Origin of the sequence: Serratia marcescens (assembly GCF_029846115.1) — a bacterium.
Taxonomy (GTDB): Bacteria; Pseudomonadota; Gammaproteobacteria; order Enterobacterales; family Enterobacteriaceae; genus Serratia; species Serratia marcescens_L.
In genome coordinates, this window is sequence record NZ_JARVZZ010000002.1 from 1 (window position 1) to 57,311 (window position 57,311).

General features: G+C 54.1%; 57 protein-coding genes and 8 pseudogenes (1 of these 65 running past the window's edge). 6 read left to right on the forward strand and 59 right to left on the reverse strand.

The genetic code is table 11. The features are described from left to right. The 10 genes and pseudogenes from QDT79_RS24095 to QDT79_RS24140 all read right to left on the reverse strand — a co-directional run. A partial coding sequence (locus QDT79_RS24095; RefSeq protein ID WP_308317199.1) for a fimbrial protein occupies window positions 1-775 on the reverse strand: 775 nt, incomplete at its 3' end. 16 nt (window positions 776-791) lie between these two features. Next, entirely contained in the window at window positions 792-1,295 is a 504-nt protein-coding gene (fimG, locus tag QDT79_RS24100) for a type 1 fimbrial minor subunit FimG (protein WP_172906422.1), read from the reverse strand. 12 nt (window positions 1,296-1,307) lie between these two features. Next, on the reverse strand, window positions 1,308-1,832 hold the full coding sequence (gene fimF, locus QDT79_RS24105; RefSeq protein WP_172906421.1) for a type 1 fimbrial adaptor subunit FimF: 525 nt from the start codon (window positions 1,830-1,832) through the stop codon (window positions 1,308-1,310). 21 nt (window positions 1,833-1,853) lie between these two features. Further along, window positions 1,854-4,445, reverse strand: coding sequence for a fimbrial biogenesis usher protein (locus QDT79_RS24110; RefSeq protein ID WP_172906420.1), 2,592 nt, complete (start codon window positions 4,443-4,445; stop codon window positions 1,854-1,856). A 117-nt stretch (window positions 4,446-4,562) separates the two neighbouring features. Further along, entirely contained in the window at window positions 4,563-5,264 is a 702-nt protein-coding gene (locus QDT79_RS24115) for a fimbria/pilus periplasmic chaperone (protein WP_308317200.1), read from the reverse strand. 91 nt (window positions 5,265-5,355) lie between these two features. Then, window positions 5,356-5,895, reverse strand: a complete 540-nt coding sequence (gene fimI / locus QDT79_RS24120; protein WP_172906419.1) for a type 1 fimbrial minor subunit FimI — start codon at window positions 5,893-5,895, stop codon at window positions 5,356-5,358. Window positions 5,896-5,964: 69 nt separating this feature from the next. Next, window positions 5,965-6,513: a type 1 fimbrial major subunit FimA gene (fimA, locus tag QDT79_RS24125; RefSeq protein ID WP_172906418.1), complete on the reverse strand. Its 549-nt coding sequence runs from the start codon at window positions 6,511-6,513 to the stop codon at window positions 5,965-5,967. Window positions 6,514-6,929: 416 nt separating this feature from the next. Then, window positions 6,930-7,508: a tyrosine-type DNA invertase gene (locus QDT79_RS24130; RefSeq protein ID WP_172906417.1), complete on the reverse strand. Its 579-nt coding sequence runs from the start codon at window positions 7,506-7,508 to the stop codon at window positions 6,930-6,932. A gap of 168 nt (window positions 7,509-7,676) precedes the next feature. Beyond that, window positions 7,677-8,130, reverse strand: a pseudogene (locus QDT79_RS24135) (IS6 family transposase). A 118-nt stretch (window positions 8,131-8,248) separates the two neighbouring features. Further along, entirely contained in the window at window positions 8,249-8,596 is a 348-nt protein-coding gene (locus QDT79_RS24140; protein WP_172906416.1) for a FaeA/PapI family transcriptional regulator, read from the reverse strand. 402 nt (window positions 8,597-8,998) lie between these two features. Between QDT79_RS24140 and QDT79_RS24145 the strand changes: the two are divergent. After that, window positions 8,999-9,329, forward strand: a pseudogene (locus QDT79_RS24145) (integrase core domain-containing protein); the annotation flags it as partial. Between the two features lie 454 nt (window positions 9,330-9,783). Here QDT79_RS24145 and QDT79_RS24150 read toward each other — a convergent pair. The 7 genes and pseudogenes from QDT79_RS24150 to QDT79_RS24175 form a co-directional block, all read right to left on the reverse strand. Next, window positions 9,784-9,909, reverse strand: a pseudogene (locus tag QDT79_RS24150) (transposase); the annotation flags it as partial. A gap of 264 nt (window positions 9,910-10,173) precedes the next feature. Beyond that, the gene (locus tag QDT79_RS24155) at window positions 10,174-10,383 is read right to left on the reverse strand and encodes a hypothetical protein (RefSeq protein WP_172906415.1); all 210 of its coding nucleotides are present in this window, start codon (window positions 10,381-10,383) and stop codon (window positions 10,174-10,176) included. A 450-nt stretch (window positions 10,384-10,833) separates the two neighbouring features. After that, window positions 10,834-11,004 (reverse strand): annotated as a pseudogene (locus QDT79_RS24160) (IS3 family transposase); the annotation flags it as partial. Between the two features lie 305 nt (window positions 11,005-11,309). Beyond that, window positions 11,310-11,948, reverse strand: coding sequence for a helix-turn-helix transcriptional regulator (locus QDT79_RS24165; protein ID WP_172906414.1), 639 nt, complete (start codon window positions 11,946-11,948; stop codon window positions 11,310-11,312). A gap of 445 nt (window positions 11,949-12,393) precedes the next feature. Next, window positions 12,394-12,579: pseudogene (locus QDT79_RS25135) on the reverse strand (IS91 family transposase); the annotation flags it as partial. Continuing rightward, window positions 12,571-14,191, reverse strand: a pseudogene (locus QDT79_RS24170) (peptidase domain-containing ABC transporter); the annotation flags it as partial. The pseudogenes QDT79_RS24170 and QDT79_RS25135, both read right to left, overlap by 9 nt. Next, window positions 14,184-14,681: pseudogene (locus tag QDT79_RS24175) on the reverse strand (HlyD family secretion protein); the annotation flags it as partial. The pseudogenes QDT79_RS24175 and QDT79_RS24170, both read right to left, overlap by 8 nt. Window positions 14,682-14,903: 222 nt before the next feature. On the opposite strand from QDT79_RS24175, the gene QDT79_RS24180 reads away from it, so the two are divergent. Continuing rightward, on the forward strand, window positions 14,904-16,127 hold the full coding sequence (locus QDT79_RS24180) for an IS91 family transposase (protein ID WP_172906453.1): 1,224 nt from the start codon (window positions 14,904-14,906) through the stop codon (window positions 16,125-16,127). A 359-nt stretch (window positions 16,128-16,486) separates the two neighbouring features. On the opposite strand, the gene QDT79_RS25150 is transcribed toward QDT79_RS24180, so the two are convergent. Continuing rightward, on the reverse strand, window positions 16,487-16,672 hold the full coding sequence (locus tag QDT79_RS25150) for a replication-associated protein RepA4 (protein ID WP_489114257.1): 186 nt from the start codon (window positions 16,670-16,672) through the stop codon (window positions 16,487-16,489). Window positions 16,673-16,931: 259 nt separating this feature from the next. On the opposite strand from QDT79_RS25150, the gene QDT79_RS24185 reads away from it, so the two are divergent. Further along, complete coding sequence (locus QDT79_RS24185) at window positions 16,932-17,195, forward strand: hypothetical protein (protein WP_172906450.1); 264 nt, start codon at window positions 16,932-16,934, stop codon at window positions 17,193-17,195. A gap of 32 nt (window positions 17,196-17,227) precedes the next feature. On the opposite strand, the gene QDT79_RS24190 is transcribed toward QDT79_RS24185, so the two are convergent. From QDT79_RS24190 to traA, 32 genes and pseudogenes are all read right to left on the reverse strand, one after another. Next, window positions 17,228-18,175: a Replication protein gene (locus QDT79_RS24190; protein ID WP_172906449.1), complete on the reverse strand. Its 948-nt coding sequence runs from the start codon at window positions 18,173-18,175 to the stop codon at window positions 17,228-17,230. Between the two features lie 431 nt (window positions 18,176-18,606). Continuing rightward, window positions 18,607-18,858: a replication regulatory protein RepA gene (repA, locus tag QDT79_RS24195; RefSeq protein WP_169541510.1), complete on the reverse strand. Its 252-nt coding sequence runs from the start codon at window positions 18,856-18,858 to the stop codon at window positions 18,607-18,609. A gap of 157 nt (window positions 18,859-19,015) precedes the next feature. Then, the gene (locus QDT79_RS24200; protein WP_197763307.1) at window positions 19,016-19,807 is read right to left on the reverse strand and encodes a TraX family protein; all 792 of its coding nucleotides are present in this window, start codon (window positions 19,805-19,807) and stop codon (window positions 19,016-19,018) included. 13 nt (window positions 19,808-19,820) lie between these two features. Next, window positions 19,821-20,375 carry a phospholipase D family nuclease gene (locus tag QDT79_RS24205; protein ID WP_197763305.1) on the reverse strand — a complete coding sequence of 185 codons (555 nt, stop codon included), beginning with the start codon at window positions 20,373-20,375 and terminating at the stop codon, window positions 19,821-19,823. Then, window positions 20,368-20,586, reverse strand: coding sequence for a hypothetical protein (locus QDT79_RS24210; RefSeq protein WP_197763303.1), 219 nt, complete (start codon window positions 20,584-20,586; stop codon window positions 20,368-20,370). Before QDT79_RS24210 ends, QDT79_RS24205 begins: the two co-directional genes overlap by 8 nt. A gap of 79 nt (window positions 20,587-20,665) precedes the next feature. Next, window positions 20,666-25,972 (reverse strand): conjugative transfer relaxase/helicase TraI, encoded by a 5,307-nt coding sequence (gene traI / locus QDT79_RS24215; RefSeq protein WP_308317201.1) that lies wholly within the window; start codon window positions 25,970-25,972, stop codon window positions 20,666-20,668. After that, the gene (gene traD, locus QDT79_RS24220; RefSeq protein ID WP_197763301.1) at window positions 25,972-28,170 is read right to left on the reverse strand and encodes a type IV conjugative transfer system coupling protein TraD; all 2,199 of its coding nucleotides are present in this window, start codon (window positions 28,168-28,170) and stop codon (window positions 25,972-25,974) included. Before traD ends, traI begins: the two co-directional genes overlap by 1 nt. Then, window positions 28,160-28,369 carry a hypothetical protein gene (locus QDT79_RS24225; protein ID WP_033641525.1) on the reverse strand — a complete coding sequence of 70 codons (210 nt, stop codon included), beginning with the start codon at window positions 28,367-28,369 and terminating at the stop codon, window positions 28,160-28,162. The genes traD and QDT79_RS24225 overlap by 11 nt, the downstream gene beginning before the upstream one ends. A gap of 2 nt (window positions 28,370-28,371) precedes the next feature. Then, entirely contained in the window at window positions 28,372-28,905 is a 534-nt protein-coding gene (locus QDT79_RS24230; RefSeq protein ID WP_149571959.1) for a hypothetical protein, read from the reverse strand. Next, window positions 28,902-31,733, reverse strand: a complete 2,832-nt coding sequence (gene traG, locus QDT79_RS24235) for a conjugal transfer mating-pair stabilization protein TraG (protein ID WP_308317202.1) — start codon at window positions 31,731-31,733, stop codon at window positions 28,902-28,904. The genes QDT79_RS24230 and traG overlap by 4 nt, the downstream gene beginning before the upstream one ends. A gap of 1 nt (window position 31,734) precedes the next feature. Continuing rightward, a complete protein-coding gene (gene traH / locus QDT79_RS24240; protein WP_197763300.1) occupies window positions 31,735-33,102 on the reverse strand; it encodes a conjugal transfer pilus assembly protein TraH in 1,368 nt (455 codons plus the stop codon). Then, window positions 33,099-33,512 (reverse strand): hypothetical protein, encoded by a 414-nt coding sequence (locus QDT79_RS24245; RefSeq protein ID WP_197763299.1) that lies wholly within the window; start codon window positions 33,510-33,512, stop codon window positions 33,099-33,101. Before QDT79_RS24245 ends, traH begins: the two co-directional genes overlap by 4 nt. Then, the gene (trbB, locus tag QDT79_RS24250) at window positions 33,505-34,044 is read right to left on the reverse strand and encodes a type-F conjugative transfer system pilin assembly thiol-disulfide isomerase TrbB (RefSeq protein WP_197763298.1); all 540 of its coding nucleotides are present in this window, start codon (window positions 34,042-34,044) and stop codon (window positions 33,505-33,507) included. The genes QDT79_RS24245 and trbB overlap by 8 nt, the downstream gene beginning before the upstream one ends. Further along, window positions 34,031-34,333 (reverse strand): hypothetical protein, encoded by a 303-nt coding sequence (locus QDT79_RS24255; RefSeq protein WP_197763297.1) that lies wholly within the window; start codon window positions 34,331-34,333, stop codon window positions 34,031-34,033. The genes trbB and QDT79_RS24255 overlap by 14 nt, the downstream gene beginning before the upstream one ends. A gap of 10 nt (window positions 34,334-34,343) precedes the next feature. Beyond that, complete coding sequence (gene traF, locus QDT79_RS24260) at window positions 34,344-35,093, reverse strand: type-F conjugative transfer system pilin assembly protein TraF (RefSeq protein ID WP_373275493.1); 750 nt, start codon at window positions 35,091-35,093, stop codon at window positions 34,344-34,346. Between the two features lie 41 nt (window positions 35,094-35,134). After that, a complete protein-coding gene (traN, locus tag QDT79_RS24265) occupies window positions 35,135-37,039 on the reverse strand; it encodes a type-F conjugative transfer system mating-pair stabilization protein TraN (protein ID WP_308317204.1) in 1,905 nt (634 codons plus the stop codon). Beyond that, entirely contained in the window at window positions 37,036-37,710 is a 675-nt protein-coding gene (gene trbC, locus QDT79_RS24270; RefSeq protein WP_308317205.1) for a type-F conjugative transfer system pilin assembly protein TrbC, read from the reverse strand. Before trbC ends, traN begins: the two co-directional genes overlap by 4 nt. 10 nt (window positions 37,711-37,720) lie before the next feature. Beyond that, on the reverse strand, window positions 37,721-38,719 hold the full coding sequence (traU, locus tag QDT79_RS24275; protein WP_197763294.1) for a conjugal transfer pilus assembly protein TraU: 999 nt from the start codon (window positions 38,717-38,719) through the stop codon (window positions 37,721-37,723). Then, complete coding sequence (locus QDT79_RS24280; RefSeq protein ID WP_308317206.1) at window positions 38,716-39,087, reverse strand: hypothetical protein; 372 nt, start codon at window positions 39,085-39,087, stop codon at window positions 38,716-38,718. The genes traU and QDT79_RS24280 overlap by 4 nt, the downstream gene beginning before the upstream one ends. 17 nt (window positions 39,088-39,104) lie before the next feature. Next, complete coding sequence (traW, locus tag QDT79_RS24285; RefSeq protein ID WP_197763292.1) at window positions 39,105-39,740, reverse strand: type-F conjugative transfer system protein TraW; 636 nt, start codon at window positions 39,738-39,740, stop codon at window positions 39,105-39,107. Continuing rightward, a complete protein-coding gene (locus QDT79_RS24290; protein WP_197794031.1) occupies window positions 39,740-40,612 on the reverse strand; it encodes a DsbA family protein in 873 nt (290 codons plus the stop codon). Before QDT79_RS24290 ends, traW begins: the two co-directional genes overlap by 1 nt. Window positions 40,613-40,982: 370 nt before the next feature. After that, window positions 40,983-41,327: pseudogene (locus QDT79_RS24295) on the reverse strand (hypothetical protein); the annotation flags it as partial. Beyond that, window positions 41,324-41,743: a type-F conjugative transfer system protein TrbI gene (gene trbI / locus QDT79_RS24300; RefSeq protein ID WP_197763290.1), complete on the reverse strand. Its 420-nt coding sequence runs from the start codon at window positions 41,741-41,743 to the stop codon at window positions 41,324-41,326. The pseudogene QDT79_RS24295 and the gene trbI, both read right to left, overlap by 4 nt. Beyond that, window positions 41,740-44,370: a type IV secretion system protein TraC gene (gene traC / locus QDT79_RS24305; protein WP_197763289.1), complete on the reverse strand. Its 2,631-nt coding sequence runs from the start codon at window positions 44,368-44,370 to the stop codon at window positions 41,740-41,742. The genes trbI and traC overlap by 4 nt, the downstream gene beginning before the upstream one ends. Window positions 44,371-44,382: 12 nt before the next feature. Then, the gene (traV, locus tag QDT79_RS24310; protein ID WP_197763314.1) at window positions 44,383-44,922 is read right to left on the reverse strand and encodes a type IV conjugative transfer system lipoprotein TraV; all 540 of its coding nucleotides are present in this window, start codon (window positions 44,920-44,922) and stop codon (window positions 44,383-44,385) included. A 24-nt stretch (window positions 44,923-44,946) separates the two neighbouring features. Beyond that, window positions 44,947-45,333, reverse strand: coding sequence for a hypothetical protein (locus QDT79_RS24315; protein ID WP_197763288.1), 387 nt, complete (start codon window positions 45,331-45,333; stop codon window positions 44,947-44,949). Then, the gene (locus QDT79_RS24320; protein ID WP_197763287.1) at window positions 45,330-45,548 is read right to left on the reverse strand and encodes a hypothetical protein; all 219 of its coding nucleotides are present in this window, start codon (window positions 45,546-45,548) and stop codon (window positions 45,330-45,332) included. The genes QDT79_RS24315 and QDT79_RS24320 overlap by 4 nt, the downstream gene beginning before the upstream one ends. Window positions 45,549-45,552: 4 nt before the next feature. Then, window positions 45,553-46,950 (reverse strand): F-type conjugal transfer pilus assembly protein TraB, encoded by a 1,398-nt coding sequence (traB, locus tag QDT79_RS24325; RefSeq protein WP_197763286.1) that lies wholly within the window; start codon window positions 46,948-46,950, stop codon window positions 45,553-45,555. Next, a complete protein-coding gene (gene traK, locus QDT79_RS24330; protein ID WP_142076373.1) occupies window positions 46,950-47,678 on the reverse strand; it encodes a type-F conjugative transfer system secretin TraK in 729 nt (242 codons plus the stop codon). The genes traB and traK overlap by 1 nt, the downstream gene beginning before the upstream one ends. Continuing rightward, the gene (traE, locus tag QDT79_RS24335; RefSeq protein WP_147882578.1) at window positions 47,668-48,231 is read right to left on the reverse strand and encodes a type IV conjugative transfer system protein TraE; all 564 of its coding nucleotides are present in this window, start codon (window positions 48,229-48,231) and stop codon (window positions 47,668-47,670) included. Before traE ends, traK begins: the two co-directional genes overlap by 11 nt. Before the next feature lie 10 nt (window positions 48,232-48,241). Further along, window positions 48,242-48,547 (reverse strand): type IV conjugative transfer system protein TraL, encoded by a 306-nt coding sequence (traL, locus tag QDT79_RS24340; protein WP_042785939.1) that lies wholly within the window; start codon window positions 48,545-48,547, stop codon window positions 48,242-48,244. A gap of 11 nt (window positions 48,548-48,558) precedes the next feature. After that, complete coding sequence (traA, locus tag QDT79_RS24345; RefSeq protein ID WP_147882579.1) at window positions 48,559-48,921, reverse strand: type IV conjugative transfer system pilin TraA; 363 nt, start codon at window positions 48,919-48,921, stop codon at window positions 48,559-48,561. Window positions 48,922-49,303: 382 nt separating this feature from the next. On the opposite strand from traA, the gene queC reads away from it, so the two are divergent. Then, on the forward strand, window positions 49,304-50,005 hold the full coding sequence (gene queC, locus QDT79_RS24350) for a 7-cyano-7-deazaguanine synthase QueC (protein WP_308317207.1): 702 nt from the start codon (window positions 49,304-49,306) through the stop codon (window positions 50,003-50,005). 10 nt (window positions 50,006-50,015) lie between these two features. Here the strand turns inward: queC and QDT79_RS24355 are convergent, their stop codons facing one another. Both QDT79_RS24355 and QDT79_RS24360 read right to left on the reverse strand, forming a co-directional pair. Further along, complete coding sequence (locus tag QDT79_RS24355; RefSeq protein WP_126502345.1) at window positions 50,016-50,873, reverse strand: queuosine precursor transporter; 858 nt, start codon at window positions 50,871-50,873, stop codon at window positions 50,016-50,018. Beyond that, entirely contained in the window at window positions 50,851-51,447 is a 597-nt protein-coding gene (locus QDT79_RS24360; RefSeq protein ID WP_042785942.1) for a helix-turn-helix domain-containing protein, read from the reverse strand. The genes QDT79_RS24355 and QDT79_RS24360 overlap by 23 nt, the downstream gene beginning before the upstream one ends. A gap of 171 nt (window positions 51,448-51,618) precedes the next feature. Between QDT79_RS24360 and QDT79_RS24365 the strand changes: the two genes are divergently transcribed. Beyond that, the gene (locus QDT79_RS24365) at window positions 51,619-51,981 is read left to right on the forward strand and encodes a helix-turn-helix domain-containing protein (RefSeq protein ID WP_197763283.1); all 363 of its coding nucleotides are present in this window, start codon (window positions 51,619-51,621) and stop codon (window positions 51,979-51,981) included. Between the two features lie 66 nt (window positions 51,982-52,047). Here the strand turns inward: QDT79_RS24365 and traM are convergent, their stop codons facing one another. Next, on the reverse strand, window positions 52,048-52,446 hold the full coding sequence (traM, locus tag QDT79_RS24370; protein WP_197763282.1) for a conjugal transfer relaxosome DNA-binding protein TraM: 399 nt from the start codon (window positions 52,444-52,446) through the stop codon (window positions 52,048-52,050). A 419-nt stretch (window positions 52,447-52,865) separates the two neighbouring features. On the opposite strand from traM, the gene QDT79_RS24375 reads away from it, so the two are divergent. After that, on the forward strand, window positions 52,866-53,336 hold the full coding sequence (locus QDT79_RS24375; protein WP_197763281.1) for a transglycosylase SLT domain-containing protein: 471 nt from the start codon (window positions 52,866-52,868) through the stop codon (window positions 53,334-53,336). A gap of 285 nt (window positions 53,337-53,621) precedes the next feature. Here the strand turns inward: QDT79_RS24375 and QDT79_RS24380 are convergent, their stop codons facing one another. From QDT79_RS24380 to QDT79_RS24405, 6 genes are all read right to left on the reverse strand, one after another. Next, window positions 53,622-53,918: a DUF5983 family protein gene (locus QDT79_RS24380; protein ID WP_197763280.1), complete on the reverse strand. Its 297-nt coding sequence runs from the start codon at window positions 53,916-53,918 to the stop codon at window positions 53,622-53,624. A gap of 101 nt (window positions 53,919-54,019) precedes the next feature. Beyond that, window positions 54,020-54,847, reverse strand: coding sequence for a DUF932 domain-containing protein (locus tag QDT79_RS24385; RefSeq protein WP_041038628.1), 828 nt, complete (start codon window positions 54,845-54,847; stop codon window positions 54,020-54,022). 55 nt (window positions 54,848-54,902) lie between these two features. Beyond that, the gene (locus QDT79_RS24390; RefSeq protein WP_197763279.1) at window positions 54,903-55,274 is read right to left on the reverse strand and encodes a dehydrogenase; all 372 of its coding nucleotides are present in this window, start codon (window positions 55,272-55,274) and stop codon (window positions 54,903-54,905) included. A gap of 574 nt (window positions 55,275-55,848) precedes the next feature. After that, a complete protein-coding gene (locus QDT79_RS24395; RefSeq protein ID WP_308317208.1) occupies window positions 55,849-55,974 on the reverse strand; it encodes a hypothetical protein in 126 nt (41 codons plus the stop codon). A 37-nt stretch (window positions 55,975-56,011) separates the two neighbouring features. After that, window positions 56,012-56,647, reverse strand: coding sequence for an N-6 DNA methylase (locus QDT79_RS24400; protein WP_308317209.1), 636 nt, complete (start codon window positions 56,645-56,647; stop codon window positions 56,012-56,014). 231 nt (window positions 56,648-56,878) lie between these two features. Next, window positions 56,879-57,311 (reverse strand): IS3 family transposase gene (locus QDT79_RS24405; protein WP_308317210.1) (it continues 891 nt past the right edge of the window). Within the gene, window positions 56,879-57,311 belong to an annotated coding region that runs on past the window's edge; the region does not span the whole gene.

The window sequence follows — 57,311 nt, forward strand, 5'->3', positions numbered from 1 at the left end:
CCGGGTTTGAAGATGACGTATTGGTAAATATGGTACTTGCCGTATCAGCAGTTGTGCCAGTCAGATAATAAGCCAGCTGTTGATTTTTTCCGCAATGGACAGTCAGCGGTACAGCAGCCGTTCCGGGGTAATCCGGCAAGGTAACCGTCACATTGCGCGATGATACGTCGCAACCACCTGTTGGAACGACAACCGTATTGTTTGCGTAAACATTCCAGGTAAATGTAGCAGTGTGAACATCTCCCCCATTAGAGATATTAGATCCTACCTGTCTCATGACTAATCTTGCTATAAGTGTCCCTTGGTTTACAAGTACACCTGAGGCTGTAGAAACAGGTGTCAAATTCAATTGTGTATTCCACGGAGTATAAGAGCCCGAAGTATTATTCACTTCTTTTGTCTGAGAGGTCGTTGGGAAACTATAACTACTCCCGTAATAAGTAAGAGTACCACTAAAATTCTGTAACACACCGCCATATGATGAGCCTGCTAGCAAACTAACTAAGTCATTCCTGGCTGACGGCATGTCATTTTTACAAAATATAGATTGAGATAAATCAACAACTAATACTTGACCAGCTTGTACATTCGGTGTCAGATTAGCATATACATCAAGCGAGCCCGAACCTATATCACTATTAATGGTGGTTCCCCGGGAGTCTCGACAAGTAAAAGCATTAGCGCCGGATGAGTATGCCATTAGGCATACAGAAGCCACGAGGGCAGCAACTTCTTTTTTCTTCAACACTTTCTTTAGTTTTGAAACCAGTGTCATGACATGACTCCTCAATTTAGGCGTAGGTATACGTGACATTAATCACGGCCTGAATGCTGCCTTGCTTGGCGTTGCCATTAACTGATAACGCACGAACCTGTAATGGCAGACTCGCTGACTGTGTGGAATCATCAACCTGAACCGCCTTGGTTTTGCCGTTGTTCAGGTTATTGCCACTGGTGTCCTGCAGTTCCAATTGAAGATTGGTTGCCCCACCTTGATTTTTGTAATATCCCGTACTGTCCGTTGTCCCCGTGAATGTTGCCGTGACTCTCGAAGTGCCTATTGGACAATTGGTCAAATTCAGCGTTACCGGATGCCAGGCTGAGCCCGAGCCGGCCTGTATATAATTAAATGTAAACAAGTCGCCCAAGTCTACCGTCGCCGATGGCGTTGATACGTTGCAGGGCTTGGCCACTACGCGTCCGTTGACCGTAATGGTCACGTCAGCTGCATGCGCGGCGAATGTTGTAGTAAAAAGCAACGCCCCCGCCAGCACAATGTTATTGATAATGATCATCTTCAGACTTCCTTACTGAAACTCTAAGGTGAAATTGGCCGTCGCTGTCACTGTTCCTGCCATCACGGGAGCGCGCGTTGCCATTAAGCGTGCATAAAAGCCCAACGTATTGGACTGGCCCGCCGTCAATGTCGTCCACTTCAGGGAGTCCTGAGCCGCATTTAATGGAATCGGAGTCTTGTCACGATCCAGTAATTGCACCCCAATACCGCTTGCAGCGTTTGTTCCAGTATCAATCTTTAACAGGGTAGTGTTGTCGCTGTCAGAGGTTCCGACATACCCCACGCGAACTGCCGTCGCGGAACTGCCGCACTTGTCGAAGACAATCTTGAAAGGTATGGATGGCGTGACGGCCCCAACCCGGTTGAATTGCTTGGCCGCATTGCTCAACAGATCCACCGTAAAATCCTGAGAGTCAACAGAGACCGAGCAGGCATTGCCTTTTAGATAACCTGTGATGGTGATAGTACTGTCCGCCGCATGGGCATATCCCGCAACCAACGGCAACAAACACAGGATTGGAAGGTATTTTCTCATTGCGTCATCATCTCCTGCTTATCACCGGCAAATGGCAGAGGCATAGCTCAAAGCCTGGTTTTGACTGTCAGTCGGCAAACTGTACGTCGCCGTGCAGCGCTCATTTTCGCTATTGCCCCACTTCACGTTGATGGTACCTTTTGGCGCAAGGCCGGTAAGGTAAACTTGCCCGCCATCTGCCACGATGCTGCCTGACTGACCATCTCCGTAAGAGGCTACAGAGCCGAACGGGACTGGCTTGCCGTTGTTTGTCAATGTCATAAGAACCTTCAGCCCGACTTTGGCCTTGAAGTCCGCACGCACGACGGCTCCCCGTGTAGGAACGACGCTTAATACCGGTTCTTCCAGTTCGACGTTGTTCGTCAGTGTATTCGTGTTCAAGGATATCCGATTCTCGCGGTAGTCCATCGCATAAGGGAGCACGGCATAACCGCGCCAATCTGTACGCACCCCTGTTTGATTCTCGACAGAAACGTGTTTCGCCCCCGGTGCCTTGATAAGCACTATGGTGTCATTGAGTGGCTGGCTGAAGGTGATGCCATTTTCGTGGGCAAGTACGCCACCACTGGCACCATAGTAAATCTGCTTATAGTCACCGCTGTGGCTATAACCGACGTTGGCGTTGCCGTAAGCGCCGCGGTAATTCAGCGCGGCGTTACCCGTTGCGCCGCTGTTACTACCACCACCGCTGTTATAGCCCGATTGCACGCTATAACTCAGGTTGTTATCTTCCAGCAGCGTCCCGTAAAGGCCGGCCGAATTTGTCGTACGTCCCTTGAAGTCTGTCGACGTGTTGTAACTGGCATTGGCATTTCGGAATACTGACCTGGTATCCGAGCGCATCCAGTGGCTGAACGGAATATTAATGTTGAAAGCAAGCAGTTGGTCTTTATCGTCGGACCAGGCATTTTTGGACAGACTATAACTCAGGCTCCAGCTGATATCCTGAATGGTGCTGTTATAACCAATCTGCAACTGCTCATCTGAACGGCTGGTATTCCAGTAGCTTTGATGACTGCCAGTCAGATATATCGTCGATGTCCGTCCAACCTGTTGCGTCACCGTCGCCTGCAAACGACCCCGCTTGCTGTAGTTCAGATTGTAATAATCCGTCAGCTTTGGTTTGATATTCACGATCCCGTCTTCACTAATCACGGAGTAACCGCTCATGCGTCGCCACGCGGTGTCGGCCAGAGAATAGAAGCCCTGGGTAGAATAACGGTATCCGACCAGTTGGAAATTGGTCCCTAACTCATTGAGCGATTTGTTATAGAGAAAACGCAGAGATTGTCCCTGATGCTTGCTGCCGTCAGGCAAGGTGGCATTCGACTGCGTAATATCCGAAGATAACGCTCCGAGGTAGCCCAAGTTTTTCCCCACCCCGAGGTTAAAGGCACGATAGTCGTTTGAGGCACGTGTGCCGCCATAGACCGTCCAGCCATCGGGTAATCCCCAAAGCGCCGTTCCCTGGAAAAACTTCGGCTTGTCTTGTTGTTCATTACCACTGCGGAACTGCCCTGCAGTCACCGCGTACTTCACCTGACCTTCACGCTGCAACATCGGAACGGATGAGAAGGGAACGGTAAAGACCTGAACTGAGCCATCCGCCTCTTTCACCGTCACCTGCAGATCGCCACTGTTTCCTGCCGCATACAGATCACCGATAGTGAATGCGCCGGCGGGTACTGTGGTCTGATATATTTCATATCCGTTCTGCTTGACCGATACGCGTGCGGTACCACGTGCTATTCCATGTATAACGGGAGCAAAGCCGCGCTGACTGTCGGGCAGCATATTATCGTCTGTGGCAACCTGAAGGCCGCGGAAGTTGATACCTTCAAAAATATCACCAGCAGTATAGCCATCACCCATCGTCAGCCGGCTGCGCCAGGATACAATGTCACGTTCAAGCCAGGTATTGACATGTTGCCAGCGATTTTCGTTATATCCCGTGCCGCTGCTGTAACTCCAGGTTGAGTTATCCCGCAGGCGCCATGCCCCCAGGTTGAGACCCGTTTGCAGATTGAGATAGGCGTAATTGCGGGTGCCGCCATTGTGACTGCGCACTTCACTGCCGGTATAGTTGTAATTGAGCAAACCGGCCGTAATACCATTATCCCAAAGCTCGGGAGCTATGTACCCCCTCGCCTGATTTCCCATGAAAGCCTGAGGAATGCTGATGGAAAGACGCTGACGACCGACATCGAATGAGCTTGCAGCATCAGCAATAAGCCGCGTGAAAGGCACGCAGGCAGTGCTCTTCATTACGGCAATATCTGGAATAGTCAAGGTATTGACGCCAAGTGAAGCCAGCTGAGAGCGAGTGAGGCACGGTTCCAGCTGGCTACCGTCATCACTTTTATCAAAGGTGATGTCTCGCGTCGTCACGTAACCCTCGTTCATGTAAATGTCGACACGATAGGTACCCGGCGGCGCATCAAGCCCCTTTTCGAAACTGGAGAGATCGGCAACCGATGCCGGGTCGTCAGCCAGGAACCGGGGATTGAAGTAATTTTCCGCGCGCGCGGAAAATGTCGAAGCCACCAAGAGCAATGCCAGCGGCGTTAGCATTGCTTTGTTTAGCGCCCGTTCCCGGATGTGGTATTTTTTCATGTTATCCGTGCCTGCTCCATAAACCAGGTGACTTGTCGCTACCGCACGCCGTCATCAATGCCGGTGCTGCGTTACCTGCGTTATTGAATCCATTGTTTTAGTGAATGACTCAGATCGTTACTGCAAGGTGCCTTTCATCACAGACGTGAGCGCACCGTAATCATTAATCGTGCGATATGTAATTGCACTGCCGGCATCGCCCGGCAGTTTCACCGTTGCCGCCCCCATAGGCGGGACCATGACATTGGCTAATGAACGTGTGCCGGCATTCAATTCCGTGACGGTCAGAAAATAGGGTGTTGGATTATTCAGTACCAGTGTGTTCGCATCGCGTTTAAACGTCAGTTTTCCGGGGGCCTGATCAGGCGCCATACTGAGATTTTGTGGGCGATACAACAATTTGATTCGGCTCGTTATCGCCAGTTGAAGCGTATTTTCTTTCTGTTTTGCCTTGTCCAGAGAAGGAATGGCTTTGACGTTGACCCAGAAAAGACTTTCGCGGTCTTTAGGTAAGGCGTTATTGGTTGCATCAATAATACGCAGTGTATTTTCTCTTTTCCCCTGCATGAGGAACAACGGCGGAGTAATAACGAATCGGCCTTCTTTTTGACCATCATCGTTCTCGAGCCAAGATTGAATAAGAAAGGTGTCTTTATCATTATTGTTGCTCACACCCAGAGTGACCTGTTTCTGTTCTGCCGGATAAATAACGCGTGTTGCCCCAAGAGCCACGCCCGCTTCAACATGCGGAGTACAAAATACGACTGCCAAAGCCAGCAGTGAACCCATGACGTTTCCGGTCGTTTTCATTTTAATCACGTTAACCTCTTGGGGCGGATAACCGCCGTTTTAACCTTTTGCGCGCGCTTATCTCATCCGAGATAAAAGTTTCTACGCGAAAACGAGTGTTTTATTGGTATGTCAAAGAGAACCAAGCCTGGGCATTTGCAGCACCACCGATAACCGTATTGCCGGTTGCCCGATATTTGGCGACAAATTGCAAGATACGCGTTCCTTTAGTCAGCGGTTTCCAAGACTGAGGTTCTGAATTAATGGCTATGAGTTGCCCCTGTTCATCGAACAGGGCGATGCCGACGCCAGACGCAATCCCCTCGCCTTCGCCAACCGACAGAACATCAGGGTTTTTGCCATCGGCTAAGCCGTGAAAGACGATACCGACGCGATCGCTGACATTGGGATTACAATCCTGGAGATGCAAACTGAACGGCACCGGATCGGCGTCATCCCCTGCATCCTTGAAACGGTTACTGCTAACCTGTCCCATGCGAACAACCAGTTGCCTGTCACCCGCCTCAACCGTACAGGCTTCAGCGATGAGCTCCCCCTGAAAGCGCATCTGTCCTCCAGGAAGCGTGACGTTCCACTTGTTGCCGGCGATAGACAGAGGAGCAATGAAAAGCAGGCAGAGTCCCAGTCTGGTTTTGAGCATCGCTTATTCCCTCTTCGATAGCTGAAAACAGGCCGTCCTGGCCTGATTAAGCATCCTTGCAGACTGGTATTACTGGTATTGAACTTTAAAGTTGGCGTTCGCGTTGGCAGTACCAGGAGTAGCCGCACCGGTGGCGATGTAACGTGCCTGGAATGGCAGAGTGTTGTTGCCGTCATTCAGAGTGGCAGCAGTACTGAAGGTTGCACCGTCGAATGCCAGCGCTTGACCTGCTTTGTCCAGCACCTGCACACCTACGTTGGTAGCACCGCCCGCAGAGGAGCCTTCCAGAGCCAGAGCAGTTGGGTTCTCAGCATTGACAGCAACACCAGAGAATGCAATGGCCGCTTTGGTAGCAACGGTGGTATCGCAATCGCTCAGCTGAATGTTGAAGCCTACAGCAGAGCTGGTTTTCCCCGCCTCGCTCAGCGTGCCAGTTTTGACCTGGCCCAGCTGGACGGTTTGGTCTACAGAACCGGCATCAACGGCGCAAGCAGCGTTAACTACTTCACCTTTAAAGTGAACGGTACCACCGTTAACGGTAGTAGTTGCTGCATGAGCCAGGCCAGCAGTCATCAGAGAGGCGGCAATCAAGGTGTTGATAAGACGGATCTTACGCATAAGTTCAAAACTCCATGTCTTGGTAAAAGGCCAATAATTGGCATAACAACTTGATTCACATGAGCATTTTTTCTGTTTGTCTCGCGCCAAATCGAACACGGAAAGACAAAAAAAGTAGTCAAAATGAACCAAATTGTTAAATTAAGAACTATTCGCTACAAACATGAATTTATATGATATATTCTATTGATGTTGTCTGTTAAATTGAAACTAATGTGGTTATAACTGGTTGTTGGGCGGTTTTTTTGCGAGCAATGAAGGTCAGGGGGGAGCAGAAAATGAGAGAAGCATTAAAAATCACCCCTGGTGAATTAATTAAATAACATTAAATATCAATCTAATAGAAAATAGTTGAAATGGATGAGAAAAAAAATTTGACTTAATGGGGCTTTTTTATAAAAATTACACAGTTTGGTTCATTTTGACTTGTTTTCCTTTATTTTTCCCTGCCATAATCCCTGAAAGCGCTCGGCATTACTTGCCGTATACAGAACGGTGTGCTGGATATTCCTGTGCCCCAAATAATCCTGTATCAGACGAGTATCTGCCCCGATATTGGCAAGGGCATAACCGCAGGCGTGACGTAACATATGAGGGTACAGACTAAGCGGGATCGCCGCCTGTCGGCCATAACGACGCAGCAGGTTATACGCCTGCTGACGAGATAGCGGACCGCCTTTCTGGGAGAGAAAAATCCAGGGACTATCGGCGTTGCTCCAGCCCTGACGCTGGGTTAGCCAGTTTTCCAGCAACCGTATTTCAATCGGCAGCAGTGGATGGGTCGTTGTCAGACCATTTTTTAGACGGCGCACGTGAATGATCGCATCATTCAGATTCAGATCCGACAGCGTCAACCGACAGATTTCGCTGATCCGAAAGCCGTGGATAAAACACATCTGAAACAAACATTCGTCGCGAATGCCGTATTTCCCATGACGCGTGGCCTGCAATAATCGGTTGATTTCATCTTGCGTTAAATATTTTCTTTTTTTCATTCTGTCGGGTTCCTGATTGAACATCACTCGCTTCATCCGTTTTTTGATAGCGCGACAGAATAGCGAACTGCGCCAGGGAAAGGAATCCACCTGAACGGCGCAAGGGGCAGTAACAACGGCACTGTTGCAAAGTTCGCTATGAGATAGCCTGTTGCTTTTTGAAAGGCATTATATTTCAAAGGCTCTGCTCACCAGGCGCATCTCGCCCAGAGGATCACCATAATAAAATGCTGAAGCCGGGCCTTTGCGCAGTGCCCGCATCACTTCAATCCCCTTTATCGTGGCGTAAGCCGTTTTCATGGATTTAAATCCCAGCGTGGCGCCGATTATTCTTTTCAGTTTGCCGTGATCGCATTCAATGACGTTATTCCGGTACTTAATCTGCCGGTGTTCTACGTCAGGCGGGCATCGACCTTCGCGTTTGAGCAGTACCAGCGCAGTCGTTTCTCTATTTCAGGAGCATAACGCTGAACCCAGCGGTAAATCGTGGTGTGGTCAACATTCACACCACGTTCTGCCAGCATCTCCTGCTGTTACGATAGCTGATGTCGTATTTACAGTACCAGCGTACCGCCCACAGGATAATTTCACGCTGAAAATGCCGGCCTTTGAATGGGTTCATGTGCTGCTCCATCAGCAAAATATGTCGATGAGTTTTTCACCTGCAGATTTTTGCAACAGTACCCCCAATTCTGAATAGAGGTAGCATTACTATCGTCTGAAAATAACCAAAAAACCTGTCACTTAAACTTCCATACATTAACCTTGGTATTATTAATAAATCTATTTACAATATCCGTAATAAAGGGTGACCTCGAGTGAGGAGGTTCGCTGGCATCTAATAATGGATACCACAATAAATTCTTTTTCTTTACTTCTCTGCTGACCAAAACGAAACCTTTAGCATGCATTGCTAATAAAGCAGCCCTTGCTTTGTATATGCTAATCCCAGCCACATCTGCCACCTCCCTGGTTGTCGGCCAATTCTCTATCGGAAGATTCACCCCCCTAGATAATTCAGAATTATCTGATTCCACAAGTTGATTTAATACTTGTAGTAAAAAGTGGGTATCTATGTTGGAACTCATTAATGTCATTTCCCCCATGGAAAACTATCGTTTATTTATAATAAATTTACACATCATTTACAAAAACTAAAAACTTAACTCATAAATATAGTCATGCGACATTCAATTTTGCATAATCAGAAACGCCAACATAAAATCATTACATTAACACTTGAGGCGCAATAAATTAGATGTATATGTCGTATAATATTCTTTTATGGCTCATTGATGTTTTGTTTAGAGATTGCCAGCCCTGCTCTAGAAAAGTGTATCCAGCTGTAAAGTGGTGAATATGCATACCGCTTAAGCTCTATATATCCTCCTTACAAAGACTACAAATTAGTCTGAGCAGTGACTTTAGTGATATAAATTTGACATTACATGGAAGGGGCATCCAGTGCTGAAAATAAACTTTACTTTATGAAAGCCGTCCGGAAGTTGGACAGGATCGTGGTAAACCGTGGCTACCCGCTGAAGATGTGGATGGACAACGACCCAAAATTGGTCTCACTTACACTAGTATAGTGGTCAGAATAATATGGTGTGCAGTTCGAATTTATTAAGTCTGGCAAGCCAACATAAAATGCTTTATCGAACAATTGAACCTGACATACCGGATAGAAATCCTGGATTTTTACCTGTTCATAACACTAAATGAAGTATGTGAAATCACAGAACGCTGACCGATAGAATATAACAACGGGCGGCCCCATGAACTGATGCCCCTCTGAATAACCTGACACCGGAAGAGTAACGACTGAAGACTGAAGACTGAAGACTGAAAAACCTGAATTATCAAAGGCGTATAAAACAAAAGTTGGGACGCTTACAGCTAATCATCAAAAAGAGAATATGATACTTTACAGGCTAGATTGTTAAAAAATGTAAAACAACAACCAACCAGAATACAAAGCAAAAAAAATAATGATACACAACAGAATGTGGCGCTGTGCTCGTTGAATTTTAATTCTCAGCCCCCCCCCTGACCTTGACAAAAAAGTCCCATTATTTTTACCATAAAAACGCCAACCGTTGATATTTGCCATCTGAAGTTTCTTTGCATATTAATATCCAGAAAATTCAAATAGTCTCCTTCAGGGTTATGCTCGTTTATCGACGATATCCGAAATTGCGCGCGAGGTCATAAATGCCCATCCACCGATCATCCTTGACCTCAGTACGCTGAAGTCGGAGCCCAGAAGATGGCCTACACCATGAAGGCGAGCGACATGAGACACGTTCATGCCGGGCTCCATAGTCTGCTGAATAATGGCAATTTTTTCCTGCGGTGTACGACGGCGACGCCGTTCAGGTCCTGATAACACTTCAACCATCTTATTATTCTGACTGGTGTTAAACATAGTTCTAAGACTACCTCTTATTTTAAGAGAGGCGAAGTGTCTGGTGATCTATGGGGCTAGTCTAGTGATCCTCTGGGCGAGATGCGCCTGGTGAGCAGAGCCTTTGAAATATAATGCTTTTCAAAAATCAACAGGCTACCTCATAGCGAACTTTGCAACAGTGCCGTTATTAATGTCTAGGAAACTCAAAAGGAGAAATTGAGTTTCCTAGACATGTACTATCCTACCAAATGCGACTTATTCCTGAGTACAGTTTAAGGCAGCGAACATAGTTTGAGCCGCCACACAAGAGGCTGCGCTACCGTCTTGCCAGTTACTCCCCCAACAAGTGTTCTCCATTACTGATTGATAGTCCTTACATTTTGGATCATTTTCCGCCTGAGCGAATCCAGAAACAATTAGTAATGAAAGTGCTAAAGGTAAAACCACCTTAATCTTACTGTTCACAAATATACCCTCCTATTATTTCCGCTTTGGTAAAGTTAAACCATCTGAGTAAGGAACACTATATTATATACAATAGATATGACTTACATTAATAGCTTAGAGACAGTTCAAGTATACCTCCTTTCAGAATTATTAAAACCCACCACAAATAAAAACCTGATAACGACAATATTCACTTCTCATGATGTTTTTTTAAATGATAAAGCACCAAATACTAACTTTATTTGAAATTAGATATCGCCAACTGTGTTGATCCAGGCCCGAAACTTTGTTCACGCATAGGAAGTTGAAGCCATTTTTGCCCCGGGATGCGGTGATTGAAACCAAAAAAATCCTCAGTTCCCGGGCCGGTTGGTAAGCAAATACTGCGGGATTTGAGCCAATCGAGTGGCTAACAGACAACGGGTCTGAACCGCCCCGGTTTTCCGGGAGAGTGTTTTGTCTGCGAACTCAGGCTGCCAGAACCGGGTTCACGATTGATGCATAATACGCTTTTTCCGCTTCAGCCGGGGGAATATGACCGAGCCGTTCCATCAGCCTGCGATTGTTGTACCAGTCCCCCCAAGCCAACGTTGCCAGCTCTACTTCCTGCCGGGTTTTCCAGCTTTTTCTATGTATCACCAGCATGCTTCGTAGTCGCACTCGAAAGACAGTTGCTATGCTCAAACTATACGTCTACCGGGGCGGGGTCAGTCCACATCGTGGATTTTTCGGCGGACCTGAACCCTGCAGGCGGTTTCCGTTATCCGGCCATTGCGGTATACCGGTGTGGTTCAGGCAAGGGTTACAACGCAGCCAATTCACGCACACTTTACGTGTAGGTTACACGCAGAAGGGAGATGTGCCACTCGGGGGCTAACCGGCGTGGAGGAGGGTTGAAACGGAGAGTTATCGTGCTCGTCCTACAGGAGCGCAGCGTTCGGTCTTTAACGCTGAGGCGTGATAAAAAACTCATTGAGCCCTCGGAGCTCCATTTTTCTCAGTGCATTAAGCTTATGTGTACTGACTGTTTTGAGTGAAACAAACCGATTTCTTGCTACCCGCCAGGGCGATATTCCTTGGATTAAATCAAGAATTATTTCCGTTTCCATAGGTGTTAAATACTGAACACCATCGAATAGATCCCATTTAGATGGTCTTGAGGATGGTGCTTTAATTGTCTTGAATGATTCTTGCAATTCCTCACTAACATAGTAAGAACTCGATGAATCCTGCAGGAAATTACCTAGGTTCATCAATGAATCGCGTAACGAAAAAATGAAGGTTACCCCCATGGCACGAAGCAATTTTAGAATGGGTACACTTACAGTATTGTCCACCATAGCAATAACTCTCGATGATGAACCCGATGTCATGATTTTTTTTATTAATTTTAGGTCCCCAGTTATGCCAGGTCGCACATGTACAAAAACATCATCCAACTCAATGTTTTTGTTAAAGTATGGGTAAGGTATCAAGGAATCATTTTCTAATAATAAATGTACTATTAATTTTGACTCATGAGCAATACCAACCATCCCTTGTAATGCAAAACTGCAATAACTATAAACAGCAACTTTCCTCATGACTGAACCACATACCTTTCGTATTTTATCTTAAATTCAAGACTGGTGAAATAATCATCCCCTCACTAGGTCATCTATAAAAATAGCAAAAAACACACAAAACAATTAGTTTCCACCTAAGCACAAAAGCATTTAGAATATTTCACTAAAAAATTCAAAATAAAAACAAAAACAAAAATAACACACCAAGAAAATCAACTCTAACAACAAATAAAGTCGCTATGCATAGAGGGTGAAATTGGTGTAATGGTGGGCTGGTATGCCATGAGATAGTGCCAAGGGCCAAGGGCACTGTTGCAAAGTTCATGGTTAGGAAACTCAACCGACCCTTTTTGAGTTTCCTAACCAAGCATTCAGGCAAAGGATCTCCCCATATAGTTAGGGTTGTCTCAGGGCAATGCAGAAAAATGCCAGTTTTGCCGTGTTTTCATCTAAAATCCGTTTTTCAGGTGCACTCATCCAGAGCCAGTGCCTGAAGCCATCGTTTTTTTGCCATCTTATGCAGCCTGTCTGACAGCATTTTTGTGGCGTGCTCGCCCGCCATGGCACCGGCAAAACGCAGTCGACCCTTGCACAGGATGCACTGGTACGGGTCGGTGCCCAGGAACGCTTTCATCAGCACCGCGAACCCGCAGATATTTTCCCGGATCGAGCCAGAGAACAGCTTGTCGTCCTGCATCACGCAGGCAATCATTTTGTGGTAGTTGTTGATGCCAAGCTGCCGGTATGACCGCCAGTGACTGGCTGTCATACCGGTAGCTCAGGGCATGGGAAGACAACCCCGCGGGTTGCCTTCCCTCCGCGCAGGGAAGGTCGGGTTTACGGTTTTCCCGTGGGTGCAGGGCAATATCGGCAATGCGTTCGTTATGCAGGCTCATCATGCGCAGCTGCAGCAAAAATTCCGTCAGCGACCCAATACGGTCAGAAAATTGCCCCCGAAAGGCCCCGAAGGCGACGAACATACCGATGATCATCTGATTGTCGATCACCAGGCTGGTGCCCAGCCACAGTATGACGACCTGGTCACAGGCCGCCACGAAGGTGTTGATCCCACCAAACAGCATGTCCATTTTGGTGACTCGGATACCGGTATTGATGGTGTCGATTTCCAGGTTGAGCCAGTGGGCGATACGGTGTTCCGCCATGCCCTGCATCTTGACCGTGGCGATACCGTACAGCGTCTCCATAAAATACGAGCCGGCGCGGGCATTTCTCACCAGCGCCTCTTCGGACAGCTGACGATAATAGCCGTAGGTCAGCAGGCGCATCAGCACATAGAACGCGATCACCACCCCACTCAGCCAGCCGCCATACAGCACCATCATCATCAGCACGCCAATCATCATGATGCCGTCCATGATGGCGCCGACAATACTGGTGGTGAAGGTGCTGCGCAACGTATCCAGCGAGCCGAAGCGTGACTGAATGTCACCCAGTTTGCGTCGTTCAAAGTAGCCCAGCGGCAGGCGCAACAGGTGGGTAAACAGACCGGATTGCCACTGCACGTTGATGAGCGTCGACATGACCAGTCCGGACCAGGCGCGCACCATGCCGACAGCTGCCCGTAACAGGATGAACAGCATCAGACCAACGCAGATGAGCGTCAGTAACCCGCGATCCCCGGCGGGAATAGCGTGATCCATCACCAGCTGCGTGCCGATGGGCATCACCAGGTTGATGGTTTCGAACACCAGAGACAGGCAAAAGATTTTGCCGAGCGCCCCCTTAAGACCGTGTACGCTGCCAATCAGCGTGCGCAGGTGAATACGGTGGCGGACGCTGTCGGCGGTGAAGGCGCTGCCGGGCCAGGCCTCAAGCGCCACGCCGGTGAAACTGTGCGACAGTTCCGTCAGGCTGACGGCCCGGCGCCCGCGCGCCGGATCATGCAGCACCGCGCGGTGACCTTTGATACTGACCAGCACCACGAAATGGTTGAACTCCCAGTGCAAAATACAGGGGAGTTTCAGCGCGCTGAGCTCGCCAATATCAAGTGATAGAGGGCGAGTGGCCAGTCCCAGCTGTTCGGCTATACCGGTTAACCCGGTCAGCGTGGCGCCGCGGGTCGACAGGCTGAACTGCCGGCGCAGCGCGATCAGGTCGACGTTTTTACCGTAGTAACCGCAGATCATCGCCAGGCAGGCCAGCCCGCATTCTGACGACTCGGTCTGGTGCACCATTGGAACCCGGTGGCGCAGCCGCAGGTTCAGCTGGCTGATCCGCTGTTTGAATGTGGGCTTACTCATTGACCGGCCCCGTCGCGCTGTGTTTCATGTCGTAGAATGGTGACAACATCCACTGATAAATCTTCCTTTTTTCCAGAAACAGGGTGCTTTGCGCTTTCATGCCGTTTTCCAGGCTCAGACGCTTGCCGTCATAGGCAATGGCCTGTTTCTCCGGAATGACGATCACCTTGTAGTAGGGCACGGCGGCGGTCAGCGCCGCTTTGGGCGCCCCCTGATAGGTGAGCATTTCCTGCGGTGAGGCCGGGGCTTTGGAGATGACGGACACCGTACCGGCAAACTGGCCGAATTTTTCCGCCGGGAAGACGTCATAACGCACATTGACCTTGTCACCGGTGGCGATGTAGGGGATGGCGTCGTTAGGCACCCACAGCACCAGGGCGTAGTGATCGATGTCGTGGGGGATCACCTGCAGCAAACTATCCCCCACATTGACCCTCTGGCCAATCGTGACGCTCAGCGAATCGATGCGGCCGTCGGCCAGCGCGCGAACGTAGCGCCCCTGCGGGACGAGCACGGCAGCATTGCTGCCTCAACCGTCTGTAAGCCCCAGCCTCACATCAACACCGATGCCGCCTGACGGCCCGGCGGCTCACACGGTGGCGCATCCCCCACCTTCGCGCTGACACCGACATAAAATGAGCACGCCTGCGTCGTGAGCCGGCTCGCGCCGACGCCCTTTTCCTGTACCCTGCCGCCCTGTAGACTCTGCACCATGTATATTCCCAGACCCGCAAAGCTGCTGTTCCAGCATGACGATGGCTGGAGCCGCTATCTCGACAAACACGGCGACTCCCTCAGCGACTGGACCAAACTCGCCGTCGAACGCATGCTCGCCTGCGGCACCTGCACTATGGGCGTGCGCCGTTACTGCTGCGCCTCACCGGACTGCACCCATTCCCGCTTTTTCTGCCAGAGCTGCAAGTCCAAGGCCTGCAGCAGTTGTGGCCTCAAGGCCACCGAGCAGTGGATCGCCGAACAGCAGCACATCCTGCCCGACTGCGACTGGCAGCACATTACGTTTACCATGCCGCACCTGCTGTGGCCGTTCTTCAACAACAACTGGCCCCTGCTCAATGACCTGTTCTGCTGCGCCACCCGCGCCATGCTCCGCTGGGCGCGCCAACAGGGGATCGAAGTCGGTATCTTCTGTGCGCTCCATACCTACGGCCGGCAGCTCAATCAGCACCCGCATATCCACGTCTCCGTCACCCGCGGCGGCCTCGACATCAACCACAACACCTGGCGGCAGTTGTTCTTTAAAAAGAAAGAGGTAGAGCAAATCTGGCGCAACGCCGTGGTTTATCTGCTGCGCGACAACTACGCGCAAATCAACCCCGGCGGCCTGCCGGGTCTCGGCCATATCCGTAATAAAGAGCGGTGGCACCGTTATCTGCATGCCCAATATCGCCGCGCCTGGAAAGTGCATTTTGCCAAAAAGACCCGCGGCGCCTGGCGCAGCGTGAAATACCTCGGCCGTTATCTGAAGCGCCCGCCGGTGGCAGCCTCTCAGCTCCGGCATTACCGTGGCGGCGCCGTGGTCCATCAGTATTACGATCACCGCACGCAGCAGCACAAACGCCAGAATATCAGCCAGGAGGAGATGTTGCAGCGTTACGTCAGCCATATACCGGCGCGGCATTTTAAAATGGTGCGGTACTACGGTTTTCTGGCCAATCGCAAACGGGGCACACTGCTGCCGAAGGTTTACGACGCGCTGGCGATGACGGTACGGGAAAAACCGAAACGTCCCGGGTTCGCGGTGCTGATGAAAGGCTTCCTGGGCACCGATCCGTACCAGTGCATCCTGTGCAAGGGCCGGTTGCGTTTTGCCGGTGCCGTGGCGGGTGAACACGCCACCAAACTGCTCTCTGACAGGCTGCAGCGGATGGCGAAAAAACGATGGCTTCAGACTCCGATGTTGGATAAGTGCGCCTGAAAAGTGGGTTTTAGATTAAAAATACAGCTAAAATGGCATTTTTACGCCTTATCGTGCGACAAGCCTCATCCGATAAGACCCTTCCTCGCCACCGTCCATGATTAGGAAATTCAAAAAAGGTCGATTGAATCTCCTAACCATGGACTATCAAATTTCACCTAGCATGGTTTTTCTTGAGATTTGTCACAACGAACCGACTGTTAACTAAGAATCGATTTCTTTATGCGCGTAAGCGCATGGAGGCGACAGCTGAGCGGCATGAGAACGCCATCAGGTCAGGGTCGCCGGAGACGCGGCGTAGCCGCCCTGTTTTGATAGATTTCACCTATCCCATCCCTCGTCCTGCAAGACTAATTCCGCTAAATGCGACGTATATCTTTGTGTGCGCCGTCGGAGTGGTCACGACGAGGCGTAGCCGCAGTCGGGGCGTATCTCCGCGTTAGCGGGCCGTTAGGGCCGCTTACGGGCGTGTATGAAGAACGCTCAGAAACATTTCTGACAGCGATTTGATTTCTAGTTACAACACTTATTATTAAAAGCGGCATTGTTCCGGCCCCTTAGGCCGGGGCGACGGCGCTTTTCAGCGGTGGAGAGGAGAATTGTGGAGCTGAGGTTGGTGAGTTCGATTTGCTGATAATTTTCGTCGGTTCTGATTTGGGTGCAGATTCTTTTTCCTGCAGTCATGACTGCAGGTGCTACTTTAGGTTTTGCTGAGTGAGATTGGGATGTTAAGGGCGATGTTGTTTTTTGCTCGAGCGAAGTGAGGGAGGTACTCAACAGCAACGGCGTAAGCCGGTGCGCTGAGTGACTCCCTTTTTAAAGGGCATATTTTGTTCAGAAATAACCTTCGGAATTAAGTCTATTTCAAAGTTCTTTTTCGAAGTTAATTCGGACTACGAAATTAATGACGAAGCTAAGGATTTGTTCGTTGCAGTTCGTGGCCAGCAATGCCCCGGATCGACGTCGGTGGCCGCAAAAATCACGTCGGCATCCCCCGAAACAGCCTGGCCGAATAGCCAACTGGCCATCCGCGGCGGAAAACAGGCAGCACAAACCCCCCGCGGGTAAGGAAGGGTAAAAATTCTGTATAAGAGAGGATGTTAGACGGGGATGGCGCCAGCGCGCTCCAGCAGCAGGCGGTAGAACGCCTCCGGATCGCTGTTCAGCAAACCGGGCTGTTCATGTTTGAGCGTATTCTCCAGCTGCATTGCCGTCAGCGGCGAACGCCCCATCGTCCACGTTACCCAGGCCTGATAAAAACCGTTCTGCTTCTGGCGCCGGGCGGTGGCCAGCTTTTTGATGCCGGCAGCGGTGTCATCCAGCAGCGTATCCAGCCGCTGTGCGTCCTGCTGACGTCTGGCCAATTCGTTGCCAATCACCTGCTCCACGTTGCGCTTGAGGTTTTGCAGATCGGGACTTACCACCCAACGGCGGATCTTTTTCAGCCGGTTTTTCAGCGAGTGCTTGCGCTCGATGTCGATCCCAAGATGCGCGATGCGCACCAGATGGCGCTCGTATTTCTTGCGCAGGGTTTCCGTCAGCCCGTTTTTGATGGCCCACAAGCGATATTGATCCAGCCACTGACGAATTTCGTCCACATGGATTCCGCGGCTGGTAAAGAAGTTCTCTGTCAGCCAGATGCGCAGCGGCTTGTTCTGACCTGTGTCGGTATCCTGCCCACGCGACACGATGAGGTAGTCCAGCTGCTCGAGCACCGACAGCGCGTGCAGAGCCACGTCATACGCCTTGCGGCCGCTTTCGTAAACGTGCAGCACCCCCATCGATTTGGCCACATCCTCAAAAGGCAGCATGATCTCAAACGGGTAATCGCTGTCCGGGTTGTAATCGCAGTTGGCGCCCAGCACCATGGAAAGGACCGTCAGTGCCTCACGGCTCTCCGACCGCGCGGCAATGCGCATCGGTTTGGGACGGTAGTCCGGGTTATTACGTTGAGTATAGGGGATATACCCCTGCCGGCGCAGATCGATCAGGTCATCATTACGCCGCCAGTCGTGACCGCTCATGCGCGCCACCACCTTGCTCGCCATGCCCTTCGGTACTCGGCAGCACAGATTGGGGGTGTAACGACGATGAATTTTTTGTTGCCCGCGTCGCAACGCATTAGCTTCGCCACGCCGGGAGTTACGGGATTCATTGATGTTGTGCTCAACATTCGCAAATTGGCTATTCAAGTAGCCCTACGCTTATGTTGCGCCGAAGGAGTTGACCTTTAAAAGGCATAAAACTATACTCCCTGCATAGAGCAACGCTTCTATACAGTTTTAAGTGAGCCCCGTTAATCTTTCGTCTCCGCCAAGAAATGAGAAGATTATCGGGGTTTTTGCTTTTCAGTGTTCCGATAACAGCCTCGGAACCCCTTCCCTGCCACCTTGCGGCGTGGCCAACCAAAAATTCTGCTAAACGATCAGTAATCTAGCATTCACGGCTACAACGATCAAGAATGTGATGTCGTTGCATTTCAAATGTGTCTTGTCGACTCCATTTCAATCAATCGCTCAATCATTTCGGCCTGTGTAATACCTTCTCGTTCACACATGCTTTGAAGTTGATGCTTGAGTGAGTCTCTAACAAAAACACGTACTTCTTTGTGTGTGCTTTTCTTCCGTTCCAGAGAGATTTGCTGCCGTTCAGCGGCGCTCAACGGACTCCCCTTACGATAGGAACGTTTCGTTCTCGATGAGGAAGTTACTACGCTTGCGGCTTGTGACATTTCAGCCTCCCCAAGGATCTAAAAAGGATCATTTAGCAGAGACTACTACAAAAACCTTGGCTTAGCAGCTTCAAAGCGATCTTTTCTATCTAGAACCAATGATATTGGCGGATATTGCCCTACATACTGAGATCTGCATCACCGATTTTTTACCGTCTTAACGAACCAACCAGGCGAGCAACGCCAGCATCAACAAGTGCCCTACATAGCCGTATAAGAAAAATCCTCGCGGCAATAGGCGCCGGTGATTGCCCTGGACACCAGGAACAACCAGTGGAAACGACCCCATAATCAACAGTGCCGGTAACACAAGGCCGGCCAGCATCATCGAGACAAGTAGATCGGCGTTGAGCATCAACACGCTAAGGGGCCAGGAGATGATGGACAGGCCCCGTACCTGCCAAACTGTCGTTACATACCCCGGAAGAGAAACGCATAACCCATAACTGGCCAACAACACCAAAATGCCGGCAGTACCGTAAGTTCCGTCTGTAGCACCATACACATCCCACAAAAACAGCAGAACGCCACCGACCAACAACGGATTAGGCGAGCCTTTGCTTATTGGCCGTGAAGCCAGCACAAGCGCTTGCGTTACCACCGCAAACAAGAACAAGATGTTCGGATCAGTTAATGGCAGCCCGTCATAGCGCATCACCAGCCAGTAGCCCGGCTGGGCAACAATGGCCCACAACCAGAGTCGGGTCGCCGGCGCCTGCCGGACGGGACGGACAGCCAGGTTGTAACCCCACAGTAGCGCAAACAGCGGAAATGCCCCCCGCCCCAGCAGCAACAACACCGGCTCATGCAGCCCCAGCGCCCGGTTGGCGTGGTCAAACACCATCAGCACCAGCGCCAAAAATTTCAGTACGTCCTGCTGCAGCGGGGTGAAGCGCACCACTTCGCGCACCTGCTGCAGTTTTCCGCTGTGCGGATCAAACATCGCCATCCGATTTCCTTTCTTAGTAAGTCGACTGCCAGTCCTGGCCCTGCGCCCAGCGGGATTGCCAGTGCGCCAGGTACTGTTTGGCCACCTCCGGCATGTCGCGCAGCACCACCACATTTTCTGAGTTGGCGCGGTGTGCCGATCGGCTGAAATTAAAGCTTCCCGTTTCGGTCGTCACGCCATCCACGACGATCACCTTGTCGTGCAAAATCTTATAGCTGTTGACTGTCCTGACGTTCACGCCGGCGTTGGCCAGCAGGTTCAGTGCCGCCCGGCCGGCGCCGTTCTGGTTGGCCTTCGCATCGACCACCACCCCGACGGTCACGCCGCGCCGGTGCGCCGCCATCAGCGCCCGCGCCACCTCCGGCGAGGTAAAGGCGTACCCCATCAGGCGAATATCGCGCCGCGCCTCGCCGATAACGCTCAGTACCAGCTGCTGCGCCGACCCTTCCGGCGAAAAACCCACCTGTATCGCCGGTGCCGCCAACAGGGGCAACGCCGGCAACCAGCCGCTGAGCACCAGGGCGGCAACGCCCAACACGCGGGCGGGGAGTCGCGGCGTCTTATTCATGCTCGCCCCCCCTGTTCAGCCGCGCCTGCAGGTGCTTCAGGCCCATGAAGACCAGCAGCGGCAGCGGGACGAGCGCATTGCGCCAATACAGCGGCAAGTCGCTCAGCGTGTCCCACTGCACATATCCCCAGAGCGTCGCAGCCCCGGACAGCAAGACCACCGCGGTTAACAAGATGCCCTGCGTCGTTGATACGTTTTGGGTTGTGTTCATTCGTTTTTTCCTTTAGGTAATACCGTGCGAGGCAGGGGCTCGTCACCTGTCTCGCGCGGCGTTGGACAAGCGCAGCGCGTCAGTCGCCGCCCAGGGTTTTCTCTTTGTTCAGTTCTCGCTCTGGATGGGTATCCCGCACCAGGTTCTGTTCGTCCTGCTGCAGCCGGCTGCGGGTCGATACCGGCTCGCGCGCCACCTTGCGGACAGCGGCATCGCGCAGCAAGGCAGCATCCTGGCCCGTCACTTCCCGCATGACCGCCTCCGGCAGACGGTCTTTCACGTCTTCGGCGCGCAGTTCGCCGCGCGCAAGCAGTGCACGCAGCTGTTCGTCATTAAGCCCGGCCAGCCGCTGCGGATCAGGATCGTTCGTTTCACGGCCCAGTTTGTCGGCCTGCGCCTGCAGTTCACGCTGCAGGCGTTCTTCCGGGCTCTCCGGCAATTTGATGACACTGTCAGCCGCGCCGCTCTCCCGTGCAGTGGCCTTGAGCGTTTCGTCATTCACCCACACCCTGCCGCCGGTCATCGCCTGGGGATTGAACGGCACGTCGTCCCCCTGCAGCCGCACCACCACGCCACTGTCGGGATAGCGCGCCGCCAGCCGGATACCGTCCTGCATCGTCCCGGCCAGACGGGTCTCGTTGTTGCGGCTCCCCTGCAGCGCCAAAAATTGCGCGCTGTCACTGCCGAGCACCCGGCCCTGCGTCGGCAGTCCACCGACGCTTTTCCCCTGGGTGTCCGCCAACGGCGCCAACCAGGCGCCGGCCGCTTTGCCGTTGGCGTCATACATCGGCAGCATGGCGTGGGGCTGCGGGTATTTCTTGCCCGGCGACACATAGTGCGCCAGCGTGTCGCCGGTAAGCTGGCTTCCGCGCAGCACCGCGCGTCCCAGCGCGTTTTCGGATAACGAGCTCGCTTTGCCGTAGAGGTCGACGGCCGCTTTCTGGCTGCCCGGCGCCATGCCCAATACCGCATCATGGGCCGTGGTGCGCGCCGTCGCCTTGCCGATGGCTTTCAGCCACCCGGCTTCGTTATCGGTGTACACCTGCACATGCTCCTTGGCACGCGACAGCGCCACATAGGCCGACGCCCGGTTGACCAGCGGCTCACGCCCGCCTTCCACCCCCTCGAGCGTGATGGCAAAACGTTCGCTGGCCCCCTGTGCGCCATGCGCGGTGATGGCATAGGCCAAATCGACGTGCCGGTCTTGTTGCTGCTCGCGGGGATTGACGGTGCGGGTTTGCTGCCCATCGGAAAGCGTGACCACGTCACCTTTTATCGCTTCGACCGTCCAGGCGCTGTTGGCCACATGCCCGCGCTCGACGTCCGATTTGGAGAAACGCATGCGGTCGCCCACGCTCACCTCGATGGTGCGCGGGTTGTACAGCGTGACGCCTTCGCGCACCGCACTGGCCGGGGAAAACTGCCGGGTGTTGCCCTCGCTGTCCTGCAGGCTGACGGTACGGGACTGACTGTCGATGTCGGCCATCCGGTAGTAGGTGTTATCCAAGAGGACAACGGCGTCCCGGTTGCGCGCCCAGGTCTCCAGCTTGCGCAGCTCGCCGTCACGAATATTGGCGGTCTCCAGGATAGGCAGACTGACTGACTCGCCCTTCAGCTCCCCGGCTGCCTTACGCTCGCCGTGAATGCCGGCATTGATGATGTGCCGGTCGGCATTGAGGTGGGTGATGATCAGCGTATCGCGCCGGGCCGCTTCGGTGCGTCCCAGGTAATCGCTGACAATCGCGGCATGAATGTCATCCGGCCCCTTGGCGGGATATTCAACGACCGACTGCGTCGGCACCCAGGCATCGGCTTGCCGGGGTACGTTGGCCGGCGCCACCGAGCGCACCACGTCCAGCGCGCCGGGCACATCGTTATCAATCATCTTGTACACCGCCGGCTTCAGCTCGGGAGTCTGGCGTACAATCTCTTTCATGACCGCCATGTCGATGGCGCTGCGCCCCTGCGCCAGCCGGAACGGCGCGCCCGGCGCAATCGCCTCCAGTTGAGCCTCGTCACCGCTCATCACCGCGCGGCCGTTGCCCTCGGCAATCAGCGCGTAGGCGCGCGCCATGTCGCTGTTGCCCACCATCGAACTCTCATCCACCACAAACAGCGTGTTGCGGTAGTCCGGTTTCTCGCCGCCGGCGACCTTTAGCCCCTCATCGTGCAGGAACGATGCCAGGGTTTGCGCATCGACGCCGGCTGCCTGCATTTCCCCGACCGCGCGGTGCGTTGGCGCCAGCCCGACCACGCGGGGCCGTTCACTTTCAGGTAGCTGATTTATCCCGGCCAGAACGGCTTTGAACTGGGTGGTTTTCCCCACACCGGCATAGCCCTGTATTGCCACAAAACGGTCAGTTGTGGTTAAAATAAGGTCGACAGCCTGCCGCTGTCCCTGGGTCAGATACGGAGTCACCTTTCCCTCCCGCTGGCCGGGGCCGTCCTCGTTGTGGGTTTTGCTACTGGTTGTTACCAACGGCGGCAGGCTGTCCTTCCCTTCAGCAATCATCCGGATAATGCTTTTCTCTGCCTCGAAGCTGGCACGCGAGACCAGCAAGTCCGCCCCGACGCCGGGCGCAACATCCACTTTCAGCAGTTCCCCGCGTTTGACCTGCGCCTCGATTTCCGTCTGGATGGCCTCCATCGACACGCCTTTGGCCGCAAAACCGAGACTGCCGGCAAGCAGTTTGGCCTGACCAAACGCGACGCTATCTCCTTCCAGCGTCGGAATGGCCAAATGAATGGCCTGCTGCGCCGGGGTAAACAGCCCCGATTTTTGCCCGGCGATCGCGGCATCAAGCCCCTTCTCACCAGCCAGTTGTTTGACCTGCTCACCTGCCAGACGGTACGCCGGATGCTGAGCGACTTTCTCCTGCGTCTTGCGCGCATCGAGCGCTGAATAGAGGGTGATGTGTCCGCCGCTGCGGGCGATGCCTCTCAGTGTGGCGCTGTTAAGCTCGTTTTTCTTCACCGCGGCATAGACCGCTGCCGTACTGCTCACCGATGCGCCGAGGCTTTCCACATACGCCGGCGCCACCTTGACGGCGTTGAAGATGTCGCTGCCGACCACAAGCACTCGGTCCGCCAGCTTCTGCGTCGCATCCGGCTCGCCGGCCACGCGCACCTGCAGCTCGCTGGCGCCGGCACGAACAACCGTCAGCGCCGTGCCGGCCTTCAGCGCATCCTTGCCCCGTCCTTCCTGACCCAGCACCCGCAGGCGTTCGCCGTCGGCAACACCCATCGTACCGGCCCGGAACAACGACCAGTCCTTGTCCACGGCTTTGACGGCAAGCGTATGTTTTTCACCCTCGGCGTTACGCAACACCAGGTTGCGCGTTTGCGCACCGACCCGGTCGATAACGAACCGCTCGCGCTGCCGGCTCTCCGCATCCCAGCGTTCCATCACCATGCCTTCCCGGTAGGTATCGATGGCACCCCGATTTTTGTTGTCCAGCCACACCGGCGTCAGCGTGGCCACATGGGTCTCTTCTCGTCCCAGCAGCCCGGTATCTTTCAGCTCGTCACGTATCATGGCCGTCAACTTCCGCTGGTCGGCCGGGCCGTTGACCTGCGCGACCGCCGGCCGGTCTTCAACCAATGCCTGCGCCACGCCTTTGGCCAGCTGGCCGAAGCGTTGCGCCTTGTCCGGCTCGCTCACCACCTCTGCCACCGCCGCCTGACGGCCACTGAACTGATAGCGCGGGATACCGGCCTCTTTCATGACGGCAAGGGCATTGCCCGTTCCCTTGCGCTTTTCGGTATCCATCAGCACCAGCTGGACGTTGTTACGCACCGCGCCATCCAGCAGCGCTACGGTCTCCTTGAGCGTCAGTTTCTCTGCCTGGTCAACGACCAGCGTGCTGTTCGGCGCAAACAGCGCCTCGCTGCCGAGCGCAGCGCGCGTCACCACGCGGCTTTCATCGAGATGGACGCTTTGCTGCAGATACTGCTGTGACTGCCGATCAACGGTCAGCACGGTGGCGTCGCGGCCCTGCTCACGAGCCAATTCCACCACTTCCGCCACGCGGGAACGGTTTACCGATGCGCCTCCAATGCCCGACAACACCGCCATCGCCGGCGCATGCTGCGCCAGCTGCTGCACGGCATCGCTGTAGGTTGGTATGCTGCCGGTACGCGGGTCAGACTTTGGCGCGCCGATCACCACCGCACTCTCGTCAAGGTGCGTGCGGCTCAGCTGCGCCACGCTCAGCTCATCGAGCAGATGAATATCGGAGGTAAATACGCCTTTCTCCTTGTCGAGCGGAATAAGCTGCTCGCGCTCGATGGCGCGGTCGATGCCGTCGCGTACCGCGTCCAGCATGCCCGGCTCACCGGAGAGGTAGCTGATGGCCTTGTTGGCCACCTGGTTGTGCGTGAAGTTGACCTGCCGGTCAGACAGCGCCGAAATGGCTTGTCCCACCGCTTGGTCGACAAGCGCGTCGCCCCCCGCTTCCAGCGGCGTCGGGGACGGCGTCACCATCGTGCGAGACTGCGCCTCCGCCAGATAGGCTTTGGCATCAAAGCCGGCGGATTTCATTTCCTGCAGCCACTCGACCGCCAGGGCCGCCGGATCGCTGGCGACCTTGGCCTTGCGGGTATCGAGCGTCGCCATATCCCGTGATTTGAGTGAGGCATCTGGGCCGGCGGCGGCGTCGATGGCATGGTTGCGTTTGGAGAACACGTCAATCACGTTCTCCATACCTTTAAACTCCCACATGCCGTGCGGCCCGACGTTCTCGGTTTGATACCCCATCGCTTCCGCATCCTGACGCAGCACATGGCGGTATATCTGCCCGAAAGCCACCTGATTGGCATAGACGCTCTCAATAAACCCGGTCTTGCCGACCGTATCGGAGGACAGCGTCTGCCACTTGCCGTCATGCTGCGTGACGTTGGCCACCACCGCATGGGTGTGCATCTGTGGGTCAAGGTCGCGTGAGGTATCGTGGTTGAACAGCGCCACCACCAGGTTGCCGGTCAGTTTGGTCTCTGAGACGCCATCAGTCATGCTGCGGGTCGAGGCCAGTTTCTCCACCTCCCGCACCGCGACTTCTACCGCGTGGTTATGCGCGGCAATAAGGCGTTTGTCGCCGCCCAGCATCGCCATGATGGAGACACTTTTGGGCGCCGAAAACGTCAGGTCATAGCCGGGACGGTGTTTGTTCTCGCCACCGACCATCCGGGTCAGGTCGCTGCCGTCCGGCAACTTGCCTTCCAGCACAGCGACAAAGTCTTTGACGTCCACCTTGCCTGTCAGGCCCAGGGCTTCCGCACCCTGGCCCACCCAACGTTCGTCCATGCTGCCCAGCACATAGTAGTTGTCCTGATGGGTGTAGTAGTCGCCGGCTTTACCGGCGGGTCCGACCTGGCCAATGCTCATCATCAGAATTCATCTCCCGGTTCGCTGTTCCCATGATGAATTTCGGCCAGCTCGCGCCGATGCCTGTCGATATTGATATTGGTCTCTTCACGGCGCTGCATGGCTTGCTGCCCCATAGACTGCTGCTGCGCCTGCCAGGCTTCATATTGCGCAATGTCCACCACTTCGCCGTCGCCACTGATACCGGGGGGCAGCTCCCCCCGTTCTGCATCATCATCACCGTGCGCCGGTTTCTGTTTCAGTTCCGCCTCCTGCCCCCCTGTCGCGGTGGCAACAGCTGACATGACAGGCACATCACTAGCGGGGTTCTCTGTCGGCGCCGTACTCACGGCAGAGACAGGGGCATCAGCGGGCTTGTCCGCACTGGCCGCCGGCAGGATAGGGGTAGCAGCGAACAAGGCATCCATATTGCCGGTTTCGGCTTCCCGCATTTCGATCGCCGATACAAGCCGCCCATCGGCAGCGGCATCCATCTTGCGAGGTTCATAGGGGTGCGCGACCTGCCTGACTTTTTTGTATACCATCTGCAGCCTGACGGCCGGGTACGGCCCCGGCAGCGTCACATAGCAGCACAAATCAGGCAGCGTCTGGATGTCGCTGTAGCTCACCAGTTGCATGCGCTCCAAATCCTTACCGACGGACACCCCGTCCCTGACAGGGTCAGCCCCGTAGGAAAACTGCTCGGAGGCCTTGCGATACTCTTTTTCACCGACTTCGCCGGCGGCGAACTCGGCACCCACGCGATCCGGCACGCTGAAGAGGAAACGGGTGCGCAGCACCCCGAACAGGGTGGCCGCCGCCTTGACGCCATAAATATCTTCAAGCTGAGAGTAGGTCTGGAATCCCAACACAAAGCATCCGCCGAACTTGCGCGCTTCCGGAACGATGGACACCAGGTCCGGCAGCTTGTGCAGGGTGGGTAATTCATCGGCAAAAATCCAGACGCGGCGGTCCGGGTTTTCGCCCATCGACAACAAGCTGTGTGAGGCGATTGAGAGCCACATGGAGATCAGCGGTTTGAGCGCCTTGTGGCTGGCTGAATCGGAGGTCAGGAACAACCAGCCGTTTTTGCCGTTGTCCTTCACGCCGCGCATCCAGTCACGGATGGTGAACGATGCCCCCAGTTTCTCCACGCCCTGCATGTAACGCAGCGCTTTCGCATAGTTGGTCAGCACGCTGCGAATGGAGATGGCGGTCTTCTCGATTTTGCCGTCCACCAGGTTGGCCGCCGGCGTGCCCTCGAGATAAGCACGCAGCCGCGGCAGATCGATGGACAACAGCGTATTGAGCAACTTGGCGTAGCTGCGATCTTCGTCATTGCGCATGCGGTAGGCCGCTTCCACAAAGATGGTGCGGGCCGACCCCTGCCAGAACGGATCTTCGTTGCTGCCCATGGGGATAAGGATATCGGCGACGTTCTCAAAATCCGGCAGTGTCAGACATTCCGACCATAAATCCCAGCCGACGCAGCGTGCATCCTGCGGGTTGAGGATTTTATCGTGCTGCGGATCGTAGTAGTCTTTGACAAAATCACAGGACTTGTCGTAGACAATAACCATGTCACCGCGTTTGCGGGCATAGTCCATCACCTTGCGATACAGCCGTGACTTACCCGTACCGACGCTGCCCATGGCGCAGAAGTTTTTGACCTCGCTGTTTTTTAGCAGCGGCAGCCCATCAATAATGATATCGGACGCCATACCATCGCGTTTGAGCATGTTGGCCACCACCGCAGGGTTATCGGTGAGTGTTCGCCCGCCGGTTATTTCATCCTCGCTCTGCTGCTTGCCCTGACGGCCAAGTATCCACACGGTGACCACAAAACCCGTCACACACGCGGCCACCGCCACGATGCAGGCAAAGATCCCTTCACGCCAAATCAGCTGACCGCAGTAGGAGACGTAACTGTCGAGCAGCACCTGTTTGGCGGTGTAGGTCAGCGTCTTGCCGTAATAATCCAGATGGTAGAGGGTCTCTGACGGCGATATGCTCGGCCAGCCTTCCACCATCCAGACCCACCAATAAATCAGGCCGTTCGTGAGGTTCTGGATGGACACGCGCCACAACAGCGTGCAAATCGCCACCAGGAAGAAGGCGATAAACAGGCAGTAGAAAATCAGGTTGCCGATCTGCGTGAACATGCGCAGGCGCATAAAGGCGATCTGCCCGCCCTGCGTCATGTCCTTGGCGTTAAAGCTCATCAACACCTCCCTTTGCTACGGCCAGAATGCAGGCTTCACGTTCACTGTCAGTTAATCGACTGAGAGCCAGCAGGGCACCGCGCATCACATGAGAAGGACTGTAGAGGGGGTTCTCAGCCACCATACGCTGCAGACGCCCAAACGTACCGTCATCGAGCCGCAGGGTGGTGGTATGCGTTTTGGCAGAGATCTTAGCCACCGTTACTCACCTCCCTGTTTGCGGGATTTGATAAGCTCCAGCACCGAAGAAAATACGGAAAGGCGGTAACGACCTATGTCGGCTGCAAATATAAATGCCAGAATAACCATCGCAGCTATGGTCACGAATGTATACAAGAAAGAACCTGCTTTACTGCTTTCGGCAAAGCAGCCGACAAAGAAATTTATTACTACGAATGTCATCAAGTAGTATTTGATCTTATTTTTCACTAAAGCAAAAACTTTCGACTCGTTCCTAAAACTTGACGGAATAGCTAGATATAGGCTTCTAGTATTAAAAATAGCTATAGACACCAAAAAACCGAGAAAAGCTCCAAATCCAATAGCTATTACTATCCCTTCGGATGGTTCACTAAGTATTCCGAACGCAATAAAAGGCCACAATACTAACCAGGCCACAAGAAGCATCCCCGGCCATGCACAGTTCCAAAATGAAGGAATTTCAACATCGCCGGTCTCAAAAATGGACTTAAGTTTCTTTGCTTCTTCTTGTACCGTCTTATGTGTAATTGTCATTTGCCACCCCGTTCTTTATTGAATTTATCCTGCATAACTTTCGCTTTCTCCATCATTTCATCTTGACTACTTGCACCTGGAATACCTTCCTGCCTACCCTTTTCAAGGGTATAAGTTTTATTTTGTGCAGTTCGTTCTGATGAATGATGTTGCTGCAGTTCGTTTCTCTGCCCTTCAACATTTTGCTGTTGACTATGAATATCTGACTGAGCTTTTTGTTGGACTGTTTGGTTATTATCAACCATACCATTAACCTGAGTCCCCACATCATTGCGTATTCCGGCTTGTGAGGTTCTGTTTTCAACCGCATTCTGGTGGTTTTGATAATCAGCCTGAATATCCTGGCCTGAGCCTCCACCACCAACAGACCCCATGCCGGCGCCAAGCGAACTGCTGCTGGACTGGTATTGTGCATCCACCTGCGGCGCCACCTGTTCACGCACAAAATCACGCGCAAGCGACTGACGCGCGGCAACGGCATCCTGCGATTGCCCGGTCAGAATGTTGCCGGCGTCATTTGGTGCCTTGTCCATCACGTACTGCGCAAACTGCTGGCTCAGGTTCTCGCGCATATCGCCACTGAGACTCTCGGTACGAGAAGCCTGCTGTGACAGTTCCTGGCTGCGGGTATGTGCACTGCTGTATTGTTCGTAGCTGCTCTTGGCGCCTGACAAGGACGAAGAAAGCTGATCAATACGCGAATCTGCATTGTTATCCGTATGACTGCCGGACTGACTGGTTCGCTGGCTGGTCAGGTATTCCATCCCCTCCTTAAAGTCGGCAGCGGCCTGAGCGCTCTGGTCGTGACGCGCATCCTGACTGGACCTAGTACCACTGCTGGCTGAATGCGCATCATGGTCAGTCCCTTTAAAGCCAGCAGATAGACCTGCGTAACCTTCAGCTGTTACTCCATTGCCTAACACCTTGAGTCCATAGCTTCCTCTAACACCGCCTCGCACTTCTCCACCGCCAGAAACATCCATCGAACGTGATGCCAATTCGCTGGTTGCCTGCTCTTTGCTGACATTGTTGGCATTGGCATAGCTTTCCACTGCGCTCGCCATTTTGTGCGCTGCGATGCTGGACTGGCTGTTTTGCGCCGTGTCGGCACCGTGGGTCATGCTGTCGCTGCTGCCACGCTGGCCGGTAAACTGCGACAGCTGCGTCCAGGCGCTGCTGATATTGCTGTTGAAGCCTTGCATGGATGTCTGCGCCTGGGTCTCGGCTTCCCGTGCCATTTCCTGCTGCGCGGTCGCAATCTGCTTCGTCACACCGATATCCACCGGCAGTTTCGATGTCGAGCCGGTTGAGTCAAACACCTGACTGCCGTCCGCGGTCTGGGTTTGCGAGCCCCCTGTCGACAACTGTTTAGTCATCTGGCCGGCGCGCACGCTGCTGTTGGTATCCCAGGTGTTACCCTGCACGTTGTCGGTTTGCATGTTGTTGAAGCTGTAGTTGGCATCCGATACGCTCATCGCCGCCGACGACGCCGAACTTTGGTAGGCGCCGGTCATGCTGTGGCTGACGCTCATCAGCCCCTGCCCCAGCCCTTTGGCGATATACCAGGAGATGAACGGGATCATGCTGGAGATATAGCCGGCGGTATTGGCCAGATCGGAGTAGTTCAGCTTCACCGTAGACAGGTTGCTCAGCACCACGGGCGAGCCGGCCTTTTGGCCGTAAAACGCCATCGCGCTGTTGAGAATGGCGTACAACAGCGGCCAGCTCATTACCCACAGCCAGCCGAACACATAGTATTTGGCCACTTCCTTGCCCTGATTCACCATGCCGACAATCACCAGAATGGGGAACATCCCCATCATCATGCCGATCAGGATGACCTGCAGCAGCGGTAAGGAACGCATCATCACCTGCCCGAGCGTGGCCTGGGACAGGCGCTGCTTCTCGATGGCCGACGTGCTGGCGATGTTGAGCATACCCGCCGTGTCACCGCTGCGCGCCGAGTAGCTCATGATGCCGCTGCGCAGGCCGTTCATGACGATGTTCTGCTTGATGATGTCGCTGGCCGTCTTCTGGTTCTGGTAAAAATACTGGTAGCTGTTCCCCAGCAGTTGAGCAAACAACTGATTACTGTCCGGGCGACTGCCAAACAGGCGGCTCGCATAATAAAGGAAGGTCTGGCCGGTATTACTGGTATCGTGGACAAGCAGATTCTTGAGTGGCCCGGCAACCTCCTCACACGCCTGGAAGCGGCCGTCCTTGTTGAACACGCCGCGCAGCGGGCTGGGGCGGCTGAAAATCAACGTGTACGGTTCGGGCGAATTCATCAGCTCATCAAAACTGTACTTACGGTTTAGCAGGATATCGCCCACCACGCAGTTTTGAACGTAATCGCTGAACAGGTCGCTCAGTTCCGGGTTACGCGAGGTGAAATCGGTGCTTTTTGCCACCAAAGACGAGCCGAACAGCATGCCGGTCTTGCTGTAAGTCACCGCATCCGGCTGGCTGAACACCATTTCGTAGCCCAGCACCATGGCGTAACCGATGCGGGTGATGACGGTTGCCGGCAGCACGATCCCCAGCGGCACATTGGCCACCCGCTGGATCGAACGCTGATTGGACAGATCGATGATTTGTACAGGCTGCGCCTTGGTCAGCAACGCCGAGGAGAACACCAGCACAAACACCCAGCCCAGGATATCCATCAGGTCGCGGCGCGCGGTATACCGCACGGCCAGCACCAGCACGCTGATGGCCACCGCAAAATTCCGTATCCAGTCCCAGGTATCGGTCTGCATGAAGGCCGCGATCGCGTTAAGGTTCTGCGCCAGCCACTCCGAGCCGCCGATGACATAGATTTCCGTCATGTTATTGCGCCTCCCCGAACTGATAGTTGTTCTGGTAACGCGTCAGCATCTTGCTGGACACCTGCTGGCGCATGTAACGCATCTGCTGTTCGACGACCAGCAGGGCATCGGTCTGCACCTGTACGCGCGATTGCAGGGAGGCGATAAGCTGCCCGGCCTGCGTGAAATTGTCATTAATCACGTCGATAGTCGACTGCGGGTAGTTCCCGGTTGCCAACATGGCGCGCGCACCGCCCATCAACTCCTGCAGGTACTGCATCAGGATGTCGTATCCCACATAGTCGGCCAACTGGTGCACCATCGCATTGGACACGCCGAGCATCTGCGGGTCAGTCAGGTAGGTCAGCAGGGGTACATGCGTGCTGGAAATCAGTCCTTTTTCCTCGTCGCTCAACTTATCGTCGCTGCGCGCCTTGTTCTCAATGCTGAGCAGCATCTTTTTGATTTGCCCTTTCAGGGCCTTGTCACTGCTGATGGTGACATCGGTGTCAGCCACCACCTTCAGGCACTTTTCGCTGTCGTTACAGTGATAGATTTTGGCGGTGCCCCCCTCCATCAATGCCTTGATGATGCTCTGATCGGTGGTGCGTGGCGGCAGCGGCGTGATTTCGCCGTTGGGGCCGAACACCAGCGAGCCGGTCAGCGTCATCACGAACTCCTTCAACTCCTTGTTGCCGTCGAACATGCGGTTTTTGGATAACGCATCCCACATAATGTTGATGTTCTTGGAGATACGCTCCTTGTCCTTGTCCCCGGCCTTATCCAATACCGAATTCATTTTCCCGCCCACGGTGCACCCCTGCTGTGACGCGGCCCAGTCGGCGAAGATGTTGGATTCACCGGCAATGTCCTGGCAGATTTTCTTCTGATAGACCTGTGTGCGCGGGAACAGCCCGCCGACAATGCCCTGCGCCGCCTGGCAGCTGCTCATGTTCATGCCATTGATGTCGCTGGCCATTTTCTGGATGAAGTCTTTGGCATCTTTCAGCTCCGGCACGGTAGTCTGCAAGGCCAGATCGAAGAAGTAGCCGGCGGCGTTGGACATGATCTGTTTGGTAAAGCGCTGCAGCTGCTCGCCGTTGATAAAGCTGAACGCCCCCAGGTACGCATCGATGCCGCCGCAGCCGGCATTGATATCCGGCAACGACATCGAGATCAGCTGAATTTGTTTGACGCCGGTACGGGCATAAATCGAGCCGCCCGACGCATAGCCGGCCGCCTGCCCCTGCCAGACCGCAGGTGCCGTGGTGTTGGACGCAAACCCCAGCTTGTCAAAAAACTGGTTCATGTCGCTGTTCATATCGGCGACGGCCGGGGCAACGCTCGCCAGCCCCAGCGTCAGGCCGATAAAAAGGGCACGTAATTTCATGCATCCTCCCGGCGCTGGCGAGACTGGCGGTACATGCAGCACTTTTGCCACAGCAGGGTGATATAAAGGCTAAACAGCCCCAGACTCTCAAAGACCAGCGCGACCGCGAGGCACCCGGCTGACAGCGCGGCAAACATGGCAGGCATGAAGTACATCAGTACGTTCCACATGTTCATCATATGAAACTCACGCGAGTCCGCAGCGTACTCTTTGACAAATGCATGTCCAAACCACCAGTGACTGACCATCCAGAGTGCGACGGCCGCCACAAAAAACAGCACCGTCAGATGAAGAAAAATAGTAAGCCGCGCGCTGTCACGCTTGTATTCCGCACGCGCGCTGGCAATACACTGTTCCGGAGACCCTGCGCCCAGCTTGGCAGTAATGATGTGACGCTCTGATTTATTCACGGTGATCTCCTCTTAACGTTGCTTCCTGTAATACGGTGTCGAGACGCGCCATAAAGCCGCGCTCATCGCTGGCCCCCTGGATCATCGGGTAGGTCGCCAGCGTATTGACGTTCACCAAAAACGTTGTCGGCGACGCCACCGGCAGGCCGGGGAAGAAAGTACGCATCACCTCCGGCGGCGCCGGAATGGCCTCCGGGAACGTGGCATCGCCCTGGCCGTCAAAGGTGTAGGCGAACACGGAAAAGCCGACCCGTTCCGACAGCGATTTCAGCAGCGGATCAAACTGGTGGCAGTACGGGCAGTGCCCCTGCATAAACAGCACCACCTTCCAGTCATTGAGGTTGACGCGCGCGCCGTTGCTGAGCGTAAACCAGCGTGGCGCTGCCGCCGGCCGCGGAGCGGGGACGGACGTCGCTGATGGCGCCCGATTGACGCCGGCATTTTTCTGCAGCGCCGCTATCTCATCAATTGTGGAGCCGTGCGCCAGCCCGGTTAACAGCAGCGCCAGCCAGGCGATGTTAGCGATCCGCATTCTGCACCTCCCCGGCCCCGTGCTGTTCGTCTGTGCTCGCCTGTTCACGATGTGCCGCGATATAGGCCTGTTTTTCCGCCTCGTCGCGCTGCCGTTTGGGGACGCGCGCCAGCTCATCGAGGATTTTGTAACCGCCGCACACCGTCAGGGTGAGCGCGATAAACTCGGCCAGCGTCACCGCCATATCCGGCGCCCGGTGCACCAGGCCGGCGACGATATGAAACCAGATCCCGAAGGCCGCGACCCAACCGCCGGTCGCGTCGATGTCAGGGAATTTCAATTTTCGCATTCAACGCTCCTCAATAATTGGGTTTGAAGTCGGTAAAGACGTTCAGGAACTGTTTGGCCAGATCGTCCTGGCTGATAAAGCCGTAGGCCAGCGGCTTGACCGCGCCGCTGCGTGGGTCAACCAGCACCAGCGCCGGGAAATGGCTGACGCCCAGCCGCTGTGACTGTCCCGCATCGCGCCGGCTCTCCGGCATCGCAGGATTGACCACCCCATCAACGGTCACCGGCACCACCGACAGCCCGTAGCTGTCCCGAAAACCCTTCACCACGCTCACCAGCTGACCGTCGATCGGCTCGGCGCCGCGATAGAACAGCATCAGCCCGTACTGCTGCGCCATTTTGCCGATGGCCTCGCGCTGCGCGGCAAAGTCGGCGGCCAGCTGGCTTTTCACCGTGCCGTTGTAGTGGCTGTGCTTCAGGTTGTAATCCAGCTCAGGGTGCGCTAAAAACGCGCGCTGCGCAGAGCGCTCAAACAGCCCCGCCTGCTGGGTAAAGTAGTTCTGCATCTGGAAAAACTTCACAAAGTTCTCCGTGCTGGGGTACAGGATGGCGTCTGCCAGCCGCTCCTTGAGCGACTGCTGCAGCAACTGCAGCTTTTGCAGTGCCCCGGCCGGTGCGACAGGGGCTGCAGCCGGCGGTGGCATATCGTCGTCAGCAGGTTTGGCCTCCCGTTCATACCACTGCCAGCCGCCGGCCTGCGCGGTGAACGCCGCGCCCAGCAGGCTCAGGCCCAACAGCGCTGCCGCCCTGCGGTTGGCCAACCCGCGTGCCGCCAAATTGAAATTTGAAGTCCCGCGCGTTTTCACTTGCCTGCCTCCTTCATGCGCTCCGCAATTTGCTGCTTAACCTTCTCCAGCAGGGCCGCGTCTTCCGGCACCTTCTGATTTTTCATCAGGTCTTCATAGAAATTGGCAAAGTCCAGCTGGTCGAAGTTGATGCGCTGCAGCTCGTCTACGGTAATGCCCCGGCAGTCCGGTGATTTGACGTCGCCAAAGCCGATACCCAGCTGCCATGCCCGCCCCTGCTGCTGAACAATCTGCGCCAGCTTGCTGTCGAACTGGCAGTAGCTGCGCTTCTTCTGCAGGCAGACGCCCAGCACTTTCTTGCTGCAATATTCGCCGACGCTGACGGTCAATTTGTTCTCTTTCGCCTTGCCCAGCGCCTTCTCTTCGCTGTCGCAGTGCGCCAACCCGACGCTGTTACCCCATCCGGAGTCCTTGCAGCAGTCGCTGAAACCGGCAAACGCCTTGCGGCAGGACTGCCCCTTACCGGTGAAGGCGCGCACATCGATACCATTCAACGCCGCCACGTCCTTGCCGGCGGCCGCCACCGCAGCCAGCTCGGAAACGGCGTGCGCAAAGTCGTTACCCTGAGTGCCCTTCTGCGCCTTGTCGCACTCCCCGTCCAGGCAGTACATCTGGCCGCCACACAGCATCACGTTCCCGGTAGTGCGGGTTTCGCAGGAGTAGGTCACGTTCTCGTGCAGGCACTGGCCATACTCATCGGAGAAGGCGCAGCCGTGCGTGGCAATAGTGCAGGCCGGATTGTTGGCATAGGCTTCGCAGCTGCCCTGGCCGGCCTCCTGCAGCCGATAGGTGTCGGTAAAGCGCCAGCAGCTGGCCCACACCGGGTAGGTCTGGCCGTTTACCGTCACCGTGCGTTCGCCGCCCGGCTCACTGCAAACGGTATTGACCTTCACCGCCCCGGCTTCCTGCGCCAGTGGACAGTTGGCCGGCGTCGACGTGGTCGGCACCCAGACCTGCACCGACGAACTGCCGTCGAACTTCACGTAGAACACCATCGGCGAGCCGCCCCCACCGCCGCTCAGCTGCCTGACCATCGCATCTAGAAAGGTATCCAGGTGGCCACCGGGGTCCATCGTGAGGAAAATATCAACCTGCTGACCTTGCGTGAGCGTAACGTTACCGACGTTCAGCGGCCGGCTGCCCCAGTCCTGACGGCCATATCGCACCTCATTCCCCAGCAGTGAAAAGGCCAGCGGCACACCATAGCTGTGCAGATCGTCCTGCAGCTCGAGGTATATCGACCCCGTAGTGAGCTTGCCGGTAAACGGCGCGCTAAAGGTGCCGTGAATGCGGTTGCCTTCTTTCCACCAACGGATCATCGATTTATCGATGTGTGCGTTACGGTCTTCGTAGCGGGTCTCATAGTGGCCACCGATGTCGGTGGCGCGCTCGCAGGTACGCATCACCGCCGTATCGCGCTCGCACACATGACGGGTGAACTCACTGCGCGTCACCTGCTCGGCCTTGCAGTCCGGGCCGGTCTTGCCGACGATGCTCTCGGCCTTACCCTCAATCTCCTTCCCGGCCTGGATAAAGGGCGCATCGTGCGAAATCGGCTCCTTGGGGTTTTTGAGCACCGAATCGGTCACCGCCTGCCCCACCTCGGTCTGGCCCCAGGCCGTGCCGCCATCGGTTTTGAGGTTATTGGCATCCCCGGCCGTCACGCCACCGTAATAGCCTTTTTCTTTCGGGTTGTCGGTGTAATTCGGCAACACGTTGGCCGGGTTGGTGTTCTGCAGCGTCCCTGTACCCTGACCGGCGATCTGTTTGGCAAACTCGCTGCCGGTCTGGAACACGTCATCACCTTCCGCCCGACAATCGCCGGTGGCGAAGATAAACGTCCCCAGCACCAGGGCATGTGTTGCCAGCAATCCGGGCAGAGACTTCACCAGGCGGGTCATTTTCCGCTCTCCTTGTCCAGCAGCGCCTGAGCCGTGGCTGCACAGTCGCCGTCTTTGGCGACCTTCTTCAGCGCCTGCGCCATCAGCAGGTTGCCGCGCACCACATCGAAGCCGGCCGCGCAGCGCACGACCAACGCCGGCACGGCGGTGATGCCAAACTGGGTATACGGCTGCGGGTCGATTTGCACGCCGTCGATGCCGCCGGCTTCCACCAGTTTTTGCACCCGCTGCACCGTTTCGCGCATGTCGCCATTCACCATGCCGCGCAACGTGGCAGGAATGCCGAAGCGACGCGCTTCCTGCAGCATGCGGCGCATGCCCTCTTCGGGAATAGCGAAGGAGACGAAGTACAGCGCACCCTCGGCCGGTTGCTCGGCGGCATCCTGACGCTGCTTCGCCGCCAGCTGGTCGATAAAGGACTGATCGTCCTGCGCCAGCGAACGCGGCGGCTGATTACGCAGGAACTCCGGCACCGGGGTGTTTTGGTGCAGGTCAGCCGAGCGCTTTTCCTGCTCGCGCAGCCATGCCCGGTTGCTGTCCACCTGGACGGTCGCCTGCTGCTGTGCGGTAACAACAGGATCTGCCGCCGTTTGCCCGACAGCGATCATCGGTACGGTTGCCCCCGTCAGGAGCACTGTCAGCAACCCTGTCGCCTTGCTGTATGTCGTCATGACCTTCTCCTTATAAAAAGACGCAGTTGCGCTTGCGCCACATGACGTAGCCGAAGTTCTTCTTACTGGCCGGCGAGTTGTGGCCCACCTCCCAGCGCATCACGCTGCGCCCCATCGGGTGACAGCGGGCGCTGTCCGGGTACATGTTCACCATCTGATAACGCCAGCGCTCTTTCGGCATGATCGGCGACGGGTATTCGAAGCAAACCGCCCGATCTTTGCCGATGGACTCCATGATTTGCCCCTGGCGGTGCAGCTTGAATGCCATCTTTTCCGAGACCAGCACCGACGACTGCAGCGGGCTGATTTCCTTGGCCACCCAGCCGTTGAACGGGTACATCGAACCCTGACTGCCGGCGCACCAGAACAATGCGTCGATCGGCAGATGGAAGCCGCTGGCAATGGCGTCGGCCGCGCAGGCGCCCTGCGCCAGCGGATTGGCAAAGACCACGGCTTCCGGGTTGAGAATGGTGGTCAGGCTGCTGTCCCCCCAGGTCGGATCGATTTCCGACAAGTAGGCGATGTCCATGTCCCCACCCTGCAGGCAGCCCGCGGAGGTGATGATGTTCAACCAGTAGGTCAACGGGTACTTGTACCAATGGACGTGATAGAACGCGGTGGTCACGTCCCCCTTGCCACTGCTGCCGCCGGTGCCGGTGCCAATCTTGCCGAGGTTGATGCTAAAGCCACCCAGGTTGACCATGCAGCCCGGCGAACGGGTCACGTCAGTCATGGCCATCGGCTCCCAGTACCCCATTGCCATCCCGATACGCTGAAAAAGCGGCGGCGGCATGGGGCAGAACTGGATAGGGCTGCCCGGATTGCTGGTATCCGGCAAATCCCCTTTCCCGACCGGAATGCTCCCGATCGAGAGCGGGAAGATGCAGCGCCAGCAGATATCGGTGATCGGGTTGACAAAGCGCCCCTGGCAGGCCGCATCCGCCGCCTGAGACGGCGCCGCAAACAGGCCTGCCACGACCAGCAACGCCGAGAGCCAGCACCGGATCATGCGCGACGCTCCTGGCAATGTGTCGCCCACTGCGTTCCCCGGTAAATCGCATGTACATCACCGGCGGCAACGATCCGGGCGGTGGGACGTGCTTCATCCTGCGGCGGTAACAACGCCGCCAAGGTGCTCAGCAAACTGTCGATAAGCGCCAGCTTGTCGAACAGATAAAGGCCATGACCGTCCTGATCGGCAGGCAGCTGCTCACGCAGCTCGTGGGCCACCTCACGGCACTCAAGAATGCATTTGTAGATCCCACCCTTTGCCGACGCCGCCTGGCGGATGGCCATCAACTCGCCGTGGCGCGCGGCCAGCAATTGGCGACAGCTCTGCAGCTGATTCTCGGTCGCAATAAAACGTTTACGCGTCACAAACATACTTCTCCCCTTCAGTTCGCGCTGCCGCCGGCAGGAATGGATTCGATACGCAGCCGCAAGCCGCTCGGTGCCGCCGTGATGCGCGCCGGCACCGTGGTCAGCCCGAACCGGTGCGACAGCGCCCCGCCCTGATCGAAGTAGATACGGCTGTCCAGCGCGACAGAGGTCTTGGGAATGTCGCCGTTGACCAGAATGATCTTCACCATCAGGGTCTCCGGCTGCTGCGCCTTCATCCAGGCAACCTGCTGCGGATCGTCGCCGTCGATGAAATACAGCGTCTGCACGAACGGCACGGTGGCCAGCGGGTTGATAACGTCGCCCTTGCGGGCGAACACGCGGCCCTTGTCGTCTTTCAGGTCAGAAGAGAGCTGCACGCTCGGGTCGAAGAAGCGTTCGGCATAGCGCTCGGTCTTGCCGATGCCGGCGACCGGCTCCGGACGCTGGCTGTGCTGCACGGTGCGCTCTTTGAACGCCGTCATCTCCTGCTCCCAGCGTCCACTGCGCTGCAGCTCGGTCAGCCGTTCGTGAATGGTCTGCAGCATGTCCGGCTCGGCCACCGGATACAGGTCGCCCCAGGTGCCGAAGTCTTTGGCCAACGCCATGCAAGGCAGCAGTGATAAGGAGAACACCAGGCAGACAACGCGCATCAGTGGCCTCCTGCTTTAGCCTGTGCGACCGCGGCCCGCAGCGCCGTCACATCAACCGCGCCATACAGCGGTGTCACCTGCTCCGCCCGCGCATCGCGGGTCGGCATAACGATAAAGGCGGGGGTGCCGCTGATGTTCAGCTGCTGGGCCAGCTCGCGCGTAGCCAGCAGCGTTTTCTCCGTCTCGGGCAGCACGCTCATCGGCGCGGTGCCGGCGGTCTGGAGTGCCGCGTTGACAGTTGGTTGCGACAACCGACCTTCGTTCTCACCGGAGGCAAAGACCGCATTGTGGTAGGCCAGGTAGGCATCGCCGCCTTTGAGGTGCCACAGCGTCAGGCCGGTGCGAGCCGCCTGCACCGACATCGGCCAGCGGCTGCCGAAAATGGGGAATTCCTTGAACACGAAACGCACATCGGGATTGTCACGCACAAAGTCGGCCACCACCGGCGCCATACGCGCGCACCAGATGCACTGATAGTCAAAGAACTGCACCACGGTCACGCCGCCGTCAGGATGCACAACCGGCGTCGCCGGATCGTGCAATAACGTCGCCTGCAGTTCCGGCTGCGTGGTCAACGCGGTTTGCACCGTGCGATTGGTCACGGTCTGCTGCTGCGCTTCCAGTTTCTCGCTCATCTGCAGCAGAATGTCCGGGTGCGCCAGCAGGTAATCGCGGGCAAGCGGGCCGATGGCCTCCTGCTGCGCCGGGGTAAACGTCGCAGGGACTGTGGGGCTGCTGCTATCCTTTTGGTGAGTCTGAGAAACCGCCACAGATTCAGACGGTTTGTTCTGAATCATCATCACCCGATACCCACCGGCAATGGCGAATGCACACAGCGTAATGCCCACTAAAAAGGCGGTATCTGCTTTCATGGTTGCGACTCCTTATCAACGCTGACGGTGTTGCCCCGCTGCATTCGGGCAGCAATATCCCGCTGCCGCTCGTGAGTATTTTGTTTGAAAAACAACCGTAAATAGTGATTCAATCTAATACCCTTATTTAATGAGAGTGATTCTGATGGAAACAAAACTGCGAACTTGTGTGGATTGTGGTAAACCATTAAGTGTGACCGCCCAGTCCTGCAATGAATGCAACTCAACCGATCCCTTTGGTTCGAAACGTTTTAATGACAAACTCCATGCTACTTTCGTGGCTGTGCTCGTTATCGCTGCCCTTGTTATTGGGGGACTCTGGTATACCGGAATAGTCAACCCCGTTGCCTGGCTCACCTCCCGCTGATTTAAGCATCTGACCGATATTGCCAAAGTCCTTTTTCAGGGAACTGCGGCAGTATCGTAACCACCAGTGTTGAGGACCAGTCGGGTGTAAACGGAAACACAGCCTGAAAACGCTGTTAAAGCTCGCTGTCACCTCCCATCCCCACAGCAGTTGTGGTGCTGAAGACTCAGCATCTTCCCTCAGCATCCGAGCCAGTCTGGCTGCCTCTGACCCGCGGGAGGTAAACGCCACATAAGGTTTAATCCTATCGACAGGAAAACCATGCCCCTGGCATGATGCATACGTGCGAAATCCATGGACATTCATCGCTGCAACAAGCCCACGAATATCAGCGTCCACAATAATCATGGTTGCGACTCCTTATCACCGCTGACGGTATTGCCCCGCTGCATTCGGGCAGCAATATCTCGCTGCAGCTCGCGAGTGACGTCCTTTGCCCCTCCCACCACCGCCGGCGAGACCAGGATGATCACGTGGTTGCGCTGCTGGTATTGCGCGATGCTGGTTTGCAGCGCGCCGGTAAACCGTTCGGCCAGCAGCTTGCTGCGCTCCGGCGGCAGGGATTGCTTGGCGGCGCTCTCGTAGAACGCCTCCATGGTCTGTTTCATGTCGAAAGTGACGATCGCCGGCTGACGCTGCAGCAGCCACAGCGTGGCTCCCACGCTGAGCAGAACGGCAATCAGCACGCAGACCGCACCCCACAGCACAATGGCACGTTTCTGTGCCGAGCTGTTGGGGGTCGTGATAATGGCAGGCAGTGTCATGCGGCAGCCCTCCCCGTATAGTTCTCTTCCACCCAGCGCTCGATGCGCGCCATCTCCTCGCCAAAGTTGCGGTGCGCCAACTCATACACCGCATCGTGCACCGAAACACCCTGCTCACGCCGAGCCTGCATGAACTCGAAGTCCTGGCCCTGGGAGGAGTACATGGCGCGGCTCAGCGGATCGACAAACAGGCGGTGCCAGCTGACCTTGCCGGAGACCATCAGCATGAAGGAGCTGAACCACTGGTCTTTGGCCGATTCGAACTTCCCGATCATGTCCTGCTGCAGCTGGGTGAAGTTGTCCGGGTTTTTCTGCAGATAGGTTTTGAACTCGGAGGCGTCCTGCATCAGGATGATCTTGTAGGAGGAGTTGCCCCAGGCGGCTTTCGCGGCCGAGCTGGCGGTGTCCGAGTCAAAGTCCTTGATGTTCTGGGTAATGGTGATGTACGCCCCGCGGTGACGGCGCGCGGTACGGTAACCCTCTTCGATAAACTCGCCCGCCTTGGCATTCTTGAAGTTGAGCAGCTTCCAGCCTTCGTCGATAACGCACAGCTTCTTGCTCTGACGCGATGTCTGGTACATCCGCCCCTCGATGTAGATCATCAGCGAGAACATCACCGCAACCAGCAGATCAGGTCGATTTTTCAGGCCGCCCATCTCCAGTACCACCATGTTGACGTCATCGCGCAGCGACGGTTCGTCGGAGTTGAAGAACTCACCATAAGTGCCGTCGGAGCAGTATTTATCCAGCAGGATGGTCATTTCATGCAGGCGGTTGCGGATGGTCGGCGAATCGCGATAGACATCCTCATCCATCGCGTCGCGCAGAAAGTCACGCACATCATCAATACGGGCGTTCTTTTGCTTGCTCAACCAGGCTGCCTTGACCGCCATCTCCAGCAGGCTCTCATGAACTTCGTCAAGGCTGCCGTCGGGGCTGGCCATCACCGAAATCAGGTTGGCGATCTGCGTCGCCGACAGGTTGATGTCCTTCACGTTGGCGAACGGGTTGAATTTCAGCGTCTGTGCGTCGATGTAAACCCCGCCCATGTTTTCGCACAGGCTCTTGTAACCATCGCCCATATCGAACACCCAGGCGGCGCCACCGGTATCCAGCACGCTGCGCAGCATCGGCTGAATAAGACCGGTTTTACCGGCGCCTGACGTCCCGGCCACCGCCATGTTGTAGTTGGTGTTGCGCATCACCTCGGAGTAGATGTCGATGAACGCCAGCTGGTTGCGGTAGGTGGGCGCCAGCAGACCGGAGGGGGCCAGACGGTTGTCGGCGACGATCGGCATCAGGTTGACTACATTCAGGGTCTTGGCGCGGTGCACCGCGCCATGCATCGCCAAGTCCTGGAAGACGCCGTGCTCGGCCATGAACGGCAGGCAGGCCAGGAAATTCCAGTGCTGCTTGAAGCGCGGCGATATCAGGTCAAAACCGTTCTTGCGGTAGCTGTTGATGACGTCCTGCTCACAGCGCAGTGCCACGCTGTCATTGTCTTCACAGAACACCGTCACGTTATAGAAGAAGGAGACGATCGCCGTCTGGTTGGATGCCAGACTCTGGCGCAGATCGCCCCACTCCTTCATCTCCTCCAGCGTGCCGGGGAAGAATTTGGCGTAGGAGGTGCGGGATTTTTTCTCCAGATCGATGTACTTGCGGTTCGCCTCGAAAGAGGTCTTGGTCTGCTCTTCAACGACCAGCGTCAGCGTAATAATGAACGGCGTGGCGATCGACAGCTCGGGATACAGCAGGTTGCCGTAGTTGTCGGCGGTGTTCCACAGAAAGGCCATCTCCGGGTTCTGCTCGAGCTGGAAGTTCATCACCCGCGCCACGCTGCCTTTCTTGCTGCCGGCATCACGCAGGTTTATTTTGACGCAATCGGGATACACGTCCATGCCAAACCCGTTGTCGATGCACTGGAAGTTCAGGTCTTTCAGCGGGTCGAGTTTGCGACGCTTGTTGTATAGCTGGCTCGGATCGTGGTTGATGATTTCGCCCACAACGTTGATAAAGTCTTCGTCATTAAGCGACTCTGTCGGAATTTTCGCCCCCATCAGCGACGCACGCAGCACCTTGACCAGGTTCTCCAGCTCGGTGATGAGCGCCTTGTTGCGGCGCTTGCTCTTGACACAATAGGAGATGAATACCCGGTAATTACGCAGCGTCAGCGGCATATCGACGCCCGGCGGCAGGGAAAAGCGACCTTCTGCCGCCATCAGGTAGAAGGCCCGCGTGATGGCGTTGAATTTGTCCGCGTCCTTGCCCGACCAGGAGAAGTCACGCAGGCCAGACTCCACCAGATCGCCGACGCGCTTGCTGGCCATCAGGTGAACGGACAACGCGATCCCTCGCGGCAACTTGGTGCGCAGCAGACTTTCGAGCGTCAGAACCACCTGTTCGTTGGCGCCGGCCAACGGCAGCGCTTCCAGCACAAAGCCGATGGAGCCGGCATTGATAAACAGCCCGCTCTCTTCGTCATAGTCGCGATAGGGCAGTACGCTGCTTAGCTGCGGAAAGTTCATATCACCCAATACCTTGTTGGCGGCGGAGGCTTCATCCGGCATTTTCAGCGCCGACAGCAGGCTGTTGGCAGTATGGGTGACTTTGTCGAGCAAATTCATTTACGGCTCCTGTCAGTACACGGACTGGGGCTGGCCCCAGACGGCAGGTTTAACCACGAACAGCACCTTGCCCGGCTGGTGATAGACGTCCTGACTGTCAATCCAGGGCGCGATCCACAGCTGCGCGGTCTGCTCGGCCTGACGTGCCGGTCGGGTGCTGCCGACACCGGCACAGCGCGGCAACGTGCAGGTACTGGCGGTCGTCACGATGGCGGCCGGCGCAGCAATCGCCGGATATGCCGGAAGCGCCCGCGCCGGGGATACTGTTCCCTGCCGAGGCAACAAACGGGACGTGCTGCCGGCTGAGACAGGGACGGGGCCGGTATCTCGCCCCACTGCCGCAAAGTCGCCGTCAGCCAGGCGAGGCAATGCGGCCGCAGCCGGCTTTGCTTCGCTGCCCTCTTCCAGCGACTTGGCTTTCTCGTTAGCCTGCTCCATCGTCATGCAGCTGTCGGAGGTGGTGGCGTTACAGCCAAACTCGCTGCTGACGCCGGCACAGCCTGCCATCAGCAGCACGCCACCCAAGGCGGGGAATAAAAACAGTGATTTCATGATGTGCGTTTTCATTGAGTCTCCTTATGACCTTGCCACGAGAAAAGCCGCAAACGGCAACATTGGCACCATCGCTATTCCAACTACCGAAATCGCATCCGATAACAGCGACATATCAAATCCCCAGTGAATAAAAGCATCACTGACGACGAACGCGGTCGAGATGCCCACTGCCGCAGCCAGGAACCCCAGCAGTACGCAAACGGCGGATTTTTTCTCCGCGGTTGCCATGAAAAGAATCACGGAGACCACCGCCGACCCCGTACACCAGAGAATGTCTCGCCGAAAACCGGCCCACTTGTCGGCATCGGTCAGCAGGCGCTCAATGCGCCACATATCGAGCGCAAGCCAACCGCCCCACCAGGCCAGCAATAAAAAGACATATAGCCCTGTCATTTTTCGTTCAGTCATGATTTGGCCTCATCCTCAGAAGGCGGTGTCGGTGCAATAGAAATGCCCTGCCGCACGGCATCCGCGCTGTATTTATCCACGATGGACTGCATCAGCGTCGTTTTCCCCGCCCCGGTTCGGCCACAGACGATGATGTTCCCCACTCGAGCGAAATCGCTGCCAGTAAAGGGAAAGTCATCGAAATACCAGATATTGGGTTTGTCGTTGTTATTCATGGTGTCACCGCTCTCCTGTTGTTGATGTGCCGAGACCGAACTGAGCCGGATCAAGCTTGCCGAGGTGGTTCAGCATCTGATCGGTGTTGAACCCGTTCAGGCTTTGCCCGGATTTAGGCTGGTCGCTCCCTTCGGTCTGCCCCTGCTGACGGCTCTCTTTTTCCGCCGCCACCTCCTCGATAGTCTTCATCTGGAAGCCTTCCTGGAACACCACCGTGACCTCATTGCCGGCGCCGATCGGAATAACCGGGTGATACTGCTCAGCCCGCTTGATGTAATAGTCGCTGAGCGTTGAAGCGGCTTTGCTGGCCCCCCCGCCAATGGCCGATTTGGCAATATCGCCGGCGCCCATGCTGGCCGTTGCCCCAAGACCAACGGTCGGCTGCGCCGCCCGGCCGGCCCCCTCGCCCAACCCGTCAAGGAACCCGGCGCCCCAGGCAAAGCCGAGGATCTTGCCGTTGCGCATCACCACCTCGCCCTTGACGCCGTTCTTGCCCATAAAGGAAACGTGGCCGTCGATGTCCTGATCGATAATGTCGTCACCGCGAATGCAGCTGATTTTTCGGGTGCGCACAATGGCGCGTTCGCTGGAGACGTCGCCGTAGGCTTCCATGCTGATAAAACAGCCGGTCGCGTCATAGGTCTTGCTGTTCGGCATCTCGATCCGGCCGGTCACCCGTACCTGCATCGGCACCGTGGCCGTGTTCCCGGTCACTGATGCGTTGGCATCCGCCCCCTCAATCAGGATGGATTTGGCGAAGCTGCCGGTCGGGATATAGGGGTACTTCTTTTTCCTGGGGCCGGTCTCCGGCGGCACCAGTGACTTGCGATAGAGACGGCCGGGCACGGGGATAGGCTTGTAGTCAACGTTCGGTGGCGGTGTGACGCCTTTGCCCGGATAGAACGCCGTCGGCGGCGGAACAGCGCCACCCGGTGCCGGCGGGAACTGCGTCGGCATCGGCTCGCCCTCGGGCGTCACGCCGTTAACCAGCGGCGGTAAGGGGGCGGAACCGGGGGCCGGGTTCCCTGGTGTTGCTTGACTCCCCGGTCCGCCAAACTGTTTCAGGTTCTTGTTTTCGTCTTCCAGCACCTGCATGCGCTTCTGATCTTCCAGACGCGATTTGTTCAGCAGGTCGATTTCCTGACGCAGGGCGGTAAACTGCTTGTTAATTTCGGCCTGCGCGGCCTGAGTCTGGGTGATGGCATGCTGCTGCACGCGATCGTCAAAGGTATTGTCGACCACCCCGGTCAGGTCGGGAGCCGGTTCGGCAGGGTGCTGTGTCTCCAGCTCCGCATCCTGCGAGAAGTAATAACCGCCGCCGATGGCCGCGGCGACCGCCAGCGCGACCGCGCCCAGCCAGAGATATTGCTTGCGCTTGACCAGCACATTGATGTTCGCCATCAGCGGCCTCCCTCGGACAAGGTGATCCACACGCTCATGCGACCGCCGCCGATAATCTGCCGGGTAGGTGTATCGAACATCACCGCCCGCACACCCCGTTGCCAGAAGTCGTGCTCATTGACCCACTGGCTGGCGCTGCCGGGATTGCTGACCTCAAAACGAACCACCTTCAGGTGATGCCCTGTCCAGACCTGCTGCGCCTGTGCCCGCAAACCGTAAGGTGCGGCCAGCGCTTCCCGCGTGACCGGCATCTGCCCATAGCCGGCCGGCAACCGACCCTCCATCAATGACTTGTTGAGCGAGACCAGCATGGACTCGTAGGGCTGCCCCTCTTCCCAGCCTTTGGCAGCCACAGAAACGCCCTGGCTCTCCCCCACCAGTGAGAACGTGCGGCCGACACCGGCACGCGGTACGGCGCGAATGGAATAGTTCATGCCCCGCTCGGTTTCGATAACAAAACTGAACGGCTTTTTATTGAGCGTACTCAGTACCAGCCCGCCGTTGGCCGCCGGCTCATAATTGACCAGGCTTTCATCCACGCCGCTGACGAACGTCACGCGATCGCCGGGGACGTTGAACAGGTTGGGTTCGCTGTTGCTGAGTGAAACATGCGCCTGACTGCCGTTCTGCAGTGGGATAGTGACCGGCGCATCCACCGTGCCGGCCTGGGCGCCGAAGCAGGCCGTCAGAGCGACAACCATCAGCGCATAGCGACGTTTAGTTTTCATCGTTTACCTCGACGAACTTGGCCAGCCAGGTCACACCCTCGCTGCGATCGATATAAAGGGAGTAATGCTTGAGGGCTTTTTCCGGGGCGCTGTCACCGATCCAGGTACGCAGCTCACCGCGAATATCAACACGCCCCTGGGCGGGATAGACTTTCACGCTGGTCTGGAAGAAAGCCGCATTGACGTTGCTGGCCCTAATACGGTTGGCCTCCTCGGCCAGGACAATCTTGAGGGCGTTTTGCGCCGCCGGCTTGACCATCATGAGCAGGGTGGAATGTGAGGCGTTGACCGTCTCAGGGGTCACATTGAGACGTAACGCGACAAAGGAGAGCGCCATTTGCTCGAGATACGATGCATCAGCGCTGTTTTGCGAGACGCCGAACGGCGCCTTGAACAACATGGGGACTGCCACCACCTGTTTCTCGTTCTGCAGGCGATAGTTGTTGATAGCCATGATAATGACGGCCACCGTCAGCGCAGCAATCAACAGCGCCATGACAATAAAGCCGATGGCAATAATACGGTTTGAGTTGAGACGTGCTGAGTGTTCCATTATCGCCTGCCTATTTTATCCATTTCCGAAAACACGATTCAGGGACCACCTTGTAGACGCCTTTGCCGAGCGAGGTCGGTAAATACCAATATGCAAGGTCACGCAGCCAGCTACTGCCCTTCCCCTTTTTGGCTTTGTGAATGGCCCAGAACACCAGCGCCGCCAAAATAATCCCCGTGATATATTTCTGCTGCCAGATAAACCAGCCGCCAGTAATAGCCACGGGGATTAATTCATCAAGACAAAACCCAAACCAGCGGTCTTGTGTTCTCAGTGTTTTCGGGAAACGGTATTTGTTCAGATCGTTTCCCGACATACCGCCCCCGATTAATACCCGGCGACTTTCATACCCACCGCGATCAGGACAGAGACCACGATGAAGCCGGAGAGGTATTTGAGGTTTTTGGTGGCCATATACATCACGGCACCAACCAGCACTTCGACCAGGACGATCCATTTGACCATGGTGGAACCAGAACCTGCGGTTGCCTTAACATCGGCATCGCCGGATTGCAGCATGTCCTTACCGCCAGCAGCGAGAGCCACTTCTGGGAAGAACGAAGCCAGTACGGCAAACGGCAGGATCACCTTGAGGAAATTCACGACGCGTTGCCGAGAAAACAGCTTACGAAGTGAAAATCCCTGACGTTGGGCAACAGAAGGCCCCTGAGCGCTTAATGAAGCATTCATTTAAATTATCCTTGAATGAAGTAAATCTTTGGATGCAATAGAGAAACATCCTTGGCTTAGTATGAAATGAGATTATTTGAACAGTTAGCAGCACCCCCTTACATTATGAAAATTAAAGATATCTTGATAAAAAATAAGCTGTTTTTGATGTAACCACTTGAAGTAAAATCACAAAAAAACAATAAAAATCATTAAATTAAAATTTAATCTCGTGGTATGAGTGTGATGAATTTGCTCTACGAGATGACCATCTACAGCTACCAATGGTTTGACTGATTGAACTAAAACAATGAAACTGTAGAATACATTCAACAACAAAGCAACACAAAACGCACCATATGATGCTTTTTAATTTCATCAAATTGAATAATAAGGAGTTTATATGTCAGGAAAAACAGCAGTAGTTGTATTCAGTGGAGGTCAAGATTCAACTACGTGCTTAGTGAAGGCTTTCGCTGAGTATGACTCCGTGCACTGTTTAACCTTCGACTACGGCCAGCGCCACAGTGAAGAAATTAAAATAGCGGAGCAACTTGCAAAGAAGCTAAACGTAAGCTCACATAAAATTTTAGATGTTAATGTAATCAATGAGTTAGCAATAAGTAGTTTGACTAGAAATGAGATTGAAGTGCCCGAACACAAAAATGCTGATTCAGATGGAATACCATCAACGTTTGTTCCTGGCAGAAACATCGTATTCCTTACCCTTGCCGCCATCTATGCATTTCAAGTAAATGCGGAAGATGTAATAACAGGTGTTTGTGAGACTGATTTTTCAGGATACCCGGACTGCCGTGATGTTTTTGTAAAAGCGTTAAACCACGCAGTAAGTTTAGGAATAGGAAGAGATATCAGGTTTGTAACGCCACTAATGTCATTAAACAAAGCTGAAACATGGGCATTAGCAGACAATATGGGATGTTTGGAACTCATCAGAGATGAAACTTTAACTTGTTACAATGGTGTTAAAAGTTTTGGATGTGGGAAATGTGACGCATGTTTTCTACGATCGAGGGGGTTTAATGAATACCTACAAAATAAAGAAGAAATAAAAAAAAGCCTGCAAAAAAAACAGGCTATATGACTAATTAAATTTATTCTTGAGTGAGGTATTTATTAAATAGATACCTTGCTCCATACGCAGGAAAAACATTAACAATTGCATACGCCAACTTAATTATTACTTGAACGGCGATAATTCCTATTATTTGTTCGTTTGTCATCAAACCACTGAAAGCTATGAAACAAAAGACAACACTATCTATAACAGAGGCCACAAATATACTGGACAGAATCCTTATATATAAGTAGCGAGAATTCGTCAGTTCTTTGATTTTACAAAGCACATATGAATTAGCCAGCTCGGAGGTAAGAAAAGCTATAGTTGATGCAAGAAATGTTGATTGTATTTGATTAATAAGGCTATTATATGGGCCATTGAATATCCATTCAGGTATAACAGGTAACTTCAGAGAAACATAAAGCAACCCTAATATTGCCGCATTAGCAACAACACACATGTAAATGGCTTTTCTTGCCAGCCTAAATCCATAAAATTCATTCAGAAGATCTACTACTAAGAATGTAAACGGGTAAACAAAAGTACCAGGCGTAATGATGAGATCAAAGTATTGTATGTGAACTGGTTTGACTGCAGCTATATTACTAAATATATAACAAACACTAATAACCAAACAAAAAGCAACATAAGTTAACCACTGCTTTTCATTTCTATCTTTAAACTCATATTCAGTTTTAACACTTTCACCAGAGCTATATATTTTTCGACAAACCGCCGACACTTCTCTAGCGTTAAAATCATCAATCACCTCTGAAGATAGTAGTCTTTCGTATGGCATTGACATAACCCGCCCAGTATTCAACACCATAACGTTAGCTTTTCCATTGAGGATATCAAATCCAATTAGCTTATATTTTATATTCGCTTCCATACCTTTCCTCGATTATTGTACCAACAACATCCTCAGCAACTAAATGAGCCGAACTACCATCAATCACCTTCAAACTTTTGCTTGAAGTAACCACAAGAACATTTGCCTCATGAATGATAGCCTCACGGCGAACGATGATTACATCACCTTTATTATAGTATCCTTTTATCTCTTTTGTTAGAAGTATTCCAACTACATTAGGACCTTCACCGAAGAAATAAGTTATAGGTGACGACATAACTAACCGTCCAATTTTTGCATTTACTGCTGAGAGTATAGTTGTATCTTTAATAATCGGAACCGCCAACGGGTTCATGTTACCATCGATGGTTACTAACTTATTAGATAACTCCTTTTCTTGTAAATCAACAGATTGAATTTCTTTAAATGAAACACCAAAGAATCCGGCTACTTTTCGAAGAGTATTTTCTTGAACGCGCTCTACCCTACCTTCAAGGATCTTATATATAGTAGTTCGATTAACACCGGCACCATCACTCAAAGAAACTTGTGTTTCCTTTCTCGAAGAAAGAAGGTAATTTATATTCTTTTTTATTATCTCGGTATTATTCATGGCATACTCATGATCAAATAATAGTGATGGTTAGTCAAAAGATGATACATGAAAGACATCAGATGATGAAATAAACATAGCACAGCATGAACTACACATTATCAACAGTTCTTGATTATGTGGATTTTTCACCTCCTAACACTATGTAAAATCATAATAAAGGAGGAGACCATGATACCAAAAAGACTAAAAGATGCCAGAATATCAAGTGGTTATACACAGGAGCAGTTAGCTGAACTTGTAGGTATACAAGGGGCCAATTCAAGCTCAAGACTGTCAAGTTACGAAGTCGGCAGAACAGAACCACCTTTCAGCTTAGTAGTAAAAATAGCCAACTTATTGGATTACCCAGAGTATTACTTCTATACGATAGATGATGATTTAGCTACAGATCTTCTTGAAATGCATAGAAACAGAACAAATCCCTCCAAAAATAAATTCTACAGTTCAGTAATAGAAGAGAAGAAATTAGCTAAAAAAGTTGAAGATGCCAAACGACTAGCAATTGAAATAATTGACTGTCTAAACAAATAGAAATCAGCAAGCATAATTACCTCACTCCCAAAGGAGGCATGAGGTAATTAAGCTATTGATGATAGTTCATTCGTTAGTACTATCTGAATCAACACCAATAAAAAATCTCTCTAACTTATCATTAACAGATTCGTTTATTTCTGAAATGATCTGCTGATAGTTATTAAGTTTTGGTTTATCTGCAACATGTGGAGCTAGAGTACTTGCACCAAGAACCTTTGCCATTGCAAGTTGAGTTTTCAATACGTTTTCCAAAAGAGTTTTGTTAAACTCCGTCTGATTAAAAGGGTCATCTTTTCTTTCCATCTGTGCCTCATAGACTCTGAGACCGAGCTCAAGAAGCATGGAAATAACACTAGATGTACTTACTTCAGTTTCAGCCGCCCCTTCTTGGCGACGCTGTTCAACAATAGCATGAATCTTTTCAACCGCCTCCTTGCTGACATATGCTTGAATTCTTGCCATATAATTTTTACTCCATGACATTATTAGCTGACAGATAATCTGTATGTAATTTGAGTTGGCATGCACGAATCAAATCCGACTCTAATTACGAGTCTAATGATAGCTATAAAAGCAAAATCATACAACTCGCCTCTAGGGTCGTTCCTGTTTATCTATATGAAATTTAGTGATAACTCTATATAGAGTTGTGTATAAACTCGAATAACGACTCTAGCTAGAGTCCTTTACGACTCTAGCTACTCATCATTTTAAAATATAACAATAACATTAAACTCTTAACTAACTGTTTTAAATATATAATTCTGCAAAATACAATTTTGCGTGGGGTGTGATGTAGTTACCACAAAGAGCGCGAATTTGTTGACTCGAGATCCCGAAAAGGCTAGATTTTCACCAGGGCTCGGAATTTTAAGGAAAACATGAAAAACCTCATCGTAGCGTTAATGCTGTTCAGTTCAACGGCCGCTATGGCTGATTGTTTTGACATGGCGGGTCGGGATTATCACATCGACCCGGATCTGCTACGTGCTATTTCATGGAACGAGTCACGTTTTAATCCCGTGGCTATCGGCCCAAATCCTACAACAGGGTACGGTGTGGGGTTAATGCAAATTGACTCCCAGCATTTTAACTCGCTTTCGTTGATAGGGGTTTCAGAACGGCACCTGAAACAAGATCCGTGTATGAACATCTACACCGGTGCTTATTATCTCGCGATTGCCTTTAAGAAGTGGGGAGCGACCTGGCAGGCAGTTGGTGCTTATAATGCAGGGTTTAAAGACTCTCCAAAGCAGGCGCAACGACGTTACAAGTATGCGAGTAAAATCGAGAAAACCTACCGGGCGATAAAAGCCAGCAAGCAGCAACCCCTCCTCGTTCAGAACCCGTAGTTTATCCACATATGCACATAAGACAAAGCCAGTGAAGTTTCCCATCACCTTAATGGAAAACGAACGGGAGCGGTTATTTCACCGGATCAAGGTGAAATAACGTCGATTGTGTAGATGTGGGTAAGCGGATCGCAAGGTAACGGACATCAACAAAAAACGGTCACGTTTTTTGGGTGCTAACCAGGGCGCCCCTTTGGGGCAGTGGGAGCGGGAAATGTATTTCCCGCTGGGCGGGCGGGGAGAATAAGATGCGCTCCCTCGATGGGAACGCATCTTATCAGCGCGCTACCATGCAAAAACGTCGTAGCCAGGGAGAATGGGCGCATCACAATCAAAATGGATGTAACCTGTGCGGTGATATTTAACATGGTGAATTAAAAACCGCCTCAGAGCCTTTGACGCCCCTTGCGACTTTAATACCCGCAGCCGCCAGTGATAATCCGTCAGCACCAGAATATAACCGTACTGGGTATTAACCACCCAGGAACGAAAAGCCGCCTGCCCTGCCATTGTCGCTAACAGCTCGTTATCTTCCAATGTAAAATGTGCCGTACTGCATACCCGTAAATTTTCCGTTTGCATCTTTCACCTCGTTATTTCATACTGTCCGCGCTGTGTTAACTGTACGTTCTGTAGCAGTGTTCGGCCCCGGTATTGATGGGCGTCATTACCGGGGCACCCTGTTACTTCATTCGGTTTTTGAATTCATCCGCAATCAGCCATAACGCACGGTTCAATTTAATATCGCCATCGATACCGTTGACCGCCCGAGTACGGGTATTTTTCCCGGTCGCGCTTTTACCGGGTAATCCGCCTTTAATCATGTTTTCCTGCACGCGCTGGAATGTCGTCCACAAATCATTGCCGTAATCTTCACGCCGACGCGGACGCAAAACTTGCGACGGCGTGATCGGGGATTTATCTTCGTACTCGTAGCGATAACTTAACGCCGCCCGCGCAAATAATTCCTGATCGCGCTCGGACAGTGAAATGCATTTCATGGTATCGAGGTCATTATCGACGCGGTCAAATATGCCGAGCACTTCATACGCACCCTCAATTACCTGCCCGACCACGTCCCCTTTATGCGGCACTCGAACATCACCGAACGATTGGCCAAATACCATTCCGTTGGCACAGACATAGCGGAACATGCCGGGGATCATTTGGTAACTGCTGCTTCCGTCGTGGCTGTTCAATAATACGATTTCGGGGACTTCCTTATTGCCGGAGACAATCATATTTTCCCGGCGCAGCCGCAGCATGTGTTTGGTATGGCCGCGTTTGCTTTCATCCCTAACGCGGGTCTGGCAGGCATAAAACGGCTGAAAACCTTCCTCGCGTAATTTATCCAGCAGCGTAATAGTGGGGATGTAGGTGTATCGGTCACTGCGCGAATCGTGTTTATCTTCAGAAAAAACGCTCGGCACCACGTTCATTAATTCCTCGTTGGTTAACGGGCGGTCTTTACGGATGGCGTTATAACGGCCAAAACGGGAAGTCAGACGCATAATATTCTCCTTTCTCTTTGAGTAATGCCGGACAATTTTTTAGACCGGCGATGAATTAACGGTATGAGTGATTGATAGCCAGCTGAAGGTGTAGCCGATAACGCGCATGCTCCCAGGCAACGACGCCGGTCTCGCCAAAATACGCACCGGCCAAACGCTGCGCTTTAATCCAATGTTGCGCGACGGCATACGCAATTTTCGGTTTATCTGACGGCGAGTTATCGACGCCGTTAAACACCACCCGATCCGTCATCGTGTTAAAAATTTCATACAGCGATTGCGCCAGTTCGTCAGGGGACAAATACACGCCGTGTAATTCCTCCATTAATTCCAGTTGACGGATCATGATGTTTTCCGCGTCGGGATATTTTCCTGCCCATCGTTTGGAAGATTCTCTGGTGGCGGTGTTGACGTTTTGCGTGTTCATCCTGCTCTTGCTCCTCTCTGGTGGTTATTCCATCGTTCGGTGAGTTCCCTGGCGGCAAAGGGCGACGGAGCAACGGCGTAAGGAGACACACAAGGGGCGAGACGAAAAGTTTTTACCTGGAAAAAGTTTTCGGTGAAGTGCATTTAACCCCTTGCGGGGTGACGCGACGGTGCTACGAACAGCCCTCCGCCGTGGAACGGCCGTCCGATGGCGCACCGGAAACGCAGCGAGGAGGAACACGGCCGACACGGCGACAAGCCGGGGCGACCTTAGCGTTCCTCGCCTGGGCGAGAAACAGTGAAAAGCGGCGCCGGCATCGCCGGCTGCAAGCGAGCCCATCGCGTGACGGATGGAAGCCCGCCAGGGGGGAGACGGCGTGCCGGCTCCCTGCGCAGCACGACAGCCGGGTCCGAAGGGCACGCCCAGGCATCCTGCGGAAACCCGATTCACCGAAGAAATACCGGCAGCCAACAAGGGAGAGGTAGGAAAATCGCCACCAGGTCTTTGTGACAGCATACGAGAAGGGAAAGAATGGCCGGAGCCGCAGGCGCCGGCCTTTCGTTCTGTTCGTCTTTTACCGCGCGGTGCTGACCGAAGCCACCGTTACCAGGTAGCACACGGCGTCGGCAAAAATTGCACAGAGGTTCACACCCCGATCGGTAAATTCGCCCGGTAGCGGCAGCGTGTCGTTTTCTGTCATGCGTTATCGGGCAGGATCGCCCTGCCCGCCTCCGTTGTTAGCGATACATCGGCCAGCGCGTGGACGTCACGCGATACCAAAACGGCGTATACATCTCGCGCTGATACTTCAGTGTCAGGCTGTTGCCGATCACCACGCGCGCCGGGATACCCAGCAGCGACAGCTGGATGTAACACATCCGCGCCGCCACCGGATCGATGTCCACGCAGTCGGCGCGCAGCTGCGTTTGCGGGTTATAGCCCCGCGCCAGCATCACTTTGGCAAACGCGATCACCATTCTGCCCGCGCCGCAGGTCGGTTCGGACAGCGTGATATACGGTTCATTTTCCAACGCCGCCAGCCGATCACCGGCTACCAGTCCCGCCATCAGCTCGGAGAGATGAAACGGCGTGAAAAACTGGCCGATGTTGCCGCTGCCCAGCTCCAGCTCCATAAACAGCGAGCCGAGAAAGTCCCCCATGCCCTGATCCAGCCCGATGATCAGCCATGAATACAACTGCGCCATGCGCTGCTGGTCGGCTTTTTCATAGCGCTGGATGGTGGCCAGATACTCCGCCTCGATGTCCGGCGACTTTAACAGCAGATTTTCCAGCGCACAGGCCGTCAACTTCACAAAATCGCTGAATACTTCATAGCGATGGTGATAACGCGCCGTTTCACGAAACGTACTCAAAAACGCCTTACGCGGATCATCGCCGGTGATTGTCCGTTTCCGTCCCGGTACAGGGTCGGCGGATTTTGAGGGTTCTACCGTATCAGCCCTGACGTTCTTTTCCGCCGGGCGCACTGCATCGACAGGCACCGAAAACAGGGAATCAAAAGAGAGTTGTGACATCAATTAGCCTCCGGGTCAGTGAATAGCCGCCCCGAAACTGAACTGAACCCCGATAGTTGGACTGTTCCGCTATGCGGCTTGCAAGGTCTGAGTTCTAAATTCCACAGGACTCAGGCCTTGTAACCTTAAACTGATTCGCTCGTGATTGTAGTAGTGGATATACTCCCTGATAGCTGTTTCCAACTCATTTATATCGTTGAAAGTATTTAAGTAAAAACACTCTGACTTCAATGTACCAAAGAAATTTTCTACTACCGCGTTATCCAGGCAATTTCCTTTACGGGACATACTTTGAACAACCTGTTTTTCTTGAAGTATTTCTTGATAGCCAATCATTTGGTACTGCCACCCTTGATCTGAGTGTAAAACTGGCTTTTCGGCGTCATTAATCTTTGAAAAAGCTTTTCTTAACATGGTGTTAATCATACCCATGTGAGGACGCCGCGCCAGTGAAAATGAGATAATTTCGCGGTTAAACAGATCCACTATTGGAGATAAATAG

Coding starts and splice junctions, on each gene's coding strand:
- fimI (WP_172906419.1), bottom strand. CDS start 5,895: ATGCTCAAAACCAGACTGGGACTCTGCCTGCTTTTCATTGCTCCTCTG.
- QDT79_RS24180 (WP_172906453.1), top strand. CDS start 14,904: ATGTATATTCCCAGACCCGCAAAGCTGCTGTTCCAGCATGACGATGGC.
- QDT79_RS24380 (WP_197763280.1), bottom strand. CDS start 53,918: ATGCAAACGGAAAATTTACGGGTATGCAGTACGGCACATTTTACATTG.
- QDT79_RS24395 (WP_308317208.1), bottom strand. CDS start 55,974: ATGACAGAAAACGACACGCTGCCGCTACCGGGCGAATTTACCGATCGG.
- QDT79_RS24200 (WP_197763307.1), bottom strand. CDS start 19,807: ATGGCGATGTTTGATCCGCACAGCGGAAAACTGCAGCAGGTGCGCGAA.
- fimF (WP_172906421.1), bottom strand. CDS start 1,832: ATGAGAAAATACCTTCCAATCCTGTGTTTGTTGCCGTTGGTTGCGGGA.
- QDT79_RS24230 (WP_149571959.1), bottom strand. CDS start 28,905: ATGACAATTACACATAAGACGGTACAAGAAGAAGCAAAGAAACTTAAG.
- trbI (WP_197763290.1), bottom strand. CDS start 41,743: ATGACACTGCCTGCCATTATCACGACCCCCAACAGCTCGGCACAGAAA.
- QDT79_RS24390 (WP_197763279.1), bottom strand. CDS start 55,274: ATGAACACGCAAAACGTCAACACCGCCACCAGAGAATCTTCCAAACGA.
- traG (WP_308317202.1), bottom strand. CDS start 31,733: ATGACGGAAATCTATGTCATCGGCGGCTCGGAGTGGCTGGCGCAGAAC.
- fimG (WP_172906422.1), bottom strand. CDS start 1,295: ATGATCATTATCAATAACATTGTGCTGGCGGGGGCGTTGCTTTTTACT.
- QDT79_RS24210 (WP_197763303.1), bottom strand. CDS start 20,586: ATGAACACAACCCAAAACGTATCAACGACGCAGGGCATCTTGTTAACC.
- QDT79_RS24315 (WP_197763288.1), bottom strand. CDS start 45,333: ATGACTGAACGAAAAATGACAGGGCTATATGTCTTTTTATTGCTGGCC.
- traK (WP_142076373.1), bottom strand. CDS start 47,678: ATGAAAACTAAACGTCGCTATGCGCTGATGGTTGTCGCTCTGACGGCC.
- QDT79_RS24375 (WP_197763281.1), top strand. CDS start 52,866: ATGAAAAACCTCATCGTAGCGTTAATGCTGTTCAGTTCAACGGCCGCT.
- traA (WP_147882579.1), bottom strand. CDS start 48,921: ATGAATGCTTCATTAAGCGCTCAGGGGCCTTCTGTTGCCCAACGTCAG.
- traH (WP_197763300.1), bottom strand. CDS start 33,102: ATGAAATTACGTGCCCTTTTTATCGGCCTGACGCTGGGGCTGGCGAGC.
- traL (WP_042785939.1), bottom strand. CDS start 48,547: ATGTCGGGAAACGATCTGAACAAATACCGTTTCCCGAAAACACTGAGA.
- trbB (WP_197763298.1), bottom strand. CDS start 34,044: ATGCGGATCGCTAACATCGCCTGGCTGGCGCTGCTGTTAACCGGGCTG.
- QDT79_RS24190 (WP_172906449.1), bottom strand. CDS start 18,175: ATGGCGAGCAAGGTGGTGGCGCGCATGAGCGGTCACGACTGGCGGCGT.
- QDT79_RS24110 (WP_172906420.1), bottom strand. CDS start 4,445: ATGAAAAAATACCACATCCGGGAACGGGCGCTAAACAAAGCAATGCTA.
- traU (WP_197763294.1), bottom strand. CDS start 38,719: ATGATCCGGTGCTGGCTCTCGGCGTTGCTGGTCGTGGCAGGCCTGTTT.
- traB (WP_197763286.1), bottom strand. CDS start 46,950: ATGGCGAACATCAATGTGCTGGTCAAGCGCAAGCAATATCTCTGGCTG.
- traW (WP_197763292.1), bottom strand. CDS start 39,740: ATGCGCGTTGTCTGCCTGGTGTTCTCCTTATCACTGCTGCCTTGCATG.
- QDT79_RS24130 (WP_172906417.1), bottom strand. CDS start 7,508: ATGAAAAAAAGAAAATATTTAACGCAAGATGAAATCAACCGATTATTG.
- traI (WP_308317201.1), bottom strand. CDS start 25,972: ATGATGAGCATTGGCCAGGTCGGACCCGCCGGTAAAGCCGGCGACTAC.
- QDT79_RS24255 (WP_197763297.1), bottom strand. CDS start 34,333: ATGCGAAAATTGAAATTCCCTGACATCGACGCGACCGGCGGTTGGGTC.
- QDT79_RS24385 (WP_041038628.1), bottom strand. CDS start 54,847: ATGCGTCTGACTTCCCGTTTTGGCCGTTATAACGCCATCCGTAAAGAC.
- QDT79_RS24355 (WP_126502345.1), bottom strand. CDS start 50,873: ATGGAAGCGAATATAAAATATAAGCTAATTGGATTTGATATCCTCAAT.
- QDT79_RS24205 (WP_197763305.1), bottom strand. CDS start 20,375: ATGAATAAGACGCCGCGACTCCCCGCCCGCGTGTTGGGCGTTGCCGCC.
- repA (WP_169541510.1), bottom strand. CDS start 18,858: ATGTCACAAGCCGCAAGCGTAGTAACTTCCTCATCGAGAACGAAACGT.
- traV (WP_197763314.1), bottom strand. CDS start 44,922: ATGAAATCACTGTTTTTATTCCCCGCCTTGGGTGGCGTGCTGCTGATG.
- QDT79_RS24320 (WP_197763287.1), bottom strand. CDS start 45,548: ATGAATAACAACGACAAACCCAATATCTGGTATTTCGATGACTTTCCC.
- traE (WP_147882578.1), bottom strand. CDS start 48,231: ATGGAACACTCAGCACGTCTCAACTCAAACCGTATTATTGCCATCGGC.
- fimA (WP_172906418.1), bottom strand. CDS start 6,513: ATGCGTAAGATCCGTCTTATCAACACCTTGATTGCCGCCTCTCTGATG.
- QDT79_RS25150 (WP_489114257.1), bottom strand. CDS start 16,672: ATGCCGCTTTTAATAATAAGTGTTGTAACTAGAAATCAAATCGCTGTC.
- QDT79_RS24360 (WP_042785942.1), bottom strand. CDS start 51,447: ATGAATAATACCGAGATAATAAAAAAGAATATAAATTACCTTCTTTCT.
- trbC (WP_308317205.1), bottom strand. CDS start 37,710: ATGACGACATACAGCAAGGCGACAGGGTTGCTGACAGTGCTCCTGACG.
- traN (WP_308317204.1), bottom strand. CDS start 37,039: ATGACCCGCCTGGTGAAGTCTCTGCCCGGATTGCTGGCAACACATGCC.
- QDT79_RS24140 (WP_172906416.1), bottom strand. CDS start 8,596: ATGAGTTCCAACATAGATACCCACTTTTTACTACAAGTATTAAATCAA.
- traC (WP_197763289.1), bottom strand. CDS start 44,370: ATGAATTTGCTCGACAAAGTCACCCATACTGCCAACAGCCTGCTGTCG.
- traD (WP_197763301.1), bottom strand. CDS start 28,170: ATGAGCTTTAACGCCAAGGACATGACGCAGGGCGGGCAGATCGCCTTT.
- queC (WP_308317207.1), top strand. CDS start 49,304: ATGTCAGGAAAAACAGCAGTAGTTGTATTCAGTGGAGGTCAAGATTCA.
- QDT79_RS24290 (WP_197794031.1), bottom strand. CDS start 40,612: ATGAAAGCAGATACCGCCTTTTTAGTGGGCATTACGCTGTGTGCATTC.
- traM (WP_197763282.1), bottom strand. CDS start 52,446: ATGGCAAGAATTCAAGCATATGTCAGCAAGGAGGCGGTTGAAAAGATT.
- QDT79_RS24365 (WP_197763283.1), top strand. CDS start 51,619: ATGATACCAAAAAGACTAAAAGATGCCAGAATATCAAGTGGTTATACA.
- QDT79_RS24165 (WP_172906414.1), bottom strand. CDS start 11,948: ATGAGGAAAGTTGCTGTTTATAGTTATTGCAGTTTTGCATTACAAGGG.